Source organism: Aphanothece stagnina RSMan2012, from assembly GCF_046764815.1.
GTDB lineage: Bacteria > Cyanobacteriota > Cyanobacteriia > PCC-6307 > Cyanobiaceae > NIES-981.
The window spans coordinates 1-54,532 of record NZ_JBKOUC010000016.1; the positions used below are offsets into that span (position 1 = coordinate 1).

Genomic DNA, 54,532 nt, shown 5'->3' on the forward strand with positions numbered 1-54,532 from the left:
CGACGGGGAGGTGGTGTACACCAACACCCTGCAGGAGGGCGATCTGCAGCGGATTCGGCTGCGGGATGGCCTGAAGGTACGCTCCGGCCGTCCGGACCTGCTGGACGTGGCCGTGGGGGAGGGGCCCTATGAGGTGCTCAACCCGATCAGCAACCTCGACTGGAGGACCTTTCTTCCCTCCCCGATCCCCCCGGTCAGCCAGCCCGAGGGGCCGGGCTGACCAGACCGGCCGACGTCAGGTCTGGCTGGGGCAACCGTGATGAGGAGCATGGCCCTGCCAACTCTTGTTGATCCCAGCTGACGCGTCTTGGATCACAGCCGACGCGCCTGCGAGTCGAGCTGATCCAGAACTCCCGCTGGTGGCCTGTCAGGGAAGGGCCGCCTCAGCCGTCTTACCTTTCCTGCACCCGCCTGGACCGTGCTTGACGACGGCCGTCTCCGCTCCGCTGCCCCAACGCATCTGCTGCATCGGCGCGGGCTATGTGGGCGGACCCACCATGGCCGTGATCGCCGATCGCTGCCCCGCCATCACGGTCACCGTCGTTGACCTGAACGCCGCGCGGATCGCGGCCTGGAACGATCCGGATCTGAGCCGCCTGCCGGTCTATGAGCCCGGGCTCGATCAGGTGGTGGGGCGTTGCCGTGGCCGCAACCTCTTCTTTTCCACCGCGGTGGAGGAGGCCATCGCCGCGGCCGACATGGTCTTCCTCTCGGTGAACACCCCCACCAAGACCAGGGGGCTCGGCGCCGGCCAGGCCAGCGACCTCAAGTGGGTCGAGGCCAGTGCCCGCACCGTGGCCAAGGCGGCCCAGGGCCACACGATCGTGGTGGAGAAGAGCACCCTGCCGGTGCGGACGGCCGAGGCCGTCAAGGCGATCCTGGGCGCCGGCGTGGCCGGCAAGAGTTTCTCGGTGCTCTCCAACCCCGAATTCCTGGCGGAGGGCACGGCGATCGGGGATCTGGAGCACCCCGATCGGGTGCTGATCGGTGGCGATGATCCCGCCGCCATCGACGTGCTCGCGGCGGTCTATGCCCACTGGGTGTCCCCGGAGCGCATCCTGCGCACCAACCTCTGGAGCAGTGAGCTCAGCAAGCTCACGGCCAATGCCTTCCTGGCCCAGCGGATCAGCTCGATCAACGGCATCGCCGCCTTCTGCGAGGCCACCGGCGCCGACGTGCGGGAGGTGGCGCGCGCGATCGGGGCCGACAGCCGGATCGGGCCGAAGTTCCTTCAGGCCGGCCCTGGCTTCGGTGGCAGCTGCTTCCAGAAGGACATCCTCAACCTCGTCTACCTCTGCCGTCATTACGGCCTCGAGGAGGTGGCGGCGTACTGGGAGCAGGTGGTGCGGCTCAACACCTGGCAGCAGCACCGCATCGCCCGGCTGGTGGTGACCCGGCTGTTCGGCACCGTGACGGGGAAGCGGCTCGCCATCCTGGGCTTCGCCTTCAAGGCCGACACCAACGACACCCGCGAATCCCCGGCAATCCGCATCGCCCGGGATCTGCTCGAGGAGGGCGCCCAGCTGATGATCGTCGACCCGAAGGTCAGTGAGCGCCAGATCGGCCTCGACCTCGGCCAGCCGGCCGGTGAGGGGGAAGGCAGCTGGCGTCTGGTGGCCTCGGTGGAGGCGGCGGCGCTGGGGGCCGATGCCCTGCTGCTGCTCACCGAGTGGGAGCAGTTCGCGGCGCTGGACTGGATGGCCATTGCTGCGGTGATGCGCCAGCCGGCCTGGCTCTTCGATGCCCGCGGCCGGGCCGACGAGGCGGCCGCCCGGGCGGCGGGCCTCAATGTCTGGCGCATCGGGCAGGGCTGAGGCGGTGCCGGCCTCCCTCCCGCGCAATCTGATCACGGGAGGGGCCGGCTTTCTGGGCTCCCATCTGGTCGATCGGCTGATGGAAGCCGGCGAGGAGGTGCTCTGCCTCGACAACTACTTCACCGGGCGGAAGGCCAACATCGCCCGCTGGATCGGCCACCCCCGCTTTGAGCTGATCCGCCATGACGTGACCGAGCCGATCCAGCTGGAGGTGGATCGCATCTGGCACCTGGCCTGTCCCGCCTCTCCGGTGCACTACCAGCACAACCCGATCAAGACGGCCAAGACCAGCTTCCTGGGCACCTACAACATGCTCGGCCTGGCCCGCCGGGTGGGCGCACGCCTGCTGCTCGCCAGCACCAGTGAGGTGTACGGCGATCCGGAGGTGCACCCCCAGCCGGAGGACTACCGCGGCTGCGTCAACACCATCGGCCCCCGCAGCTGCTACGACGAGGGCAAACGCATCGCCGAGACCCTCTGCTTCGATTACCACCGCATGCATGGCACGGAGATCCGCGTGGCGCGCATCTTCAACACCTACGGACCTCGCATGCTCCCCGATGACGGCCGGGTGGTGAGCAACTTCATCGTGCAGGCCCTGCGCGGCAAGCCCCTGACCCTCTACGGCGACGGCGAGCAGACCCGCTCCTTCTGTTACGTGGACGATCTGGTGGAGGGGCTGATCAGGCTGATGAACGGCACCCACACCGGCCCGATGAACGTCGGCAACCCTGGGGAATTCACCATCCGCCAGCTGGCCGAGCTGGTGCGTGACCGGATCAACCCGGAGCTGCAGTTCGTCTTCGAGCCCCTGCCCCAGGATGATCCGCTGCAACGGCAACCATGGATTGAGCTGGCCCGCCGGGAGCTGGGCTGGGAGCCCTCGGTGCCCCTGGAGCAGGGACTGGAGGCCACCATCGCCTGGTTTCGCACCAGCCTTCCAGCGGCATGAGTGCCCCGGTGCTGGTGACCGGGGCCGCTGGCTTCATCGGCGCGGCGGTCTGCCGCCGCCTGCTGGAGCAGGGCGAGTCGGTGCTGGGTCTCGACAACCTCAACGCCTACTACGACCCGGCTCTCAAGCAGGCACGCCTGGCCCGCCTGGAGGCCACGGCGGCCCCGGGCCAGTGGACCTTCCGCCACCAGGCGGTGGAGGACGGGGCCTCCCTCCTGGCGCTGTTTGAGCAGCGGCAACCCGACCGGGTGGTGCATCTGGCCGCCCAGGCAGGGGTCCGCCACTCGATCGAGAACCCGCAGGCCTACCTCCAGAGCAACCTGCTGGGCTTCGGCACCGTGCTGGAGGCCTGCCGCCACCATGGCGTCCGGCACCTCGTCTATGCCTCCAGCAGCTCGGTGTACGGCGGCAACACCAACCTGCCGTTCTCCGAGGCGCAGGCTGTCAACCATCCGGTGAGCCTCTACGCCGCCACCAAGAAGGCCAACGAGCTGATGGCCCACAGCTACAGCCACCTCTATGGCCTGCCGGCGACGGGCCTGCGGTTCTTCACCGTGTATGGGCCCTGGGGCCGCCCTGACATGGCGCCGATGCTCTTCGCCCGGGCCATCCAGGCGGGGGAGCCGATCCGGGTGTTCAACCACGGCCACATGCGGCGCGATTTCACCTTCATCGATGACATCGTCGAGGGGGTCATCCGCTGCCTGGAGAAGCCGGCCACGGCGAATCCGGCGTTCCAGGCGGTGTCCCCGGATCCGGCCACCAGCTGGGCACCCCACCGGATCTTCAACATCGGCAACAGCCAGCCGGTGGCGCTGCTGCACTTCATCGACGTGCTCGAGCGGGCCCTGGGACGGACGGCCATCAAGGATTTCCAGCCCATGCAGCCCGGCGACGTGGCGGCGACGGCGGCCGACACGGCCCTGCTCGAGGCCTGGGTGGGGTTCAGGCCATCCACCCCGCTGGAGCAGGGTGTGGAGCGCTTTGCGCGCTGGTACCGCGATTACCACGCCTGAGGGGCCCACGCCGCCAGGCAGACTCAGCCCATTCGCTTGCACAGGGATTGGCGTCGCTGCAGAGCTTGCGGGGCATGGTGGACCTGCTGCCGGAGCAGACTCCCCTGTGGCAGCACGTGGAGGCTGTGACAGCGGAGCATTTCCGCCGCTCCGTGGTGCGGGAGATCCGCACGCCGCTGCTGGAGGTGACCGAGCTGTTCGCCCGCGGCATCGGCGAGGCCACCGACGTGGTGGGCAAGGAGATGTACACCTTCCGCGACCGGGGAGAACGCAGCTGCACCCTGCGCCCGGAAGGCACGGCCTCGGTGGTGCGGGCCGCCATTCAGCACGGCCTGCTCAGCCAGGGGCCGCAGCGGCTCTGGTACGGCGGCCCGATGTTCCGCTACGAGCGGCCCCAGGCCGGCCGGCAGCGCCAGTTCCACCAGATCGGCCTGGAGCTGCTCGGCTTCGCCGATCCCCGCAGTGACGTGGAGGCGATCGCCATCGCCTGGGATCTGCTCGCCGGCCTGGAGGTGGGCGGCCTGGCGCTGGAGCTCAACACGCTCGGCAGCCCGGATGACCGGGCCCGTTACCGCAGCGAACTGGTGGCCTGGCTGGAGGCCCACCGCGATCAGCTCGATCCCGACTCCCAGCAGCGCATCAGCACCAATCCGCTGCGGGTTCTCGACTCCAAGGTGTCCGCCACCCAGGCCCTGCTCGAGGGGGCTCCCAGCCTCGCCGATGCCCTCAGCGGCGAGAGCCACGAACGCTTCTCGCGGGTGCGGCAGGGCCTCGAGGCGCTCGGCATTCCCTTCACGCTCAACCCCCGTCTGGTGCGCGGCCTCGACTACTACAGCCACACCGCCTTCGAGATCACCAGCAGCCAGCTGGGGTCCCAGGCCACCGTCTGCGGCGGTGGTCGCTACGACGGTCTGGTGCAGCAGCTCGGCGGCCCCCCCACCCCTGCCGTGGGCTGGGCCCTGGGGATGGAGCGCCTGGTGCTGCTGCTCGCCCAGAGGGCGGATGCCGCCGAGCTGGCACCCCAGCCCGTGGATCTCTATGTGATCAGCCGGGGGGAAGCTGCAGAAGCCCAGGCGCTGCCGCTGGCGCGCCTCTGCCGCCAGGCGGGTCTGCGGGTGGAACTGGATGCCAGTGGCGCGGCCTTCGGCAAGCAGTTCAAGCGGGCCGACCGCTCCGGCGCCCGCCATGCGGCGGTGATCGGAGAGGAGGAGGCCGCCGCCGGATTGGTCACGCTGCGGGCGCTGCGTGAAGCCGGTGAGGCCGCCTCCGACCGACGGCTGACGCCCCAGGAGCTGCTGCGGCAGCTCAGCCCGGACCCGATGACGACCGAGGACGTGTCCACTCCGGCCGGTCAGGGCCGGCTTGCGGGCAGTTGACTGCCCAAACCTTCCCGGGATCCAGAAGCCGGCCTAGATGGGTGACCCGACCCTCGCGATCATTGCCGGTGCCGGTGCACTCCCACGGATGCTCTCGCAGGCACTCAGCGCGGTGGGTCGTGCCCACCTGATCTGCACACCCCACGGACTCGATGTCGAACTGGAGGAGGCCGAGGAGTTCTACTTCGAGCGGTCGATCTCCTTTTTCCGTTCTCTCGAGAAGCGCGGCATCCGTCAGGTGGTGATGGTGGGGAAGTTCCATCGCCCCAGGGCGCTGAACATCATGCGCTTCGAGGGCTCCACCCTGTTGGCGGCTCCCCGGATTCTGGCGTCGCTCCGCAAGGGCGACGACGCCTCCCTGCGCTCCCTCGCCGAAATCATCGAGGAGCTGGGTCTGGAGGTGGTGGGCGTCGAGGAGGTGGCGCCCCACCTGCTGCCCGAGCCCGGCCTCTATGCCAGCCGTCTGCCCAGCGAGACCGACAGGGCCGACGTGGAACGGGCCGCCCACATCGTGGCAGCGATCTCGGGGGTGGATGTCGGCCAGGGCGCCGTGGTGGCGGGGGGGCTCTGCCTGGCCACAGAATCGCTGCCGGGTACTGACGCGATGCTCGACTGGGTGGCCTCGACCCGGGAGCATCCTGCCGACGGCTCTCGGTCGGGCGTGCTCTACAAGGCTCCCAAGATCCAGCAGGACCGGCGCATGGATCTGCCGGCCATCGGGCCGGTGACGGTGGCCAAGGCTGCTGCGGCAGGCCTGGCGGGCATCGCCTGGGAGGCCCGTGGGGCCCTGCTGCTCGACGCCGAACGCACGATGGCCGATGCCGAACGGCTCGGGCTGTTCCTCTGGGCCCGCCAGCCGATCCGCTGATCAGGCGCCGGCCTGCTCCAGCACCCCCTTGCTGCTGGGCACCTCTCCGCCGCGACGCGGATCGATCTCCGTGGCCATGCGCAGGGCTCGCGCAAAGGCCTTGAAACAGGCTTCCACGATGTGGTGAGAGTTGGCGCCGTCGAGCTGGCGGATGTGCAGGGTGAGTCCCGAGTTGTTCACCACGGCCACGAAGAACTCCTTCACCAGTTCGGTGTCGTAGCTGCCGATCTTCTGGGCGGGGATCTGCAGGTTGTAGCTGAGGTGGGGACGGCCGGAGCAGTCGAGCGCCACCTGCACCAGGGCCTCATCCAGGGGCGCCACGAAATGGCCGAAGCGGTGGATGCCGCGCCGGTCCCCCAGGGCCTGTGCCAGGGCCTGGCCCACGGCGATGCCCACATCTTCATTGGTGTGGTGATCATCGATGTGGGTATCCCCCTTGGCGCTGATCTCCAGGTCGACCAGGCCGTGGCTGGCGATCTGGTGCAGCATGTGGTCGAGGAACGGCACACCGGTGGCGGCGCGACACTGTCCGGAGCCGTCCAGCGCGATCGAGACGCTCACATCCGTTTCCCCGGTGACACGGTGAACCGAACCGGTGCGACAGGGAGAGGCGGACAAGCGGTGTGTTCCGGAGCTGAGCTTCAGGCAGCGTAGATCTCGGCAGGAAGCTCGCCACGTGCCACCAGCCGAACGCGGCGGTGATGACGCTGCGATCATCGTGCCGGCTGCCGGGCAGGCTCCCGAGAAGCTGCGGACAAGCCGCAGGTCAGGGGGAGCCTTGCTGGGCTTCCATCTGTCCAATCAGCACGATCAGATTTTCGTTGATGTAGGACGACACCACCCGTCCGAGTCCGTCCAGCAGGCATACCGTGACGCCTTGGTGGTGGATCGGCCGATGGCAGGGTTGCAGGGAAAAGAATGGCCGCACATGATCGGCAGTGAATTCCCAGCGATAGGCATTCACTTCATTGGAGCGCTTGGCATGGGTGATCTTGATGGAAACGTTCTCAAAGGCGCTCCAATAGGCTGCGAAGAATGCTTCGATCTGAGCTGAGGACGTAGCGGGTTCCAGCAGCAGGGGATGGTCCATCCTGCTCCACGGCACGAGGCTGTCGAAGCTCAGCGATCCAGAACTGGCGTACGGGAACTGGAAGCCACCGGCCAGGGAGGCTCCTGCCGCCTGATAGAGCCAGGAGAAGTCACGAACACCGAGGTCATGAATGATCTTCAGTGTGTCTTCGTTGGCAAGATTCTCCCGCAGCAGTGTTCCATCGGCACGGATCCAGCTCACCCCCTGGATGTCGAAGGGGTGCCCCGTAGCAGGCAGTGGCCCCCTGGGCGTACTGAGGGGCTTCTCTCCCGTGTGGGTGCCGGTACCGCGCCACAGGCCAAGGATGAGGTCATCGAAGCACCACTTGTGATGAACATCGAGGTGAACATCGGGGAACGCACCATGCAGCCCTGTGACCTCCTCCTCAAATCCTTTGGTGCCTTTGAAAACTTCAGGGTGGGTGGGAATCGTGAAGACAAAGTCTTCATCCATGATCTGGGGAATCACATCGATTTCGGCCAGATTCATGACACGCTTGTAATAGAGGCGGGCCAGTCTCCGGTTGCCTGCGGCGGGGTTGGAAGACATTCTGGAGCAATTCTGTATGCTCCATTATCGGGCTTCGGCAAGGGGGGCTCGGCCAGTACCGGATTTATTCACGATGTGTTGGGGCGCCCTGACAGCCTTCGTTGCGCTGAGCAACCGCCATGGTTGCGGCCGGCGATGATTGCTAGGTTGGCGTTGTGGCCCGGTGCTCAGCGCGGATGCCGTTCAGTCATCCAGTCCCGACATTTCCACATCTGTTCCGCGGCCTGTTCCGCAGCTTGCCTCAGGCCCGGTTGCCCCACTCCTGCAAGGTTCTTCCATGACCCAGCACATCGTTGTGGGTGCCGGTGCCAGCGGCTGCATCCTGGCCAGGCGACTCGTTGATGCCGGCCGACAGGTGCTGCTGATCGAGGCTGGGGAGATGCATCGGCATCCCAGCAACGTGGAGGATGTCGAGGGCTTCATCAATCTTTGGAATACTCGCTTCGACTGGGCCCTGCCCACGGTGCGACAGAAGGGATTGGCCAACCGCACGATCACGGTCAACCAGGGAAAGATCGTTGGGGGGAGTTCCGCGATCAACGCCATGATGTACGTGCGCTGCCATTCCAGTGATTACGAGCATCTGGAGCGCCGAGGGGGGCCGCGGTGGAGTCTGGATCGCACCCGCAGGGCTCTGTCCAGGATCGAGAACTACGTGGATGGCCCCCGTGAAGGTCGTTTCCAGAGCGGCCTGATGGAGGTGCGCGATTGTCCGGATCCGGCTTCCTATTCACCCGAATTCCAGCAGTCGGCGGCCGCACTCGGCTATGCCGCCGACGACTGGGACTACAACGGTCCCCGTCAGGAGAATGGTGCTGGCCCCCTCCAGTTCAACATCGATGGCCAGGGTCGACGCCACAGTGCTTTCAATGCCTATCTCGCTGAGATTCTGGATACACCGCTTCTCGAGGTGCGCCATGGTTGCGAGGCTCTCAGGATTGTTCTGGGGCCTGATGGTGGGGCGACAGGCGTGGACGTGCGCAACTCCCAGGGTGAGATCGAAACCCTGCGTTCCGAGCAGGAAATCATTCTCTGTGGAGGGGCGCTGCTGACACCGCTGCTGCTGCAGCGTTCCGGGATCGGTCCGACGCGCACGCTGGAGAAGGCTGGTGTGCCGCCGAAGGTGGAGTTGCCGGCCGTTGGGGAGCATCTGATGGATCATCTCCAGCTTCCTGTGATCTATCGGCTCAAGAAGGAGATACCCAATCCGAGGCTGCTCACGGGCAATGTCCTGTTTCTCAATCTCAATAACAACAGCCCTTCGGGGGCTCCTGATCTGCAACTGAATTTCACCCCCGCTGCCCCAAGGCCGTTGCAGCGCCTGCTGCCTCCCCTGGGTGGACCCGTGATGATCTTTCTGCCAATCCTTGTGCAGCCTGTCAGTGTCGGCAGAGTGCGCCTGGGAGCCAAGCAGCGAGTGGAACTCGATCCTCACTACCTGTCCCACCGCAAGGACGTGGAAGTGTTGATCAAGGCAGTGGAATTCTGCCGCCAGATGGTGAAGCAGCCCGGCCTGGAGGGCTTGGCGGGAGAACCGCTGCTCCCCGAGGACGCTGATCTGGAGGGCTATGTGCGTGGCAATGCCAGCACCCTCTGGCATCCTGTTGGAACCTGCAGACTGGGATCCGATCCAGAAGAGAGCGTTGTGGATAGCAGGCTGCAGGTGCATGGCATCGCCAACCTCCATGTGGCGGATGCCTCGGTGACTCCCTATGCCACGGCGGGCAACAATCATGTACCTACGATGGTCATCGCAGAGATGGCCGCTGAGCTTCTTCTAAGTGGTGATTAGCATTGCTTGGAAGGTTCTGTCTTTTCACCCCCTGACTCCACTCCGCCATGACTTCAGATGCCGTGAAAACTGCTATGCAGTTCTATGAAGTATATAATGATAAGAAGATAGATCTTCTCGATGATATTCTCGCCGATGGTTATGTGGGCCATGTCAATGCTCACGACATCGTTGGCGCAGCTTCGGCCAAGGGTTTTATTGGTGGTTTTGTAGAAGGCATTCCTGATGCGTTCTACGACGTCCACGAAACATTCGAAGCCGATGGGAAGGTGATCTGCCGTTGGACCTGCACGGGAACCCAGACGGGAAACTTTTATGGAATGCCCCCCAGCGGAAAATCAATCAATGTGAACGGGATCACAATTTTTAGTGTCTCTGCTGGAAAGATTGATGAGCTGTGGAACGTATGGGACCAGTACAGCCTTGTTGAACAGCTGAAGGCCTGAGTATGCCGGCCTGAATGGCGTTCGCGGTACTGGATGCCAGCCCTGCATTCGCCTTTCAGTCAGATCCGGGCTGACTAACGTTCACATCAATCTTCAAGACAAATGGAGGGGGCATTCCACCCCCTTTTTTTGCGATTTGAGCCAGCAAGGACCCAACGTCAGGCCAGCCGCGCGGCAAGTTTGGCAACCCGTTCGCCAAGCAATTCGCCCGTGCGCTCATCTCCCGGTGTGGGATGAAATTCAGGTCCGAAATTCACCTGACTCATCACTCCCGTGTTGCTGCTCAAGCGATTGGTGGCCTCTTCCATCGAGGCACCCTGGAACAGCCCATTGGGGGCATCGCAACTCACCCAGATCATGCCGTGCTGGCAGGAGACGGTGACGAGGTAGGACAAGGTGGATTGCTTGTCACCACTTAGGCCAAGGCTTGTGGTGAATCCAGCGGCAAGTTTCGAATTCCATGCGCCAGACATCCAGCGCTGGCTGGTGGCATCAAAGAAGCATTTCATCTGCCCACTCACCATGCCCATGTAGGTAGGAGAGCCAAAGATGATGGCATCTGCAGAGTCCAGTTTGGCCAAAAAATCTTCATCGGTAAAGCGGCCATCACTGATCATTGAACCAGTGATTTCCATCAGCTCCGCATCGGCGTGGGCGGCCGCACCACGGTGCACCGCTTCAGCGAGACATCGCGTGTTGCCGGTTCCCGAGTGGAAGACGATTTTGACGACAGCCATGGCGATGGCGTATGAACAGCCCATCCTAAGGGCAGAGTCAATTTCTTGCCGAGCAGTTGGTCAGGCTCTTGGGCAACGGACGCGAGCGCATTGTTGCGTGGATGGAAGCCTCACTGGAGGATGCCGGTCTTGTTGAGTTCACCACGGAGGGAAAGGGAAAGTGACCCCTTCAGATGGTCACCCAAAGGTGCGGGCCGCGGAAACTCCATCTTCGTGAATGATTAAAAGGCCATGCGTGTGTTGAGCAGAAAGACATGGCCAGATTTGTCGTCTGGATTGCCGACGCCGAGGGGGCTGGCGTCGATGATGTACTGGTAACTGGCAATCAGCATCAGCCATGGTGTCAGTTGTGCCTGGTAAACAGCTTCAAGCACTGTCTCGCCCGAGAAGGCAATTCTGTCGAGACCTGACTCTGCAGCCCGAGCTGCATTTATATCAGCAGCATTGTTGTTGTAGTCAGCATGGCCGAGGCCAATGGCAAACACATCTCTGTCCCTGCCAGGTATCAGTCCTGCGTAGGAAAGCCCTGCGGATCCTGCAAATTCAACAATATTGCGAGGATTCGGGCTGTAAACAGCCTTGCCCCAAATGAACAGACCCTGACTCCGAGCCGGCTCGGTGGGCTCGGCGTAGATCATCTGTTCCAGGGTGATATAGCCTCCATAGATGCCACTGCGATCAAAATCAGTCGTGTCATAATTAAAGAACTTGCCTGTGTTTGCCTGGAATCCGATCTTGTAGTATCCAGGCATTTTTGTCGGATCCTTGCTGTGGTTCAGATAGGCGTACTCCGCGATGATTTCGAGGCCATCGTCGCTTGAAAGTTCGATATCCCATATCTGGGGCTCAAATCCTCCACTGGGATCCGCTTTGCCATCACCAATGAACAATGAAACCTGATGGTGGCTATTGGGATTGTAGAGGGCCTGCATGCCGAAGGGTGCTTGTGCATAGGGCAGAAAATTGCCCGTAAATTCGGTGGTGCCGAAGAGGCCTGGATAGTCAAAAATCTGATTCTGCAGTACTCCAGATGTCTGGTGCGAGGCTTGTTTGACCCATGGGTAAATCCAGCCGAGCCGCAATTCAAGCTGAGGAATCACGCGCTGACCATACCACAACTCGAAGATCCTCCATTCGTTTGCCGGGGAAACTTCTGCCCTTACAACATTATTAACCGGGATCTCAAAGTTGACGTCTTGTGTCGTAAACCCTGCTGTTGTAAAGTGAAATTGTCCGCCCTTCCACATGCCCGCACGCTCTGTGTAGACATCGATCGATGTGATGTAGGAAGTGGAAAATCCCGAGCTTTCAAAGCTGCTCCATGTTGCGTCGGGATAAAAGGTGGCAATCATCTCGACGCCGTTGTCCCAAAGTCGGTTCAGTGCTGGGATTGTGCTTTGAAACATGAAGTCCTGGTTTTCAATGCCCTGGCCGCGACAGCGGATCCCTGCGATGTAGGTGAAGCTGTCCAAGGGGTTGTTTGTTGCGGGCCGCTTCAGGGCTTTGGTCACACCCAGATTGAGGGCTCTGCTGAGTGGGCAAGCTTCTTTCTCGGCACTGTCCGGGCTTGGCTGGCTTTCCGGGGTTTCAGAGATTTGCGGGCTAGTGGGTTGATCCGTGCTTCCTGAGGTCTTCAGGCTTTCTGATTCAGTGCTGCTGGAGATGGATGCTTCTGCTCCTTCAGTCGTGAGCTCCGGTTCCAGCGCTGTTCTGGTGGCTGGTTGCTCGGCGAGCAGCTGCTGGCCATCTGGATGGGATCGGTTTGGTGTGCTGAGAATCTGGGTTTCTACAAACGGGGATTCATCGGGGCTTGGTTTGTCCATAGGCCGATGCAATTCCTTGCGTGCAACCTGTGATGTGGGCGGTCTTTCTGCACTTCTGGCCTGATAGCCAAAAGCCTGTTCGGCCACCAGAACAAAAATACCCGATAGGAGCCAAAGTCTGGATGTGCTTGTCACTTGGCTTCAGCTTAATTTTGGGGTGATTGTATGGTGATTGAGAGGCGCCTGACCAAGGCCGGATTTTATTGTGCTGATTTGCCGACAATTGTGGCGCGCCCCGCGCCAGCACGGCCTTGCCTTGCTAGCCATGTGATGCTTCCCCAATGTCAACGTCATGAGTAGTAAAAAGCCGCTTGGGCGACTTCTGGGTGCTGGGATTGTTGTGGGTGCAGGGATTGTTGCCTCGCTGTCTCTTGGGGCGGCTGCTAAGGCTTATGAAATGTTCCCGCAAGATCGGCAACAGATTGCTCTGACGCCGAGTTCACTAAGCTTCTTTAATGCTCCTTCCTATGCCTGTGGGCCCAAGGGACGTGGCGCCGAGTGGTACAACCAGGGTGTGCCTTACCCCTGCCCCAGTGGCTTGACCAGCACCAACGCGGCCAGCAAGAAGGCCCGTGAGGTATATCACGACCTGATGGTGAAGGCCTGGGTGGATGGCGATCTTTCCGTTCTCGATGAGTATATCGTTGCCGACACCTACGACTATTCCCCGCTCCACCCTCCGGAGATGGGTACCAAGGGGTTTGCCGGGATCATCAAGGCCTTCCGTGGCGCCTTGAGTGATGTCAAGCTCGAGCACTCCGACGTGGCTGAAGGGGACATCGTCACCCATTTCTGGAAGCTGACCGGGGTGCATGACAAGGGCCCACTGTTCGGCTCCAAGCCCGATGGCAAAACCGTCACCCTGAGCGGGATCAGCGCCGTTCGAGTCAAGGATGGCAAGGTGGTCGGGCGTTGGTCGCAGCTTGACATCTATGGTCTGCTTGTTCAGCTCGGAACCATCCCCAAGGTTCTCTGAAGCCGTGGTTCGCTGAAGCGAAGCCGTGGTTGGCTGAATCGGTTCCGAACGGTGAGGCGGAGCGTCCACTCTCCGCCTCACCTCACATCCCGGTGATGCAGTAGCCGGCGTCCACGTAGAGCACCTGGCCGGTGATGCCCGACGCCAGGGGGCTGGCCAGAAACGCCGCGGTGCTGCCCACTTCGTCCTGGGTGACGGTGCGGCGCAGGGGGGCCTTCTCCTCCACGTTGTGGATCATCTCGAGGATGCCGCCGATGGCGCTGCTGGCCAGGGTGCGGATCGGGCCGGCGCTGATGGCGTTCACCCGCACCTGCTTTTCAGGACCCAGCTCGGCGGCCAGGTAGCGCACCGAGGCCTCCAGGGCCGCCTTGGCCACGCCCATCACGTTGTAGTTGGGGATGGCCCGTTCGGCGCCCAGGTAGCTGAGGGTGATCACGCTGGCGCCTTCATTGAAGAGGGGCTTGGCGTGGCGGCAGAGGGGCGCCAGGGAGTAGGCGCTCACCTCGAGGGCGCGGCCGAAGCCCTCGGGGCTGATCGCGGAGTAGTCGCCCACCAGCTCCTCCTTGCCGGCGAAGGCGAGGCAGTGCACGAGCACGTCGAGCGACCCCCACTGCTCCCGGATGCGCTGGAAGACGGCCTCGATCTGGGCGGGCTCCTGCACATTCAGGGGCTCGAACAGGGTGGGGTTGAGGGGGGTGGTGAGCTCCCGCACCTTGGCTTCGAAGCGGCCCTTCTCATCCGGCAGGTAGGTGACGCCCAGCTCGCAGCCGGCGGCCGCCAGCTGCTGGGCGATCCCCCAGGCGATCGAGCGGTTGTTGGCGATGCCGGTGACGAGGGCCTTCTTGCCGCGCAGATCAAGGAGCATGGGGAGAGTGGCGAATGCCGGTTGCAGCGGAGATGCCGATGCGGGAACCGTGGCGTTCGAGCGATTCTCCCCCAGCGGTGGGCGTCCCTGCGGCCCAGGGTCTCGCTTCTCTGCGGCCGCGTCCGTGGCTGCCGGGGGTCTGCCCCCCCAGGCCGGCAGCGGGGAGCGAACCCAGTGTCTGGCTGATCGATCGCCGCCGTCCCGAGGTTCAGCAGGCCCTCCCCGAGCTTGCCGCTCTGCTCAGCGGCGAGGAACGGCAGCGCCTGGAGGCCTTCCGCCGGGACGACGACCGGGAACGGTTCCTGCTCGGACGCTCGGCCCTGCGTCAGCTGCTCGGCACCTGGCTGGCCGCGGAGCCCAGGAGACTCCCTGTGGTCCCCGGTCCCCACGGGAAGCCCTTGCTGCAGCTGGAGCCTCCCGGAGCCGACGGGATGCAGTTCAACGTCGCCCATTCCGGTGATCTGGTGGTGTTGGCGTTCCACCCCTTTGCTGCCGTGGGTGTGGATCTCGAGCGGCGCCGGCCCGGGCTGCTCTGGCAGCCCATCGCCAGGCGGATGCTGCCTCCCCAAACGGTGGAGCGGTTGGTCCAGCTGCCGCCGGCGGCCGGCGGGGAGGAGTTCCTGCAGCAGTGGTGCCTGCTGGAGGCGGGCCTGAAGGCCCGCGGCGTGGGCATCACCGGCCGCCGGGCAGGGGCTTCCCAACCCCTGGCGCCCAGCCAGTGGTGGACCCTGCAACTCCCCGTTGGCTACTGGGGCGGGCTCTGCCTGCTGGCTCCCCAGCCTGAAGCGGCTCGTCGGGAGGAGGGAGGGGCCTGGGCGGATGGCGATCTGCCGCGGACCTTGGCCGACCGGGCGGCTCTGGAGGAGGCCCTGGCGCGCCTCTTCCCTACGGCGGCAGGGAGCCTGAGCCCGCTGCGGGGCGGTGTCGCCGCCGCGGCCGCCCGGCTGGCGAGCCTCGATCCGATCGCCTACGGCCGCACGCGCAACCACCTCGATGGCGCCGTGACGGGGTTATCCCCCTACATCCGCCACGGTGTGCTGACGCTGGCGGAGGTGCGCGAAGCGGTGTGGACCTGGCTGGAGGCGCGGGGCTATCGCAGCCAGAGCCGCCGAGCCGATGCGCGGCAGCTGGCGGGCAAGCTGATCAACGAGCTCGGCTGGCGCGACTACTGGCTGCGGCTGTGGCTCCAGCTCGCTGACGGCATCTGGCACGACCTCGATCCGCTCCGCACCGGCCACCCCGCCACGGCCTATGCCCCCGACCTGCCCCCCGACATCGCTGCCGGCCGCACCGGCCTGGCCTGCATGGATGCCTTTGTCGCCGAACTCACCGGCACCGGCTGGCTGCACAACCACGCGCGGCTGTGGCTGGCCAGCTACGTGGTGCACTGGCGGCGGGTGCGCTGGCAGGCCGGGGCCCGCTGGTTTCTGCAGCATCTGCTGGATGGCGATCCGGCCAGCAACAACCTGAGCTGGCAGTGGGTGGCCAGCAGCTTCAGCACCAAGCCCTACATCTTCAACCGGGCCAACCTGGAGCGGTTCGCGGGGGACCGCCACTGCCGCAGCTGCGCCCTGGCGGCCACCGGAGGCTGTCCCTTTCAGGCGAGCTACGAGAGCCTGGAGCTGCGGCTGTTTCCAGCTGCTTCCGAGGGCTCGCAGCCCCCAGCCGCTCCCTCTCCCGGCTGGGGGTCCACGGACCAGGTGCCCACGGACGACGGTCCACCACCAGCACTGCAGCGCCCCATCGTGTGGGTGCACGGTGAGGCGCTCGGCCCCACGAATCCCGCCCTGCGCGCCTGGCCCGCCGCCCCGGCGCTGTTCGTGTTCGACCGCGCCCTGATCGAGGCGCTCGGCCTCAGCCGCAAGCGGCTCGGCTTTCTGTACGAGTGCCTGCTGGAACTGCCGGTGACGCTGCGCCAGGGCGACGTGGCCGACGAGGTGCTGGCCTTCGCGGCGCGCCATGGGGCCGACGGGGTGGTGACCTGCGCGGCGGTGGATCCCCGTTTCGGGCGGATCCGGGAGCGGGTGGCGGCGCGGCTTCCCGTGCGGGTGCTGGAGCCCGAGCCATTCGTGGCCCTGGATCCCGCCCCCGATCTGCGCCGTTTCTCGCGCTACTGGCGGCGGGCCGAACCGGCGGTGTGGCGCGGCTTCGGCTGAGGCCGTTCACTCCTCGGGTGAGGGTGAGCCGGGGGGGGTGCCCTTCAGGAGGGCGTCCTCCCGTTGCTGCACCGCGGCCGGCTCACTGAGCAGATCCGGCTCCTCGAGGAGGGGAAACTTCTCCACCTTCACCTGCTCCGGGCTCAGCGGCGGCTCCAGCCACTGGAAGCTGCGCTTTGGATCGAGCGCTTCGCAGAGGGCCTCGCTCTGCTGGCGCAGGGCACGGCGCACGTCGTCGCGGGCGACCACCGCGAAGAATTCCTGGCGCCCCGCCAGCCCCGAGCTGAACGGTGCCGTGCCGTTGCCGTTGAACAGCCGGGCCGCATCCGGGGTCCAGCGGGGCTGGCAGACGCCACTCTGGCGGGTGTCGGTGTCGATCCAGATGTGCAGGCCATAGCCGTCGGGCTGGCTCACCACCGCCAGGCCGTCGTGGGGCACGCGACGCTGCAGCGGGTAGATCGACCAGCTGGGCTGCCGGTGGGCGGGGACACAGCCGGTTGAGAGCAGCAGCAACACCAGGGCGGTGGGGATCCTTAGCGTGGGGGCTGGCATTGATGCGGGGATGGGCCCATGGCGCTGACGCCGTCCACCATGCTGCCTCTCGGCACTGTGCTGCCGTTCGGGGTGATCCGCGAGGAGATCGCCCGGGGTGCGGCCCGCCAGGTGAGCGGGGACCCCCTCGATCTCGAAGCCGTGGGTCAGATCCCGCTGCTCGTCCTGTTCATCTGCGCCCACTGCCCCTTCGTGAAGCATGTGGAGCCCGAGATCAGCCGTCTGCAGGATGACTTCGCTCCCGCGGGCGCCGTGCCGCGCCTGCAGGTCCTCGCCATCTCCAGCAACAGCGTGCAGACCCATCCCCAGGACGGGCCCGAAGGCCTGCGGGCCCAGGCCCTGCAGCACGGCTGGCGTTTTCCCTACCTCCACGATGCCGACCAGGTGATCGCCCGGGCCTTCCGGGCGGCCTGCACCCCGGACCCCTACCTGTTCGCCCCGGCGGGGGCCGATGGGGAGCTGCACCTGGTGTACCGGGGCCAGTTCGATGCCAGCCGGCCGGGCAACGATCTCCCCTGCGATGGCGCGGACCTCCGCGCCGCCCTGGCGGCCGTGCTGGCCGGCCGTGAGCCGACCGCTGAGCAGCGACCGGCGATCGGCTGCAACATCAAGTGGCATCCAGGTGCAGAACCGGAATGGGGGCGGTGATCCCCACCTGCCGATGCGCTTAAGGTCTGCTGCATGAATGTGCCCCCCTTCAGCCTCGGCGAGCAGATCCAGGAGCTGGGTGGGGCCCTGGAAACCGCTGTGCTCGACGTGCTGCACAGCGGCCAGTACATCGGCGGCCCCACCATCGCGGGCTTCGAAACCGCCTTCGCCGAGGCCTGCGGCGTGCTCCACGCGATCGGCTGCAACAGCGGCACCGACGCCCTGATCCTTGCCCTGCGCGGGCTGGGGGTGGGGGCGGGCGATGAGGTGATCACGGCCTCGTTCAGCTTCTTCGCCACGGCCGAGGCGATCAGCAGCGTGGGTGCCACACCGGTGTTCGTGGATGTGGACCCGGTCACCTACCTGATCGATCTGGAGCAGCTGGAGGCGGCGATCACGCCGGCCACGCGGGTGCTGCTGCCGGTGCACCTGTTCGGTCGCCCGGTGGACATGGAGCGGGTGTGTGCCATCGCCAAGCGCCACGGCCTGTGGGTGGTGGAGGACTGCGCCCAGGCCACCGGTGCCCAGTGGCAAGGCCAGCCGGTGGGCAGCTGGGGGGATGCGGGCTGCTTCAGCTTCTTCCCCACCAAGAACCTCGGTGCCGCCGGTGATGGCGGCGCCGTGACCTGCCACGACCCGGCCCTGGCCCAGCGGGTGCGGGAGCTGGCGGTGCACGGCATGCCGCGCCGCTATCTGCACACCGAGCTGGGTTACAACAGCCGCCTCGATGCCCTGCAGGCGGCGGTGCTGAATGTGAAGCTGCCCCATCTGCCCCGCTGGCTGGAGGCCCGCCGGGCCATCGCCGCCCGCTACCACGGCCAGCTGGCCGGGCTGCCTGGGGTGGTGCTGCCGGCCGAGGGTCCCGAGGGCCACAGCTGGAACCAGTTCGTGATGCGGGTGCCGGCCTGCGCCGCGGGCGCAGCGGCCTGTTCATCCATCGGGGGCGTGGCCTGCACCCCCGCCGCCGACAGTGCCGCCTTTGGGCTGCCGGAGGCCTGCTGCCGCGACTGGCTCAAACAGCAGCTGCAGGAGGCTGGGGTGAGCACGATCATCTACTACCCGATCCCGATCCACCGCCAGCCGGCCTACGCGCAGCTCGGCTACGGCCCGGGCAGCCTGCCGGTCACCGAGCGGCTGTGCACCGAGGTGCTGAGCCTGCCGATCTTCCCCGAGTTGTCCACGGCTCAGCAGGAGCGGGTGGTGGAGGTGCTGGCGCAGGTGCTGGCCAGCCCAGGCTCTACCGTGCCTGCGGCCACGGCCAGCTGCCATGGCAGCAGCTCCGGCTCCAGCGCCGAGGCCCAGCCCCGCAGCTTCGCCGCCTGAAGGTTCGGCGCAGTGGGCGCGTCCCTTCGGCTGAGGTGGTCGGCGAGGCAGGTGTTTGTGACCCTTTCTTGAAGCTAGGTGTTCTGTCTCAGCAGGTTGGTCAGTGGCCGAGGAGGTGTGAGGCCGCTACGGGTTGAGGTGAGACCCACCAACCCAGACCTCACGCCTCCATGCATAGCCATCGCAATGCCCGTCTGACTCAGAAGGGCCGCCTTCGGCTCGTGAGCCAGCACCTGGAGCAAGGCCGCAGCCCCCGTGAGCTGGCCACCGAGAACGGGATCAGTCTGCGCTGCGCCTACCGCTGGCTGGCTGGTTACCGCTCAGGTGCTCCAGCCTCCCTGGCGGACGCTCGATCCGCAGCAACTCCAGCAGGCCGTGGATCTGCGCCATCAGCGGCTGCACCTCCGGCACATCGCCCGGCTCCTGCAGGCATCCTTCTCCGCCGTGGCATGGGCCCTCAGCCGTCTGGGTCTCGGGCGACTGAGGAACCTGGAATCCAGGCCTCCGGTGCAGCGGTACGAGTGGGAGCGGCCAGGCGACCTGATCCATCTCGACGTCAAGTCCCTGGCGAGGTTCCGGAAGGCGGGGCACCGGATCACCGGCAATCGCCAGCAGGGGCGCTCCTATGGCGTCGGCTACGACAAGGTCCATGTCGCCGTGGACGACGCCACTCGTCTGGCCTACGTCGAGGTCCTGGCGGACGAGCAGAAGCCAACGGTGATCGGCTTTCTGAGCCGGGCGGTCGCCTGGTTCAACGCCCAGGGTGTGGAGTGCCGGCGGGTGATGAGCGACAACGGCCCCGCCTACGTCTCCAGGGCGTTCGCCAAGGCCTGCCGCATCTCGGGCTCTGGCACATCCGCACCAGGCCCTACACGCCCAGAACCAACGGCAAGGCGGAGCGATATGGCCTCCGGCCGACTGCGTCTACATTCAGACCCTCCGCCGGGAGTAGGCCTACGCCATGGCCTTCCAGAACTCCGAGGAACGGAACCGCTGGCTGCCCTGCTACCTGGCGCTCACCTCAGCAGCGGCTCGTCGAGCTGCTCCGCTGATGAACCTGGTGAGAAACAACAGCTAGTGCTGGCTAGAGTTGATTTCTCTATTGTCCACACGATCAAGCCAGGCTTTTCAGAGTCTACCTAGAGTCAGTCCAAGCATCACCGCGATCAACGAAGCATGTATAGTTGATGGTAATTTCGGGAAGAATCAGCAAGCTAGCAGCATGACGATTACGCTCTGTGCGATCATGAAGAACGAGAAGCCGTATATCGCAGAATGGATTGCATACCACCGCGCTGTTGGTTTCGACCGCATCCATATTTATGACAACGATAGCACCGACAATAGCGGCGAGTATCTAAATGCTCTCGCCACGGCAGGCATACTTGACTATTGCATGCCTTGGCGCAACAAGCGTGGCTCGCCACAGATCTCCGCATACAAGCATGCGATCAAAGCCTGCCTTACTGATTGGCTAGTCTTTCTCGACGCAGATGAGTTTTTCAATATCCACTCGCGACAATCTATTAATAATCTGCTCGCACAGTATTCAGATGACATTTCGAGCATCGCATTTAATTGGCGTGTCTTTGGATCTGCAGGTCAAAGAAAGGCCGCCAATGGCCTTGTTATCGAACGCTTCACCAGGGCTTCCCTATTAAATGCAAGTGTTAATCGGCACGTCAAATGCGTATTCCGCCCGCAGCACGCTGGCGCCGCACACATACATGCCACAACAATGCGAGCAGGCAAAAGCGTCATGGCCTCCGGTGAGCCACTAGAGATGGATATACGTGGATATGCCAATAGTGTTTCATTTCTGCCTGCACAGATAAATCATTATTTCACTAAATCCTACGAAGAATATCTTGCAAAGAGACTACGTGGTAACGCCAACCGCAATATCTCTCACCCTGAAAAGTTCTCGCGCTACTCAGACGAGATGTTCAGGGAGCATGATCTGAACGATGACATAGACACAACGATCTGTTGGGCAGCTGAATCAGTCCGGGCTCTCTGTGAGGAGTGGGCAGTAAAGGCTCCCCTGTGTGTGTTTCCATGAGCCCAGCTAATCTGCCTGAAGGGCGTTTGCTGATAGCTGTTTTCGATGTTGCGGCTCTCTGACAACGCCTGGCACGGACCGAATCACCAGCCATCGTCCCGTTCTTATAGCAGCTGCTGGTAGACCCGAAGCACCGACGACCGGAGCTGCCAGTACGGACATCCTATAGCTAACTCTGGCGCTGGGAGCCACATCTGCTGAGCGCTGTCTCCACCCCGGCGTGCTCCTATGCGTAAGCCAGTGCGATGACACTGGCATGATCGTCGGACGACGGATCGACAGATCCACTGGAACTACAATTCTGTTTGGAATAGAGTCTTGGTCATCGAAACCCGCGCCCACCCCGCTCCACGACTCGATGACGTCAAGGTGCCGCTGGAGTAGGTGAACCCGGCACCTCGGTCGATGAGTTAGCTCGCAGGATTGCCGGCCGAGACGCCTGAGTTGCTGGTGGTCGGCGAAGCGCTGAAGGAGAATCTAGTATGAATATTCCTCATGGACGCGGCTACCGAGACCATGGGCCACATGCAAGAGGTTCTGAAACAGGCGCTGGGTGCTGGCCATCAACCCGATGCCAACGGCCCCGAAGATGTTAACGTGAATACCTCCATTGGTACAGGCCGGACACGCCCAAAGCCAACGGCAAGGCGGAGCGATTCATTCAGACCATCTGCCGGGAGTGGGCCTACGCCATGGCCTTCCAGAACTCCGAGGAACGGAACCGCTGGCTACCCCGCTGCCTGGCGCTCACCTCAGCAGCGGCTCGTCGAGCTGCTCCGCTGATGAACCTGGTGAGAAACAATAGCTAGGCGAGCGTTTCGCCGAACAGCAGGGGGATCTCTTCCTGCTTCAGCCCATCCAGGCCGCCCTTGGCCTTAAGACTTCCGGTGCTTGCAATCATGTCGTCAATCAGGCTCTCCTCGCCATTGAAGAAGGCGCAGATATTGAGCTCAGAAGGCTCGGCATTGGTGCCGCGGAATTGCACGCGCCCCAATGTTCCGGTTGACTCGGAATTGATCTTGAAAGATCCCTTGTACCTGCTCGCCTTGAAGTCCACCACATCGTCGCTTTCAGAATAGACGGGAGATCCCCATAGCTTGATTCGGGTGAATGCTTTGGCCTCTTCGCCTAGGTAGTCGAGGGGATGCTTGATTGTGATCAGTAGGCTTCTGCGAGTGATTTTGAATCTCAGCCTTGACGGCTCAGATTGTGTGAGTCCACCCGAGATGAGCGCATCCCACTGGATGTCGCTGTCCAATGTGTATGTTTTTCGCTTGTCGAAGGAGCCGCCACAGATGGTGCGAATGGCATTGTTCTTCATTGTCGTCAGCTGGTTGTTCGAGCTTGTTGCCGGGTCGGGGCAGGGGGCATTCGGCGGCGTGGAGCCGAGGGGGAAGCCAGTTTGATGGGTGCGCTCTCAGGCTTGCCACCCAAGTGGGACCCTCACTCTAGGTGTGTAGTGCCACCAGGTTGTTCCGGCTGACAGATGGGTGTGAGGCCGACAGGGTTGTGGTGCGACCCAACAGCCCAAGACCTCACCCCCCATGCATACACACCCCAATGCCCGCCTGACACCGATCGGTCGGGAACGCCTGATCCGGCAGCATCTCGAGGAGGGCAGGAGCCTTGCTCAGCTGGCCGCAGACCACGGGATCAGTGAACGCACCGCCCGCAAGTGGCTGGCGCGCTTTCGTTCAGGCGGGCCAGCGGCCCTTGCGGATCGACGGAGTGTTCGCCGCGGTCAGCGGCGGACGCTCGATCCGCAGCAACTGCAGCGGGCTGTGGAGCTCAGGCAGCAGCGCTGCACCCTCCGCAGGATCGCCCGGCTGCTGCTGGTGCCGATCACCACCCTGGCCCGGGCGATGCGGCGCCTGGGGCTGAACCGGCTGCGCAACCTCGACCCCAAACCCCCGGTGCAGCGGTACCAGTGGGAGCAACCGGGGGACATGATCCATGTCGACATCAAGCAGCTGGCCCGCTTTGAGCGGGTCGGCCACCGGATTACCGGCGACCCACGCAAGGGAAGCTCCCCGGGCGCGGGCTACGAGAAGGTGCACGTGGCGGTGGATGACGCCACGCGCCTGTCCTACGTCGAGGTCTTGCCCGACGAGAAGGCGGCGACCACGGTGGGCTTCCTGAGCCGTGCGGTGGCCTGGTTCAACAGCCAGGGGATCGAGTGCCGGCGGGTGCTCAGTGACAACGGCTCGGCTTACAAGTCCCATGGCTGGCGAAAAGCCTGCCAGGCCATGGGGTTGAAGGCGAAGAAGACCAGGCCCTACACCCCGAGGACGAACGGCAAGGCCGAGCGGTTCATCAAGACCCTGCTGGAGGAGTGGGCGTATGTGATGCCCTACGGCTCCTCAGCGGCTCGCAACGAGCTGCTGACGGCCTACCTGCGGATCTATAACGGCCGCAGGTGCCACATGGCCCTGGGTGGCCTCACCCCCCAGCAGCGGCTTGCTCAGCTGCAGGCATGAACAACCTGGTGGGAAATCACATCTAGGCAATGGTCTCAGGCTGGCCATCAGGCATCCAGACGCCTTCAGCTCTTTGATGAACCTTGGCGGTATCCATCGCCTTGTGGCTTCCTCTGCTATGCGCTCGAGTCAGGTGGCTGCTGCCAAGAGGGCTCAGAGCCCGGGATCGCCAGAATCAAGGCGGTTCCCCCCGGCGGATCGCGTCCCTCACACGGTGCGGGGAGGCTGCGGGCGATCGCAGCACTGACGCTGAATGCGCTGTGCGGTCGAGGGCGGCATGCCATTGATGCCGAAGACGCCCATGCCTCCGGCGATGGCGGAGAGTCCGTGTGGTTGGGAGGCCAGCAGCGACTGGCGGTGCAGATGAAGACGGCCCCGCTGATGGTGGGCTTGGGGTCGGCGCTGGATTCGGTCAGGGAGACTGTCGGGGCAGGGGCCCGCATTGGCTTCGTCGGAGAAGGCGCTGGTGGCCGAGCGGCGGTGAGGGTGTGGGCGTCCTTGTCCCTGAAGATCTTCTGGTCGCGGCCCTTGCTGCTCGGGATGACGCCCTTGGTCTGATCACCCTTGGGGCCGCTGTAGCTGAGCTGCACGACCTCCCCGAAGCGCACGGCCGTGGCGAGGGTGAGGGTGAGCTTGCGGCGTGTGCGGCTGAGAAGGGGTTTGCCGGAGAGGGCGATGCGCTGGCCGTTGAGCAGGATGCTGAAATGCTTGCCGCTCAGCCCACGGCTTTTGGCCTCGGTCCTGAAGGCGAAAACGAGCGTGGATATATTGACCGTGACCTTGAAGACGAGGTTGATTGGCTTCATGGACCCAGGCCTGCCACCGGGAGAAAGCTCTACAGCTAATCGCCTTGATCGCGGCGCCATGCTTTAGCGCCGGTCTCGCAATCATTTGCAGGAGGGTTATGGGGCTTGGCTGGAAATCGGGAGCGGCAGCCTAGCCGACTTCTGCCTGAATCATCTTGGACCTTTCTGTTCTGGCGGCATAGCCTTTCTGCGGCATAGCCTTTCTGGCGGTATAGCTTTGCTGTTTGGATTGTTCTGCGGCCTTGCATCGGATGTTCGAGTTCCCGTTGACGCGCTGGATCGGGTCCGCCGGCGGGCTTCCTTGCTTCTTGTAAAGCAAATCTGTAGGCCGCCTGCCGCTGCTGCATGCTCAAGCCAGAGCGATCTCCACCTGGCGGCGCCGGTCCTCACCGCCCGCCCAGGTCATGGCGGGTTCGACTCCTGTCGGGGCACTCCTCACACCCGTGCCCCTCTTCTTTCAACAGGGCAGAGTTCAGCGCGGCAGCGCCGCATAGAGCGCCTTGAAGCGGGCCTGCTGGAGTTTGTGCTCCACGATCTGCTCGGGGTAGCCGCGCCGCTCCAGGGGCGCGATGGCGCCGCTGATCAGATCGGCGCTGCTCACATGCCGCAGTTCCGGCAGCCAGGTGCGGATGTAGATGGCCTCCGGGTCGAACTTGGCGGCCTGGGTGGCGGGGTTGAAGATGCGCAGCGGTTTGGGGTCCATGCCGCTGCTGGCGCTCCACTGCCAGCCGCCGTTGTTGGCCGCCAGATCACCATCCACCAGCCGGGCCATGAAGGCCCGCTCGCCCCAGCGCCAGTCGCAGATCAGATCCTTCACCAGGAAGGAGGCCACGATCATGCGGCAGCGGTTGTGCATCCAGCCGCTGGCGTTCAGTTGCCGCATCGCCGCATCCACGATCGGCACGCCGGTGAGCCCCTCGCGCCAGGCCGCGAAGTGCCCCTCGTCGTTTTCCCACGGGAACCGCTTCCACTGGGGCCGGTAGGGGCCCTCCGCCAGCTCAGGGAAATGGAAAAGGGCCTGCTGGTAGAACTCTCGCCAGGCCAGCTCCTGCTCCCACACCGTGATCGACTGCTCAGCCTCCGTGCTGCGGACCAGGGCCCGGGCCTGCTGGGCGGCGGCCCAGGCCTGGCGCGGGCTGAGCGTGCCGAACTTCAGCGCCGCGCTCAGCCCCGAGGTGCCGGCCTCGCCGGGCAGGTTGCGGCCCGGCTCGTAGGCCAGCAGCGGCCCGCCATCGCAGAAGCTCTGCAGCTGCTCGAGGGCGGCGGCCTCGCCGGGCCTGCAGGGGCAGAGGTCGGTGCCTGAAAAGTCGTGGGGCAGGTGCAGACCCGTGGCCGGGTCGGGCTGCACCAGGGGCAGGGGCCCCGCGCCGGAGCGTTCCAGCGCCTCCAGCGCCTGCTCGCCCAGATCCCGCAGGCCCGAGGGCGCCGCCACCGGCTCCAGGCCCCCCGCCATGGCGCTGCCCAGGCCGGCCTTGGCGGCCACCTGCCCGCGCCAGTTGCGCCAGAACGGCCCATACACCCGGTAGGGATCGCCCTGGCCGGTGCGCAGGGCCTCGGGGGGGATCAGCAGCTGGTCCCAGTCCACCAGCACCCGCCGGCCGCTGGCCTGCAGCGCCGCTGCCACCCGCCGGTCGCGCTCGCGGCCGTAGGGCTCCACGTCGCGGTTCCAGGCCAGCACCGGTGCCTGCAACGCCGCGGCCAGCCGCGGCAGCAGCACCACAGGATCGCCTCGCAGCACCAGCAACCGGCTGCCGGCCCCACGCCAGCTCTCGGCGAGCTCCCGCAGGCTCTCGGCCAGGAACCACAGCCGCGCCGGGGCCAGGTCGGGCGCCTCCAGGATCCCCGGATCCAGCACGAACACCCCCGTCACCGCCGGGGTTGCCGCCGCCGCCGCTGCCAGCCCCAGGTTGTCGGCCAGCCGCAGGTCGCGGCGGTGCCAGAACAGCCAGCGCTCAGGTCCCGCTCCTGCCGCCATCAGAGCCCCAGCAGCTGCCTGGCCCGCAGCCAGGCCGTCACGCTCTTGCCATCGAGGTACTCATCGCCGCTGGCCAGGGCCCCGTCCAGCTCCCCGGGGGTCATCAGCAGCACCTCCAGGTCTTCGTCGTCATCGCCCGCCGGCTGCTCGCTGAGGGCGGTGAGCTCACGGGCCAGGAACAGGTGGATCACCTCGTCGGAGTAGCCGGGGCAGGGCAGCAGGGCCCCCAGCGGATCCCAGCGCTCGGCGGCATAGCCCGCCTCCTCCTGCAGCTCCCGCTGCATCGTGCTCAGCGGGGTCTCGCCCGGATCGAGGGTGCCGGCCGGGAACTCCAGCAGCCGCGTCGCCACCGCGAAGCGGTACTGGCGCAGCACCACCACCCGGCCATCATCCAGCAGTGGCACCGCCAGGGCGGCGCCGGGGTGGCGGATCACGCCGAAGGTGCCCTCCACCCCGATCGGCAGGGCGATCCGGTTCACCTCGAAGCGCAGCTTGCGGGCCTGCAGCGCGGCGGTGGTCTCCAGATGGCGCGCGGGCTCGGGGGCGGGCAGGGGCGCCATGGGGGAGAGGCAGCTGCAGCCCAGCATGGCCGCTAGGGCTGCCGCCAGGCCGTCCAGTCGCCGTTGCGGAACCCCTCTCGCCAGCCCGCCGGTCCAGCCTGGGCAGGCCGGGTGATCACGACCGTGGCGCCACTGTGGTCGGCCAGGCGCAGCAGGGCCGGGGGGGTGAGCGCGGCGTAGGCCTCGCCCAGGCGTTCACGGGCTTGCCAGCCCCCCGGGCCCTCCCAGACGCGGCGGTCGTCGCCGGCCAGGGCGGTGAGGCGGCAGTACCAGGTGTGGATGGCGGCGCTGGCGGTGGGAATCTGTTTGAACTGCACGTAGCCCGCCCGCCCGGTCTGCAGCGAGAGATCCTCGAAGCCGCTCGGGGGTGCCATCACCAGCGCGCTGGTGGGGGTCGCCCGGCGGATCCAGCCGTAGAGCTCGGCCTGGGGTTCGGAGGCCACGAACTGACGCCGCAGGCCGGCCGCCGCCCCGGGCAGTTCCCGCACCAGGCCCGCCAGGCTGATCACCAGCACCAGGCCCACCAGGCCGCTGCGGGCCGGGCGGCCCCGCAGCCACGGCTGCAGGCCCGCGGCCAGCAGCAGCCACACCCCCAGCATCAGCAGGGTGTCGGCCAGGCGGAAGGGGTAGATCTGCAGCAGGGAGCTCTGGGGATCCCGCAGGGCGATCAGCAGGCCGATCAGGGCCGGCGGCCAGCTCATCACCACCCAGAGGGCCAGGTCGTGGCCGGCGTGGGCCTGGGGGTCGTCGCCGTCCCGCCGCGCCCGCGAAAGCACCACCCCGAGTGCCAGCAGCCCCAGGAAGAGCAGGGCGCGGGCCCAGTCGGCCCACGACCAGCTGCTCGGCAGCAGGTGGTGCGGGTTGCGGAGCACCACGTAGATCCAGCCCGCGGACGGCAGGTCGGACCCGGCCCCCGGGGGGCTTCCGCCGGCCAGGTGCCCCTTGCCGACCAGCTGCTCCGCCAGGGCGAGGCTCACCGGCAGGGCGGTGAGCAGGCAGCCGCCGAGCCAGCGGCCCAGGGCGGCCCCATTCCAGCGCCGACCCTGATCCAGCAGGGCCAGGCCCGTCAGTGCCAGGATCCCGAATCCCCCCACCAGCAGGTGAAAGGAGCAGGCCAGCCCGCTGTAGAGGCCGCTGGCCCACCAGCGCCGGTCGCGCCAGGCGGCATAGGCCAGCAGCAGGGTCGCGTAGGCGAAGGTCTTCGGCTCCGCTCCCCCCACCATCCACTCGGCCGCCACCACCCCCTGGCTGAAGCTGAACAGGGCCGCGGCCAGCGCGGCGAGCGGGGCCGAGAGCCCCAGCGGCACCGTGATGCCGGCCAGGCCCCAGGCCCACAGGGCGTAGCCCAGCAGCCGCACCACCAGCGAGCCGAGGGGAAACCCCAGGGGGATGACGATCCGGCCGCTCAGCTGCTGGAACAGCCACTGGTAGCCCTGGCTGCTGTTGAGGTACCAGTCGTGCGGGATCCAGGCCGGCTCCACCTGCTGGCGGGCCAGGGCCAGCTTGCCGGCCTCGTTGCTGGCGAGGTTGTCGTCGAACAGGCACAGCGCCGTGATCACCAGGCCGATCGCCAGCGCCGATCGCCAGCGCTCTCCCCCGGGCCGGGCGGGGTTTCCGAGGGTTCCGGCGGGTGGCATGCGGCGGGAGGGGAAGGGCTGGCAGGGGCCAGAAGGGCATTCAAGGCGGCGGCCTTCATTCGGGCCAGCCCGGCTCGCCCGGCAGGCGCAGCACGGCCGCGGCTCCGCCGCCCCCCCGGGGCCCCGCCCCACCGGCGCACAGGAGCGCCTCCAGCAGCACCCCCACGGGCCGCTCCGAGCCCGGCGGCACCAGCGCCGGCGCGATCGCGTCCAGGGGGGCCAGCACAAAGGCCCGTTCCATCAGCCGCGGATGGGGCAGCTCCAGGGCGGTGCTTCGGACCGTGGCCGCTCCGCACCAGAGCAGATCCAGATCGAGGCTGCGGGGGCCCCAGGGCTCCTGGCGCTGCCGGCCGAACCGGTCTTCCAGGCTCTGGAGTTCGACCAGCAGCTCCTGCGGGTCGGCCTGGGGCGTCTGCCAGGCCAGCAGCACCGCGTTGAGGTAGTCGGGTTGGCCGGCCGGACCGCCCACCGGTGCCGTACGGAACAGCGGCGACCACTGCAGCCCCCGCCAGCCTCGGCGGTGCAGAAGGCTCTCGAGCCATGGCCGCACCGACACCAGGGTGGTGCGCGGCGGGCCGGCCGGCCCGGGCAGGTTGGCGCCCAGGGCAATGGCGGTGGTGGTCGCCCCGGCCCCCTCGCGCATGGCTGTCTCCCGGTGAGCCGCAGCCGGGAGGCTAGGCAGCGGCCTTGCGGCAGGCGATCCCCGCACCATCGGCGAGACTGGCCTCTTCCCCGAGGCCGAGCCCCCAGCCATGGTTGCCAGCGGAGTCGCCCGTGACAGTGCCGCCCGCGCCTTCCCCCTGGCCGCCATCACCGGGCACGGCAGCCTCAAGCTGGCCCTGCTGCTGGCGGCGGTGGATCCGGGCCTGGGCGGCGTGGTGATCGCCGGCGGGCGGGGCACCGGCAAGTCGGTGCTGGCCCGCGGCCTCCATGCCCTGCTGCCGCCGATCGATGTGCTCGATCTCGGCGAGCCGTCGGCGGGACTCGCTCCCCAGGCGCTGAACATCGATCCGCGCCGCCCCGACGACTGGGATGCCGCCACCCGCACCCGCCTGCAGGAACTGGGCGCGGATGCCAGCGGCAGCGACCCGGCGGCCCTGCTGCCCACCCGGGTGATTCCGGCGCCCTTCGTGCAGGTGCCGCTGGGGATCACGGAAGACCGCCTGGTCGGCTCGGTGGACGTCGCCGCTTCCCTGGCCAGTGGCCAGGCGGTGTTCCAGCCCGGTCTGCTGGCCGAAGCCCACCGGGGCGTGCTCTACGTCGATGAGCTCAACCTGCTCGACGACACCATCACCAACCTGCTCTTGGCGGCGGTGGGCAGCGGCGAGAACCGCATCGAGCGGGAGGGTCTGAGCCTCTCCCACCCCTGCCGCTGCCTGCTGATCGCCACCTACAACCCGGAGGAGGGGGCCGTGCGCGACCACCTGCTCGATCGCTTCGCCATCGTCCTGAGTGCCAACCAGGTGCTCGAGCTGGATCAGCGCGTCACGATCACCCGCTCCGCCATGGACCATGCGGCGTCGAGCGAGGGATTCCGTGGCCGCTGGCAGGAGGAGACCGATGCCCTGGCGACGCAGCTGCTGCTGGCGCGCCAGTGGCTGCCGGATGTGGGGATCACCCGCGAGCAGATCGCCTATCTGGTCAACGAGGCCCTGCGCGGCGGGGTGGAGGGCCACCGCTCGGAGCTCTATGCCGTGCGGGTGGCCCGCGCCCATGCCGCCCTCAGCGGCCGTGACCGGGTCGAGGCCGAAGACCTCCAGGTGGCCGTGCGGCTGGTGATCGCGCCGCGGGCCCTGCAGCTGCCGCCGCCCGATCCCGATCAGCCGATGGAGCCGCCGCCGCCGCCCCAGGGCGAGCAGCCTCCGGAGGATCCGGAGCCTCCCGAGCAGGATCCCGAGCAGCCCGACGACCAGGACCCGGACGAGCCGGAGAACGACGAGGACGACAGTCCCGAGGATCAGCCACCGCCCTCGGTGCCGGAGGAGTTCCTGCTCGATCCGGAGGCTGTCGCCATCGATCCCGACCTGCTGCTGTTCAGCGCCGGCCGGGCCAAGACCGGGGGCAGCGGCAGCCGGGCCGTGGTGTTCAGCGACTCCCGCGGCCGCTACGTGAAGCCGATGCTGCCCCGCGGCCCGGTGAAGCGGATCGCCGTGGATGCCACCCTGCGGGCGGCGGCGCCGTATCAGAAATCCCGCCGCGAGCGCGAACCCCACCGCAGGGTGGTGGTGGAGGACGGCGACCTGCGCGCCAAGCAGCTGCAGCGCAAGGCCGGTGCCCTGGTGATCTTCCTGGTGGATGCCAGCGGCTCGATGGCGCTCAACCGCATGCAGAGTGCCAAGGGCGCCGTGATCCGGCTGCTCACCGAGGCCTACGAGAACCGCGACGAGGTGGCCCTGATCCCCTTCCGCGGCGAGCAGGCGGAGGTGCTGCTGCCCCCCACCCGCTCGATCACCGCCGCCCGCCGCCGCCTGGAATCGATGCCCTGCGGCGGCGGTTCCCCCCTGGCCCATGGCCTCTCCCAGGCCGCCCGGGTGGGAGCCAATGCCCTCGCTACCGGCGATCTCGGCCAGGTGGTGGTGGTGGCGATCACCGACGGCCGCGGCAACGTGCCGCTCAGCCGCTCCCTGGGCCAGCCGGAGCTCGAGGGGGAGGAGCCGGTGGACCTCAAGGAGGAGGTGAAGCAGGTGGCCAGCCGCTACCAGGCCCTGGGCATCAAGCTGCTGGTGATCGACACCGAGCGCAAGTTCATCGGCAGCGGCATGGGCAAGGACCTGGCCGAGGCGGCCGGCGGGAAATACGTGCAGCTGCCGAAGGCCAGCGATCAGGCCATTGCCGCGATCGCCATGGAGGCGATCAGCTCCGTCTGATCCGCTTTCCCCAGGGAGGAGGGGGAGGGGCAGGGCTCAGGGATCGCTGCCCGGGCGCCGCAGGGCGGGGGGCTCCCCGGGCTTGTGCCCCTGCCCGGCATTCCTGAGCTGCCTGGCCTTCTCCTGGTCGGCCTTCTCCCGCTCGGCCTTGTCCCGGGCAGCACCGGTCTGGGCGGGGTAGAGCTCATCGAAGAACTTGCCCAGGCCCACCGCCACGCTGCGCAGCCCATCCATGAAGCCGGGGTCGGCGGTCAGCTTGTTCACGTCTCCCCCCACCGCGTCCCAGCGGGCCGTGAGATGTTCGGCATTCGTGACCGTCTGCTGCAGGTCCGCGACCGTTCTGGGGTTGTCCAGCGCCGCGATCAGCTGACGCAGATGGGCCGAACTGGCGTTGAGGTTGGTGATCGTGGGTTGGGCCCGATCCACCGTGTGGTCCAGGTTCTTGGCCAGCACCTTGCCCTGCTTGAGGAAGGAGGAGGCGTCCTTGGAGGTCTCCTCCACCCTGGCTGCCAGCTGGGAGAACTTGCTCACCAGCTGGTTCTTATCGGTGTCGACCAGCAGGTCGTACATGAGGGTGGTGACCCTGGAGAGGCTGGGCCCTTCCGTGCCGCTGATGGTGCCGCCGTCGCAGAGCATCCGGGTGCGGGGGCAGCCCGGCGCCCGCGGGTTGGGGGCGGAGGCCTCGAGCGGTTTGCCGGAGCTGATCAGGGCCACCTGGGCCTCACCACCCAGGAGGGAGGCCTGGCCGATCTCCGCCCGGGCCGGCAGCGCCAGGCGCAGGTCAGGGTGGGTGATCTCCAGCTGGGCGATGATCGCTTCCGAGGTGATCCGCACCGACCGCACGCTGCCCACCAGCACACCCCGGTAGGTGACCGGCGAGCGTTCCGCCAGCCCGGAGGCCTGGTCAAAGCTGGCCTTCAGGCTCCAGTACTGCCGGGTGAGGGACAGGCCGCGAAGCCAGAAGGAGAACGCCACCACGCTGGTCACGGCGGTCAGCAGGGAAAAGCCGACGATCGCCTCACGCACGGAGCGGCGCATGAAAATCAGGCCTCCGCAGGCTGCATGGGTCCGCGCAGACTACCGCTCCTGAACTGAACCACGTAGGGATTGTCGGTGCTGCGGTACGCCGCCAGATCGCCGGCCCAGCGGAACACGCCGCCGTAGAGCAGCACCATCTGCTGTCCGGTGCGTTCGATCGTGCTGTGCACATGGCTCACCACGACGGAGCTGGCCTGGGCGACCTCGGTGGCCCGCACGATTAGGTCCTCGATGCGGGTGCAGGCCACGGGATCGAGCCCCGCCGTGGGTTCGTCGAACAGGAGCAGCGGCATCTGGGCGTGACCCAGCTGGGGGGCGGCGATCAGGGCGCGGGCGAAGCTCACCCGTTTCTGCATGCCGCCACTCAGTTCGCCCGGCAGGAGGTGCTCGATGCCACCCAGCCCGACCGCTTCCAGGGCATGGCTCACCCGCTGACGGATCTCCGCCTCGCTCAGCCGGCCGTAGCGGTAGAGCAGGAAGCCGACGTTCTGTCCCACGGTGAGCGAACCCAGCAGGGCTGGGTTCTGGAACACCAGCCGCACATCCGGCGGGTTCTCCTGGTCGAGCCGCAGGTACCTCTGGGGTTGACCATGCAGCAGCAGGGTGCCGCCGGTGGGCAGCTGCAGGCCCGCCAGCAGCCGCAGAATCGTCGACTTGCCGGCACCGGAGGGCCCCACCACCACCAGCCGTTCGCCGGGCTGGAGGGTGAGGTTCACGCCATCGAGCACGCAGTTCCTGCCCCAGCGCACGCTGAGGTCCCGGAGCTCGGCCAGGGGCGGGGTGGGGGGTTGCAGAGCGGTCGGCGAAGCGGAGTCCATCCTGGCCTCTTGCGGCCTGCCTAAAGTCCAGCCAGAACCGACAGCGTCCTCCCTCGCCCTTGCCCCCCTCTGCGTCGGCCCCCAGATCGCGGCGGTCCCGCCGGCGCAGCGCGCGGGATGGCTGGGTCGGTCGGGGTGAACTGCGTCAGCGCGATCTGGTCAGCCGTTCCAGGCGGGCGGTGCGCTGGCTCCAGCCCGGGCTGGTCGTCAAGCGCTGGGTCCTGACCTCGGGCCTGGGTCTGTTGATCGCCCTGCTCGGAGCGGCCGTCTGGGCCGATCTCCAGCCCATCTACTGGACCCTGGCGAGCATCCAGTGGCTGCTCAAGAACCTCACCACGGTGCTGCCCCGGGAGATCACAGGGCCGCTGGTGCTGGCGATCGGGGCCGGCCTGATCTGGCTTGGCCAGAGCCGCAGCTTCGGCACGATCCAGCAGGCGCTGGCGCCGGAGAAGGGCACCCACCTGGTCGACGCCCTCGCGGCCCAGGGCCGTCTCAACCGGGGCCCCAGCATCGTGGCCATCGGTGGCGGCACGGGCCTCTCCACCCTGCTCAGCGGGCTGAAGCGCTACAGCAGCAACCTCACCGCCATCGTCACGGTGGCGGACGACGGCGGCAGCAGTGGCGTCCTGCGGCGGGAACTCGGCGTGCAGCCCCCCGGCGATATCCGCAACTGCCTCGCGGCCCTGGCGCGCGAGGAGCCCCTGCTCACCCGTCTGTTCCAGTACCGCTTCCGATCCGGCAGCGGGCTGGAGGGCCACAGCTTCGGCAACCTGTTCCTCTCGGCCCTCACCGCGATCACCGGGAGCCTGGAATCCGCCATCACCGCCAGCAGCCGGGTGCTCGCCGTGCAGGGTCAGGTGGTCCCCGCCACCACCGCCGACGTGCGGCTCTGGGCCGAGCTGGAGAACGGCGAGCGCCTCGAGGGGGAGTCGGCGATCGGCCATGCTCCCAGCCCGATCGTGCGGCTGGGCTGCACGCCTGAGCGCCCGCCGGCCTTGCCCCGGGCGATCGAGGCCATTGCCCATGCCGATCTGATCGTGCTCGGCCCCGGCAGCCTCTACACCTCCCTGCTGCCCAATCTGCTGGTGCCCGAACTGGTGGCGGCGATCAGCCGCAGCCGGGCCCCGCGGCTCTACATCTGCAACCTGATGACCCAGCCGGGGGAGACCGACGGACTGGATGTGGAGGGCCACCTCAGGGCGATCGAAGCCCAGCTGGCCAGCCTCGGGGTGGAGCAGCGCCTGTTCACCGCCGTCCTGGCCCAGGAGGATCTGCAGGCCTCCCCCCTGCTGGACCACTACCGGCGCAAGGGGGCCCAGCCGGTGGTCTGCGACAGGCGCAGGCTGCAGAACCAGGGTTATGACGTCATGCAGGCCCCGCTCCAGGGGGCGCGCCCCACGGCCACGCTGCGCCACGATCCCCGCAGTCTGGCCGTGGCGGTGATGCGCTTCTACCGGCAGCATCGCCGCCAGCAGCGGGCCGCCTGAGCCTTGCCCGGGGCCCTGTCTGGCCTTCTGGCCGCTTCGCCGCGGCGAGTAACCTCCGCCCATGGAGGCATCCGACCAGCATTTCCTGCACCTGCCGGCGCACCACCTGATCTACGGACGGGTTCCCAAGGCCGCGAACAGCAGTGTCAAGGCTGCCCTCACCCGCCTGATCCGACCGGAACTGCAGCGCTCCCGCCGGCAACTCGGCCAGCGCTTGCAGCACCTCTTCCGGCCGTCCCGCTCCTGGCAGAGCTTTCCCTCGCAGATGGATCAGTACTGGGATCTGCTGCCCGCTTCGATCGCCCGGCCCGTGGATCGGGCCACCGCCCTCGAGCTCACCTCCCGCTGCTTCAGCTTCGCGGTGGTCCGCAATCCCTTCGACCGGATCCTCTCGGCCTACAACAACAAGGTGATCGAAATTCCCGTCTGCCCCGGGCGCATGCGCGCCATCGGCATCCGGAGCGGGATGCCCCTGGCGGGCTTTCTGGAGCGGGTCTGCGCGGCCCGTTCCGAGGACCTGGACATCCACGTGCTGCCCCAGGTGGAGATCCTCTGCGTTGCGGGCAGGCCCGTGCCCACCTGGGTGGCCTACGCCGAGAACCTCAGCGTCCATTGGACCTTCCTGGTGCGCAAGGCCCGTCGTGCCGGCATCTCCGGTCTGCCGCGGCACCTGCCCACGAAGAACACCCGGCGCCAGGGGGACTCCGCCGATCTCAGGTCGCTGCTGGCTGATCGCTCCCTGGTCGCCCTGGTGCGTCAGCGCTACCGGGATGACCTGAGGATCTTCTACCCCTGGCTGCTGGAGGGTGAGCTCAGCGTGGAGAAGGTGCGCCTGGGCGGGCCGCGGCGTCCCCGCCATTTCTTCGGTGCCCCTGTGGCGCCCCTCCGCGCCGCGTGATCAGTTGAGCCCTGCGGCGATCCCGGGGCCCCGCGGCGATCCTGGGGCCCCTGCCGGCAGATGTCCTGACTCAGTAGGCGTCCTGCATCTCGTAGAAGTCGGGCTGCACATAGTCCTTGCGCAGCGGCCAGCCCTTCCAGTCCTCCGGCATCAGCAGGCGTTTGGGATGGGGATGGCCGGCGAACTGGATGCCGAACATGTCGTAGGTCTCCCGCTCCTGCCAGTCGGCGCCCCGGAAGAGGCCGTAGAGGCTGGGGATGGTGAGGTCGCCGTCGCGGGCCAGGAACACCTTGAGCCGCACTTCCTCCGGGCGGGTGTCGGCCGGAAGCTTGGCCATGCCCTGGCTGCTCTCGGCCAGAGCGCCCAGTTTGACCAGGTGGTAGAAGCTCACCAGGCGGCCGCCGGGCCCCTCGTCGTAGCCACCCTGACACTGCAGGTAATCAAAGCCCTGGGCCTTCAGGGCCGTCGCCAGCAGCGGCAGGAAGGGTGCTTCGACGCCCAGCACTTCGACGCCCAGGTGGTCCGCCGGGAGCACCTGGTGGTCGAAGCCCTGGCTGCTGAGCCACTGGCTCACCGGGCCCGCCGGGGCAGCCGTCAGGGCGTCGCTGGAAGGGGTCGGCTCAGGCATCGGTCGTAGGGGTGGCGTTGGCGGAGGCTCCGGGCTCGGCAGACGCCAGCGGAGCTGCCGTGGCCTCCTGGGCGAGCGTGCCCAGGGGCAGGCCGGCGGCCGCAGCCAGGGCTGCCTGCTGGGTGGGGGCGGCCAGGTACTGCCCGGTGATGATGGGTTCGACAGCCTTCATCTGGTGGGCCACCGTGACGTAGCGGTGGGTGGGCCGCAGGTTGCCGCGCTCCGCCAGGGCCTCGTTGCCCACCTTCTTGCGCAGCTTGATCACGGCATCGAAGATCGCCTCGGGTCGGGGGGGGCAGCCCGGCAGGTAGAGGTCCACCGGAATGAGCTTGTCCACGCCCCGCACGGCGGTGGTCGAGTCGGCCGAGAACATGCCGCCGGTGATCGTGCAGGCGCCCATGGCGATGACGTACTTGGGCTCGGGCATCTGCTCGTACAGACGAACCAGGGCCGGGGCCATCTTCATCGTCACGGTGCCGGCCACGATCAGCAGGTCCGCCTGGCGGGGGCTGGACCGGGGCACCAGGCCGAAGCGGTCGAAGTCGAACCGGGAGCCGATCAGGGCCGCAAACTCGATGAAGCAGCAGGCGGTGCCGTAGAGCAGCGGCCAGAGGCTGCTGAGACGGGCCCAGTTGTGGAGGTCATCGAGGGTGGTGAGGATGACGTTCTCGGACAGATCTGCGGTGACCGAAGGCGATCCCACCGGGCCGCAGCTGGCGGCGCGGACATCCCGCAGGGCGTCGATGCCGGGGCTCTGGGGTGAGGAGGGTGTCAGTGTCATGGGAGGAGGGGTCCGTCAGCTCCACTCGAGGGCGCCCTTGCGCCAGGCGTAGGCGAGGGCCACCACCAGGATCGCAATGAAGATCAGGGCTTCGATGAAGGCCAGCAGGCCGAGGCGATGGAAGGCCACGGCCCAGGGATAGAGGAAGACGGTCTCCACGTCGAAGATCACGAAGACCAGCGCGAACATGTAATAGCGGATATTGAACTGAATCCACGCTCCGCCGATCGGCTCCATGCCGGACTCGTAGGTCAGTTCCCGCTCGCCGTTCCGGCTGGTGGGGGAGAGCAGCTTGTTGGTGACCAGGGCCAGCACCGGCACGGCCGCTGAGATGAGCAAGAAGCCCAGGAAGGCGTCATAGCCGGAGAGCACGAACATGCGGGCCTGCCCAACGTGGCGCGCAGTCTGGCACCCTCGGCGGTTCCTAGAGTTCTTTTGCCGCGCCCGAGTCTGTTGACCGACGAGATCGCCCCCCAGGAGATGCCCGAACCGGACGCCCCCCAGCCGGATGCTGCCCAACCGGACGCCGCCCAGCCGGATGCCGCTCAGCCGGATGCCGCTCAGCCGGATCCTGACGAGGCCACGACGGTCGACACGCACCGCTTCGAGTGCCGCAGCTGCGGTTTCGTCTACGACCCTGGCGAGGGGGTCAAGAAACTGGGCATCCCGGCAGGGACGCCCTTTCTCGAGCTGAATCCGGCCAGCTTCCGCTGCCCGGTGTGCCGCAGCAAGGTGGGGGCGTTCAAGGACATCGGACCGCGCAACAAGCCCAGCGGCTTCGAGGAGAACCTCAACTACGGCCTCGGCGTGAACCGGCTGACCCCCGGCCAGAAGAATGTGCTGATCTTCGGTGGCTTCGCTCTGGCCTTCGCCTTCTTCCTCTCCCTTTATTCCCTGCGTTGATCCTGCGCCGATGACCCCTCCTGCCGCCCGTCCCGCCCCCTGGTTCCGCCTTCCCTTCGCGCCGGGCTCCCGCCCCCCGGGGGCGATCCGCCCGGGCGTCCAGCCTCCCCGCCTGCTCCCCTCCCTGCTCAGCCTGGCGATGGTCGTGGTGCTGGCGTTCGGCCTGGGGGGCTGCGTCACCACGGGCCTGCCGAAGGCTGCCGCCAGCCCCTGGGAGCCGGTGCCTCTGGCCACCCAGTCCAACCCCCTCTCAGTGGCCTTCTCGGATGCGCGCCACGGCTTCCTGGTGGGCAGCAACCGCCTCATCCTCGAAACCGATGACGGCGGCGCCCATTGGGAGGAGCGGGCCCTCGACCTGCCGGAGGAGGAGAACTTCCGCCTGATCAGCATCGACTTCCGCGGCGATGAGGGCTGGATCGTCGGCCAGCCCGGTCTGCTGCTGCACAGCACCGACGCCGGCCGCAGCTGGAGCCGGCTCTTCCTCGACACCAAACTGCCCGGTGAGCCCTACCTGATCACCGCCCTCGGCCGGGACACCGCCGAGCTGGCCACCAATGTCGGCGCGATCTACGACACCCGTGACGGCGGGGCCAGCTGGCAGGCCAGGGTCGGCGACGCGGCGGGGGCGGTGCGGGAGCTGCGCCGCAGCCCCGACGGCCGCTACGTGAGTGTGAGCAGCCTCGGCAACTTCTTCTCCACCTGGGATCCCGGTCAGGAGACCTGGCAGCTGCACCAGCGGGTCAGCAGCCAGCGGCTTCAGACGATCGGCTTCCAGCCTGACGGAGCCCTGTGGATGCTGGCCCGCGGCGCCCAGATCCGCTTCAACAGCGATCCCGCCGATGCCGACCAGTGGACCAAGCCGGTCATCCCGATCACCAACGGCTACGGCTACCTCGACATGGCCTGGGATCCCAGCAGCCGGATCTGGACCGGGGGCGGCAGCGGCACCCTGCTCGTCAGTGACGACGGCGGGCAGACCTGGCAGAGGGATCCCGTCGGGGAGCGCCAGCCCTCCAACTTCACCCGCATCGTCTTCACCGACGATGGCAAGGGCTTCGTGCTGGGAGAGCGGGGCTCGCTGCTCCGCTGGGTGGGCTGAGCGGCTTCTTCCCAGCCGCGCCGGCGCGCAACCCACGCCGGCGCGGGCCCGCCAACTTCTGTAACCAAGCCCGTCGGGGCGTCCCGCCAACCCCGGCCTGACCCCTAGGATCCTCTGGCTGAACGCTTGTCGCTATGGCTGCCGGCTCCACAGGGGAACGCCCGTTCTTCGAAATCATCACCAGCATTCGCTACTGGGTGATCCACGCGGTCACACTGCCGGCGATCTTCCTGGCTGGCTTCCTCTTCGTGTCCACCGGCCTGGCCTACGACGCCTTCGGCACGCCCCGCCCTGACGCCTATTTCCAGGCCCAGGAGAGCAAGGCTCCCGTCGTGAGCCAGCGTTATGAGGGCAAGAGCCAGCTCGACCTGCGCCTGCAATAAGTCATGACCCAGTCTCCCGTCTCCACCACCCCGCGCAACTACCCGATCTTCACGGTGCGCTGGCTCTCGGTCCACGCCCTTGGCATCCCCACGGTCTTCTTCCTGGGTGCTCTGGCGGCCATGCAGTTCATCCGTCGCTGAGGTCAGGAGCCATGCAACGCAATCCCAATCCCAACAACCTGCCGGTCGAGCTCAACCGCACCAGCCTCTACCTAGGCCTGCTGCTGATCTTCGTCACCGGTGTGCTGTTCACCAGCTACTTCTTCAACTGATCCGGAGAGCACCCCATGAGCGGCAAGAAATCCACCCTGCCCGATGGCCGGATCCCAGACCGGCTTCCTGACGGCCGTCCTGCCGTCGCCTGGCGTTCCCGCTGGACCGAAGGGGTTCTGCCCCTCTGGCTCGTGGCCACGGCGGGCGGTATGGCCGTGATCTTCGTCGTCGGCCTGTTCTTCTACGGCGCTTACACCGGCGTCGGTTCCGCCTGATCCTGTCCAGCCATCGTCCAGGCTTCGTGCCCATGGCTCCATACCCCCGGAGGACAGCGTTGGCTGCCCCCGGGGGGTTCCTGTATGGGCCCAGCCGTGGGCTCCCTGAATCCGGGAATGGCCATGCGCCCGGCCCGCTCCCCCCGCACCCGATCGCGCCAGACCCTGCTCGGTGAAGAAGCGCACCCTGCTCAACAACGACGGTCTGGCCTGGCTGGCGGGGGCGCTGCTGAATGCCTACGGGCAGCTGGTGCTGCTCACGTCCCGCGTGCGGGTGGTGGTGGATCCCGCCACGGACCGGCTGCTGCGGGAACAGGGCAGGCCGGTGATCTATGCCCTCTGGCACTGCCATGTGTTTTTCATGCCGTTGCTCCGCATCCATGGCGGCCGTCCGGTCTCGGTGCTGCTGAGTGCCCACCGCGATGCCCAGATCGTGGGCGTCGCCGCCCGCATGCGCGGCGTTGACCTCGTGGCCGGCTCCTCCACGCGCGGCGGTGTCGGTGCCTACCTGCGCCTGTTCCAGCTGTTGCGCGAAGGCCGGTCCGTCTGCATCACCCCGGATGGCCCCCGGGGGCCGGCACGGCGGGCCAAGCCCGGGATCGTGCACCTTGCCCAGCAGTCGGGTTGTGCGGTGGTTCCCGTGGGCCTGGCCGTCAGCCGCCGCCGGCTGCTGCGGTCCTGGGACCGCACCCTGCTGCCGCTGCCCTTCTGCCGAGCCGTGCTCGCCCTGGGGGCACCGCTGCGGCTGGAGGCGGAGCCGGAGCCGGGGGGCGGAGCGACCCAGCCGCTGAACGGCCAGGCCGGGCGGCTGGAGGCGGCCCTGGAGGCCAGCGGACAACGGGCCAGCCGTGGGCTCTGAGCGTCGCCACGGCCCGATGCTGCTGGCTGGCTATCGGCTGCTGCTCACGCTGCTGACCCCGGCCCTTGGGCTCATCCTCGTGGTTCGCCTGCTGCAGGGCAAGGAGGACCCCCGGCGCCTGGGGGAGCGTCTCGGTCGGGCGGTACGCCCGCGCCCGTCCGGGCCGCTGGTGTGGCTCCATGCCGCCAGTGTGGGGGAGCTCGGCAGCCTGTTGCCGCTGTTGCGGGAGCTGGCCGTGGCGAGTCGTCGGGCGGGGTATCGGCCCCCCACCCTGCTGGTCACTTCGGTGACCCGCACATCCGCCGCAATGGCCGAGACCCTGCTGCCGCGCGGGGTGCTTCACCAGTTCGCCCCGATCGACCACTGGGCGGCCGTCCGGCGGTTCCGGAACCACTGGCGGCCCGATCTCGCGCTGCTGGCCGAGGCCGAACTCTGGCCCGAGCTGGTGCAGGCCATGCCCCGCCTGCATCTGATCAATGCCCGCATGAGCGAGCGCTCGTTCCGCCGCCACGGCCGCTTCCCCTGGTTTGCCGCCTGGCTGTTCGGACAGGTGTGCCACGGCTTCGCCCAGTCGGAACCCGATGCCCAGCGGCTGCGGCGCCTTGGCCTCCACCGCGTCGAGGCGGTGGGCTCCACCAAGTGGGATGCGGAGTCTCCCCGCCGGGATCCGGCGCTGCTGGAGCGGCTCGAGCCCTTCCGGGCGGGGCGACGGGTGCTGCTGCTGGCCAGCAGCCACAACGGTGAGGAGCAGCTGCTGCTGCAGGCCTGGCCGCGGCTGCGCCAGGCGCTCGGCCCCCTGCTGCTGCTGCTGGTGCCGCGCCATCCCGAGCGGGCCAGGGCCGTCTGTGCCCTGGCGGCACGAAGGCAGCTGAAGGCGAGACCCTGGGATGATCTGGAGACTGATCGGGAGGCCATGGCGGATCCTGGATCCTGCGGAGCCCTGGATGCGGTGGTGGTGGATCGGCTTGGCAGCATGGGCAGCTGGATTGCTGCGGCCGATCTGGTGGTGATGGGAGGCAGCCTGGCCCCGCACGGGCGCTGCGTCGGGGGCCACAACCCGCTCGAACCCGTGCGCGCCGGCAAGGTGGTGGTCTGCGGTCCCGACATGGCGAACTTCGCCGGGCTGACCGAGACCCTGGCGGCCATGGGCTGGCTGCATCAGTTCCCCAGTACCGAAGCCCTCTGGTCCGGGGTCGTCAGGCTGCTGGAGGGCGCCTGCCCGGCCCCGCCACCGCTTCAGCTGGAGGGCCCCTCCGCCCAGATCGCACGGCGGATCATCGCCGAACTGGTGTCGGGCGCGAAGCTGCTGCCGATGGCGTCCCGCTGATGCTGCTGGCCACCCCCCCGTTCTGGTACCGCCGCCGTCCCTCCCTGCGTGCCCAGCTGCTCAGGCCCCTGGCCCTGCTGTATGCCCTTGGCGTCGGGCTGCACCGTGGCTGGGTGAGGCCTCTGCGGCTCCCGGTGGCCGTGGTCTCGATCGGCAACATCACCGTCGGCGGCACGGGCAAGACCCCACTCGTGATCGGCCTGGCCCGGATCCTGCGCGAGCGGGGCGTGCGGCTGGCCGTGCTCACCCGCGGCTATGGCAGTGGTCGCCGCAGCCCGATCCGCCTGCTCGGGGCCCTGGGTCAGGAACCGCGGCTCCCCGGCCTGCTCACCGGGCTGGGGGACGAAGCCCTGGAGCTGGCCGGCAGTCTGGCGGATGTGCCCGTCTGGGTGGGTTCCGATCGCAGGGCCGCCGCCCGCCAGGCGGTGGCGGAGGGGGCGGAACTGCTGCTGCTCGATGACGGTCTGCAGCACTGGCCCCTGGCCCGTGACTGTGACGTGACCGTGCTGGATGCCCGCCATGGGCTCGGCAACGGCCTGCTCTTCCCGGCCGGTCCCCTGCGGGAGCCGGCGTCGCACTTCGGTCGTGCCGACCTGCTCGTGCTCACTGGCTCCGCCGCCGACGCCGCTCCCGAGGGCTGGCCGGCGGACAAGCCCTGGCTGGCGGTGCCCACCAGCGTGCATCCCGCCCCCAGCCTTCGCCATCGACCCCTGCTGGCGTTCTGCGGGATCGGACTGCCGCGCAAGTTCTTTGCCGCCCTGCGTCACGCCGGCCTGCACCTGGTGGCCACCGAGGTGTTCCCGGATCACCACCCCTATGCTCAGGCTGACATGGACCGGCTGGCGGCATTGGCCCAGGCCAGGGGAGGAGCCACCCTCGTGACCACCGTCAAGGACTGGCACCGCATCCCGGCCAGCCAGCGTGCCGGCGTGGCCGCCGTGCCCCTGCTGCTGGATCCCGAGGCGCTCACCTCCCTGGCCGATGCGGTGCAGAGCCTCCTGCGCCAGCGGGATGCCGGCCGTCATGGCTGAGGGCGCCCGCCGGCCGAGGGTGCTGCTGGTGGCGGGGGAGGCCTCCGGCGACCTGCACGGGGGGTTTCTGCTCGAGGCCCTGCGGCGGCGCCTGCCCCGGCTGAAGGCGGTCGGCGTGGGGGGCGAGCAACTGCGGGCCGCCGGGCTGACCCCGTTGGCCGACATCCGCAGTCTCTCGGCGGTGGGGCTGATCGAGATCATCGGCAGCCTCGGGCGGCATCACCGGGTGATGGAGCTGCTGAAGCACCAGATGGACCACCACCGCCCCGATGCGGTGGTGCTGATCGACTACCCGGGCTTCAACCTGCTGGTCGCCCGCCAGGCCCACCGCCGGGGCATTCCCGTCTTCTTCTACATCGCGCCGCAGGTGTGGGCCTGGGGGCGGGGCCGGGCCCGCCGCATGGCGCGGTTCATCGACCGGCTGGCGGTCATCTTCCCGTTCGAGGAGCCCCTCTTCAACGCCTACGGCCGCTCCTTCGCCCGCTATGTGGGCCATCCCCTCGTGGATGAACTCCAGGTGACCGTCGGCCGGGAGGAAACCCTGCGCCGCCACGGCTTCCGCGTCGATCAGCGCCTGCTGCTGCTGCTGCCCGGCAGCCGAAGGGCGGAGATCCGCCTGCTGCTGCCTGCGCTGCTCGGCGCCGCCGCGATCTTCCGGAGTGAGGGCTGGCAGGTGGGGCTGCTGCAGGCTCCCACCGTGGATCAGGCCTTCCTGGAGCAGGTCGCCGGCCAGGCCCCACTGCCGGTGACCTGCATCCAGGGCGATACCTACAACCTGCTGGCCGCGGCCGATGCCGGTCTGATCACGTCGGGCACGGCCACCCTGCAGGCCGCCCTGCTCGGCTGCCCCCATGTGATCGTCTACCGCTTCTCCTGGCTCACCCACCTGCTGGCCAGGCTGATCACCCGCCACCGGGTGCTGGGCCTGCCCAACGTGATCCTGGGGCGGGGGGTGTTCCCCGAACTCCTGCAGCAGGCCGTGTCGGTGCCCAACCTGGTGGGGGCCCTGCGGGGCCTGCTGGCCGAACCCGCCGCCGTCAGCGCGGCGGTGGAGGACCTCAGGAGCAGGATGGGGCCGCCCGGCGCTTCCGAGCGGGCGGCGGATGAACTGGTGGACCTGCTGTCATGAGTGTGGATGTCTACGGGCGCTTTTTCGCCTACGGGAAGCGCTACCTGTGGCCCACGTTCCTGCTGGCCCTGCTCTTCAACCTGGGCTACGGCGCCTCCACGGGTTTCGTGCCCCTGGTGATCCGCTACCTCTTCGATGAGATCCTGCCGGGGAGTGATCGAACCCGGCTCTATGCGGCGCCCGCGGTCATCCTCGGGGTCATCACCCTGCGGGCCGTCTGTCAGTACCTCGGGGCCTATCTCACCGAAAGCGTGAGCCAGTCGATCACCGCAGACCTGCGTTCCGACCTGGCGGCCAAGGTGATGGAGCTGCCCCAGGCGTACATCGATCGCCATCCCTCCTCAGGCCTGATCTCCCGGGTGCTGAGTGATGTGAACCTCGTCAAGACCGGGATCGTGGATGGCTACTCCTCGATCTTCAAGGACACCCTCACCCTGGTGGCCCTGGTGATGGTGGCCTTCTACCAGGACTGGCTGCTCGCCCTGATCGCCTTCATCCTCTTCCCGGTGGCGATCCTGCCGATCCTGCGCTCCTCGAAGAAGGTCCGGCGCCATTCCAGTCAGGGTCAGTCGAGCCTGGCCCGGCTGGCCAGCTACCTGCAGGAGTCCCTGGTGGGATCCCGGGTCGTGAAGATCTTCGGGATGGAGGCCTACGAGCTGCGGCGCTTCCAGGAGGAAAACCAGTCGGTGCTCCGCTCGGCGCTGCGCACCACCCGCGCCAAGCTGGCCAACCAGCCCCTGATGGAGCTGCTCGGGGCGGTGGGCTTCAGTGCGGTGCTGCTCTACGGCGGCGAGGCGGTGATGGCCGGAACCCGCACCACCGGCAGCTTCTTCGCCTTCCTCACCTCCCTGTACCTCTGCTATGCGCCGTTCAAGGGCCTGGCGAAGGCCAACGCCACCCTCCAGCAGGGGGTCTCGGCCGCCACGGACCTGTTCGCCATACTCGACACCTCCCCCGATCCGGTCGAGGCGGAGCGCCCCCGCGTGCTGGAACGCTTCAGCCAGGGACTGCTCGCCGAGGGGGTCCGTTTCGGTTACGGCGAGGAGCTGGTGATCCGCGACCTCGACCTCGCCGTCCCGCGAGGCAGCACCGTGGCCCTGGTGGGAGCGAGCGGCGGCGGCAAGAGCACCATCATCGACCTCTTCTGCCGGTTCTACGACCCCAGCGCCGGTCGCCTCACGATCGACGGCATCGATCTCCGCCAGCTCTCGCTGCGCTCGCTCCGCGCGCTGATCTCCGTGGTGGACCAGAACACCTTCCTGTTCAACGACACCGTGGCCAGCAACATCGCCTACGGCCATCCCGAGGCCTCCCCCGAGGAGATCGTGGCCGCCGCCCAGGCCGCCAACGCCCACCGGTTCATCGACCGTCTGCCCCAGGGCTACGACACCTTGATCGGCGAGAACGGCACCCTGCTGTCGGGGGGGCAGCGCCAGCGGATCGCCATCGCCCGGGCGCTGATCAAGAACGCACCGATCCTGTTCCTCGACGAGGCCACCTCGGCCCTGGATTCAGCCTCCGAGCAGGTGGTACAAGAGGCCCTCGACCGGCTGATGAGCAACCGCACCACTCTGGTGGTGGCCCACCGGCTGTCCACCGTGGTGAATGCCGACCGGATCTGCGTGATCGAAGCCGGTCAGGTGGTGGAGTCGGGCACCCACGGGGAGCTGCTGGCCAGGGACGGCCGCTATGCGAGCTTGTTTTCGACACAATTCTCAAACACAGACACGGTGGTTCCGGTATGACCCTTGCTCCCAGCCGTCCTGCGGCCTACGACCGCGCCGACTGGTCCAGCGCCTTCCGGAACGTCTCCACGGAGCTGGTCGATGTGGCGCTCCAGCCGGCCCGTGGGGTGATCCCGGCCGAGCTGGCCGGCAGCCTCTACCGCAATGGCCCCGGCCGGCTCGAGCGCGGCGGGCAGTGGGTGCACCATCCCTTCGACGGCGACGGGATGATCACCGCCCTGCAGCTCGAGGCCGGTCAGGCCCGCCTCACCAACCGCTTCGTGCGCACCGAGGGCTGGAAGGCGGAGGAAGCGGCCGGCCGCTTCGTCTACCGGGGCGTCTTCGGCACCCAGAAGCCCGGCGGCCTGTTCGCCAATGCCTTCGACCTGCGGCTCAAGAACATCGCCAACACCCACGTGGTGCGCCTGGGGGATCAGCTTCTGGCCCTCTGGGAGGCGGCCGGGCCCCATGCCCTCGATCCCCTCACCCTCGAGACCCGTGGCCTCACCCTGCTGGACGGGGTGCTCAGGCCCGGGGAGGCCTTCAGTGCCCACCCCCGTTTCGATCCCGGTCACCACGGTGCTCCCCGGATGGTGACCTTCGGCGTCAAGGCCGGGCCGACCAGCACCATCCGGCTGATGGAGTTCGCCACGGCCGACGATCCGGCCACGGGCGTGCGGGCCGGCCAGTTGCTGGCCGAGCGCCAGGACAGCTTCCGCGGCTTCGCCTTCCTGCATGACTTCGCCATCACCCCCAACTGGGCGGTGTTTCTCCAGAACGCCGTGGCCTTCAACCCGCTGCCCTATGTGCTCGGTCAGAAGGGAGCAGCCCAGTGCCTGGCCTCCCGCCCCGGCGAGGCCGGTCAGTTCTGGCTGGTGCCCCGCCCCGGGAGCGCGGCGGCCTCCCGCCATCCCCGGCCGCTGCAGATTCCTGCCCCTGAGGGGTTCGTCTTCCACCACCTCAACGCCTTCGAGGACGAGGCCAGCGGCGAGCTCGTGGTCGATTCGATCTTCTATGCCGATTTCCCCTCGATCGGTCCGGGGGAGGACTTCCGTGAGGTCGACTTCGAGGCGATCCCCGAAGGTCAGCTGCAGCGCTGTCGCATCGACCTGGCCGGGGCCGCGGACGATCCCCACGCAGCGGTGCGAACCACCTGGCTGGAGCGCCGCTGCTGTGAGTTCGGGATGGTCAACCCGGAGCGCCAGGGGCTGGAGGCCCGCTACGCCTGGATGGCCGTGACGGAGCAGGAGCGCGGCAATGCCCCCCTGCAGGCGCTGGAGAAGCTCGATCTGCGCAGCGGTGAGCGGCGCCTCTGGAGCGCGGCGCCCCGGGGGTTCGTCAGCGAGCCCGTGATGGTGCCCCGCCCGGGGGCCGTGGCGGAGGACGACGGCTGGCTGCTGTGCGTCGTCTGGAATGGCGCCCGCTCTGCCAGCGATCTGGTGATCCTCAACGCCGCCGATCTCTCCGAGCAGGCCCTGCTGGAGCTCCCCCTGGCCATTCCCCACGGGCTGCACGGCAGCTGGGTGGCCAGGCCCCCCAGCGGTGGCTCCGCTTCGTAGACACTCCCCCCGCCCATCCCCCGGGCCCCTTCCCCGTGCCCGGCCTCAGGACCGCAGCAGCTGGCGCAGCCGCGGTTCCAGGGCCGCGAAGGCGCGGCCGCGATGGCCGATCCGCTGCTTCGTCTGCCGGTCCATCTCGGCGAAGCTGAGGCCGACCGCAGGCACGTGGAAGACCGGGTCGTAGCCGAATCCCCCCGCACCGCGCGGTGACGGCAGGATCGTGCCGGGGCAGACGCCTTCCACCTCCAACCGGATGGTGCCCGTGGGGTCGGCCACCGCCAGGGCCGCGGTGAAGTGGGCGCTGCGGTCGGCCGGCTCTCCCCGGGAGGCGGCGGCCTGAACGGCCGCGTCCAGTTCGCGCAGCAGGCGCGCGATCCGTCCGGCGTCGCTGTCGCCGTAGCGCGCCGAATGCACGCCGGGGGCGCCGCCCAGGGCATCGACGCTGAGGCCGGAGTCGTCGGCCAGGGCCCAGCAGCCGGTGCGGCGGGCCACCGCCTCGGCCTTCAGCCGGGCGTTCTCGGCAAAGGTGCGGCCGCTCTCCTCCACCTCCAGGCCCTCGGGCTGGGGGTGGAGCTCGAGCCCCAGTCGGGCCAGCAGCTCGGAGAACTCGCGCACCTTGCCGGCGTTGCCGCTGGCGATCACCAGCACGGACGGGCCGGCCGAGGGCTGGGCCGGGGAGGGCTGGGCTGGGGAGGGCTGGGGGTGGGCGCTACACATCGGGGCAGCCGCTGATCGGGGGGCATGGGGCGCGGCTCGGGCGAGCGGTGCGGGTGTGGGCGGTTCAGACCTGCTCGGCGAGCTGCCGCGCCCAGTCCAGCACCGCGGCCACCCGCTCCTCCCCCGGGGCCTCGCAGTACAGCCGCAGCAGGGGCTCGGTGCCGGAGAAGCGCAGCATCAGCCAGTGGCTCGGACCCAGCCGCAGCTTCACCCCATCGGTGCGGATCACCTCCTGCACGGCAGCGCCGGCCACTTCGGCCGGGGGGGTGGCGTTCAGCAGGGTCTCCAGCCGGCCCCGGGCCGCCATGTCCGGCAGGCGCAGGTCGAGCCGGTCGTAGGCCGCCGCGCCACCGCAGCGCTGCTGCAGCGCATCGATCCGCTGCCCGAGCGGCACACCGCCCTCCACCAGGGCCTCGATCAGCAGCAGGGCGGCGAAGGGGGCATCGCGCTCCGGCAGGTGCATGCCGAAGCCCACCCCACCGGATTCCTCCCCGCCCACCAGCACCTCCCCCGCCAGCATCTCCGCGGCGATGTACTTGAAGCCCACCGGCTTCTCCAGCACGGTGCGCCCGAGGTCCTCGGCCACCCGCTGCATCAGGTCGGAACCGCTCACGGTCTTGATCACCGTGCCCGGCAGCTGGCGGCAGCCGGCCAGGTGGTCGATGAACAGGGGCATCAGCAGCTGGGTGCTGCAGAAGCGGCCGGTTTCATCCACGGCCGCGATGCGGTCGCCGTCGCCGTCGAACACGATCCCCATGGCCGGCCGGCCGGCGGCCGTGCTGGCCTGCACCGCCGTGATCAGCTCCTGCAGGTAGGGGGCGAGCGGTTCGGGCGGATGGCCGCCGAAGAGGGGATCGCGGCCTGAGCGGATCTCCTCGATGGCCCCGGAGGCCACGGCCTGCTCGCCCAGCAGGGCCGGCAGCACGCCCGCGGCGGAGCCGTGCATCGGATCCACGATCACGCGGAGGCCCAGGCGCTGCAGCCCCTCGGCCAGTGCCGTGGTGTCCACCTTGGCCTTCAGGCCCGCCAGGTAGGTGCCCAGGGCGTCGAAGCGCTGCACCGGCCCCGGTCGTGGCACCGTGATGCCGCCGGCGGCCAGCCGGGTTTCCACCCGCTGGGTGAAATCCCCCTCCACCGAGCCGCCGAAGGGACCCTTGATCTTCAGCCCCAGCCACTCGGGGGGGTTGTGGCTGGCGGTGATCACCAGGGCCCCCAGGGCCCCCCGCTCCACCACGGCCCAGCTGGCCGCCGGCGTGGGGCTGGGGGTGTCGGCCAGGATCGGCACCAGCTCGGCGCCCCGCACCGCCGCGCAGATCGCCTCGGCCAGCTCGGGGGCGAGGAAACGGCGGTCGAAGCCGATCACCACCTCCCGACTGGCCAGATCCGGGGGGGCGGAGGCCTCCAGCTCCCGGGCCGCGGCCGCGGCCACCGGCAGCAGCCGCTCGACGGTGATGTCGACACCCAGAATGCCCCGCCAGCCATCGGTGCCGAAGCTGATCGGTGCAGCCTCCAGGGGCAGGGGGGCTGAAGCCATGGACCTTGCATGCTGTGCCCGCCAGCTTGCCCGATCCGTTGCCTCCCTAGCCTGGCCGGATGTCCCAGGTTGTGGTCACCGACCGGCTGCTGCGCAGCTGGCTCCGCTGCCGGCGGCGCGCCTGGCTCGATCGCCATGGCGATTCCCGACAGCGCCTCTGGACGGCCCACCGCGCCCTGGCCCTCAGCGATCAGCTGGCCAGCTTCCAGACCCTGTTGCCCCAGCGGCCGGGCCACGGGGAGGCGGCCTGTGCCGCCGGGGCGCCGGGGGTGGTCGGGCTGCGGCTGCGCGGCCGGGCTGCGGGCGGCGAGGACCTGGAGGCCCATCCCGTTCTGCTGGAGAGGGTGAACGGTGCCAGTGTCTGGGGAAGCCATGCCTACCGGCCGGTGCTCGGACGGCAGGGGCGCCGCCTCACCCGGGAGCATCGGGTGCTGCTGGCGCTGTGGGGGCGCCTGCTGGCCGAGCGTCAGCAGGCGCCTGTGCCCGAGGCTCTCGTGGTGGCGGGTGCCGGCCGGGGGCTGCAGCGCGAGCGGCTCTCCCTGGGGGGAGGGCTTCAGCGCCAGCTGGATGAAGCCATCGCGCGGCTCGTTTCCGAGCTGCAGCGCCAGGAGCCCCCGCCGCTGGTGGCGGACCGCAAGAAGTGTGTGCTCTGCAGCTGGCGTGGTCTCTGCGACCAGGAGGCCGCGGCGAGCGGCCATCTGAGCGAAGTGAGCGGGATCGGCGGCAAGCGCCGCGAGCTGCTGCTCCAGCTGGGCATCACCAGCCTGGCCGAACTGGCGGCCCGGGAGCCCGACGGCCTTGCAGAGGCCCTGGCCGTGCACGGTGAGCAGCACCGGGAGATCGCCTCCCAGCTGGTGGCCCAGGCCCGGGTGCAGGCCAGCGGCCGACCGGAGCGGCTGACCGCTGGGGCCGGCGCGGGCCCCGCCGATCCCTTGCCGGAGCTGGCGGGATGTCCAGGCGTCCTCCTCTATGACATCGAGTCGGATCCCGACGCCCGGGACGACTTCCTCCACGGCTTCGTGGTGGTGCCGCGGGCTGACGACGGCCGCTGGCGGCCCGGCCTGGCGGCCAGCGGCCGCTACCAGCCCTTGCTGGCGCTGCATGCCCATGGCGAAGCGCGGCTGTGGCATCGGCTGCGGCGTCTCCTGGCCCGCTATCCGGACTGGCCGGTGCTCCATTACGGCGAGACCGAGGCGATCGCCCTGCTGCGCCTGGCCCAGCGCCAGGGCGTCGGGGAGGAGGAGCTGGCGGCGCTGCGGGCCCGCCTGCTCGATGTGCACGCGCGCCTGCGCCGCCACTGGCGGCTGCCCGTGAGCAGCTACGGCCTCAAGGCGGTGGCCAGCTGGCTCGGGTTCCGCTGGTCGCAGAGCGGGGTCGATGGGGCCCGCTGCCTGCTGTGGTGGCGCCAGTGGCGGCGCGATGGCGGCACCCAGCGGCTGCAGAGGATCTTCCGCTACAACCGCGATGACAACCTCGCCACCTGGGCGGTGGTGTGCTGGATGCTGGATCAGGGAGCCTGAGCGCCCGCCCCCACCGGTGGGGGCACGAAGGTCGGCGGCACCGAGAGCTGCAGGCGGGGCCCCTGGGGGTCGTCCCCGAGCCGGAGCTCCCGGGCCAGCAGGGCCTGGCGCCGGACCAGAGCCAGCCCGATCCAGTCGCCCGAGGGCAGCTGCAGCACCGAGGTCACCGTGCCGAGACGACCCCCGAGCGGGTCGTCCGGGTCGACCAGCCGCTCGCCTGGCTGCGGTGCCTGGGCCGGCGGGAGGGGTCCGGCGCTGTGCCAGCGGCGCAGCTGTTGCTTCACCCCGTCGTAGGTGGCGAGCTTGGCCAGGGTCTCCTGGCCCACATAACACCCCTTGGCGAGGCTGACCCGCTCGGCCAGCCCCAGCTCGAAGGGGTTCGTGGACGCATTGATTTCCCCCGGCACCGCCGGCAGGCCCTGCTGGATGCGCCAGCGTTCCTGCTCGTGGGGTTCCAGCCGCGGGCGCTGCGCCAGCTCCGCAGGGCAGCTCCCGGGGACGCCGGGGGCGAGCGGCACCAGGATGTGGCTGCCCATCCGCCACCCCCCTCCGCCCGGCAGCTCGGCCCAGGCGAGGGGCGTCGCATCCGCGGCGGGCTCGCCTGGCGGATCGACCGGGCTGACCAGCAGCGCGGTCTCCAGGGGGCCCAGGGTCACCTGATCGGCCGGGAACAGAACCCGGTCGAGGGATTGCCGCACCGCTGCGCCATCGCCTGCGGTGACGACCAGCCAGGCCCCCTGCTCCTCCACCAGCACCTCCACCAGGGCCAGCATCCGCCCCGTGGGGCCGATGCAGCAGGTGGGCACCCAGGCGCCCGCCGCGGCCTGCTCGATCGCCGCGCTGGTCTGGCCGTGCAGAAAGCGTCGCGTGTCCGGCCCGGTGAGGTGCAGCAGGCTCACGCTCCGCTCCAGGCGGGCGGGCTGCGCCGGTGCCCAGCCCCAGATGGTCTCCATCACAGTTCAGCCGCCCGGGACGCCACCTCATCGAGCAGAAAGAGGCTGCAGAGCTCCAGACCGGCGGCCTGCATCGCCTCAGCTCCGCCCTCCTGGCGATCGACGATCGTCACCACCCGCTCCACCCGATAGCCGGCCTCCCGCAGCTGGAGGACGGCCTTGAGCGAGGAGCCGCCGCTGGTGACCACGTCCTCCAGCACCGTGATGCGGCTGCCGGGGCTGGGCAGGGGGCCCTCCAGCCAGGCGCCGGTGCCGTGGCCCTTGGCCTCCTTGCGCACGATCAGGGCGTCGAGGCCGCGGCCCTCGAGGGCCGCCTGCAGCGCGACGCCGCTGACGAGGGGATCGGCCCCCAGGGTCAGACCGGCCACGGCGACGGCCTCCGCTTCCACCTGCTCGAGCAGCAGGGGGGCGAGCAGCGCGAGGCCCACGCCACTGAGGCTCACAGGTTTGCAGTTCACGTAATGGTCGCTGGTGCGGCCCGAGGCCAGGGTGAAGCTGCCGTGGCGGTAGGCCCCATGGGCCAGGCGATCCAGCAGTTCCTGGCGCCTCGCTGCGGGGGTGGCCGGCAGAAGCGCCCGGGTGAGTGGCGCGGAACCGGATGGATTCGACGAGGAAAGCCTGGACAAGACTGGTCGAACGGCGTTGTCTTGATTAGTTTGCGTCCACCCTGGTCGTGTTGTCCGTCGCGGACGGCCGATCGCAGCCCCCCCCCCCGGCACCCTCGGAGATCACTGGCGATGGCGAACCCCCAGTTGTTGGAACCCCACACCTCAGTTCCGTTCCCAGCGCAGTTCCCAGCTCGGTTCGGACCCGTAGCGCTGCTGGCGCTGGGGACTGCCGCCCTGGCGATCACCCTGGCGCCGGCCGCACCCGCTCAGGCCAGTCCGATCGTCTGCACCACCACCCTCGAGGCTCCGCTGACGGGCGGTGGCGGTCTGGATGGGCGGCCGCCGGCCCCCGTCGAGGTCACCCGCTGTGAGGCGGTTCAGACCGTGCCCAGCCTGGTGGAGCGCCGTTACTACAGCTACACCGCCCCGTATGCCCGCGGTGTGAGCATCACCAACCAGATCACCGACCTGCTCGGCATCGCCATGGGCGGTGGTGACGGCACCCGGATGATGGGGTTCGGCTTCCCAGACCAGGCCATCATCTGGGACGGATCGGCCATCCAGAACACCTACCAGGTGCTGAACGAGAACCAGAGCGATCCGATGCCCTGGCGCACGGCGGATGTCTCGAACGGCTTCTCCGGCAACCTCGGCAACGAGCAGCCCGCCCAGACCCCCTGGCAGGACACGGGCTCCACCTGGTCCCCCCCGGTGCGGGGCCTGTGGTAGACCTCCCGCTGCGGGGGTCTAGCAATCTGGTGAATGCAGCGGACTCATAATCCGCCTTAGGCGAGTTCGATCCTCGCGACCCCCACTCGAACCGGGGTGTGCGCGGTCCCGTCCGGCGTTGGGAACCGGTGCTCCCGGTTGCCCAAGCCGGTCGTGTACACCCGCAAGCCTTAGGGTTCGTGCCGTCCACCGGAGCGCCATCATCCAAGCCGACGGCCTGCGACATCCCCTGCTTGCCCTGCCACGGTCCGCCGGGCCTCGGGGGATGTGATGCAGCTGCTGGCCCTGCTGGTGCTCGTGGCCCTGCTGGCCTTCTTCTCGGCGGGGGAACTGGCCGTGATCCGGCTGAGGCCCAGCCGGGTCAGCCAGCTGGTGGAGAGCGGCGAGCCCGGCGCCAGGGCCGTGGCCGTGCTTCAGCAGCGTTTGCGCAGGGTGCTGGTCGCCACCCAGCTGGGGGCTGTGCTCGCCCTGGTGGCGATCGGCTGGGCTGGGCGGGGCGTGGCGGAACGGCTGACCGTCTCCGTCTTCGGGGCTGGGATGCCCCCGTCGTGGGTGGATGCCGGCGTCTTTCTGGCCCTGGTGCTGGGCGCCACCCTGGTGGGGGGGCTCGCCCCGAAGGCCTGGGTCCTGCATCGCCCCGAAGAGTCCGCCCTGCGGCTCTCCCCTCTGCTGGCGGCGGTGACCCGCAGCCTTGCCCCCCTGATCGGACTGATCGAGCGGATGGGGGGGATCCTGCTGCGCCTGCTCGGGCTTCCCCGCAACTGGGACGAGCTGGTGCCCCTGCTCTCGGCCGGCGAGCTGGAAACCCTGATCGAATCCGGCAGTGTCACCGGGCTGATGCCCGATGAGCGCAACATCCTCGAAGGGGTCTTCTCCCTGCGGGACACGATGGTGCGGGAGGTGATGGTTCCCCGTTCCGGCATGGTGACCCTGCCGGTGGATGTGACCTTCG

53 protein-coding genes, 1 tRNA gene and 3 pseudogenes (1 of these 57 cut by a window edge) are annotated in these 54,532 nt (G+C 68.2%); 37 read left to right on the forward strand and 20 right to left on the reverse strand.

Annotated elements, in window-relative coordinates; translation table 11 throughout:
- The 6 genes from ACLNEE_RS11465 to ACLNEE_RS11490 all read left to right on the forward strand — a co-directional run.
- The coding region (locus ACLNEE_RS11465; protein ID WP_412007150.1) for a hypothetical protein at positions 1-220 on the forward strand (220 nt) is incomplete at its 5' end.
- Positions 221-422: 202 nt separating this feature from the next.
- Positions 423-1,814, forward strand: a complete 1,392-nt coding sequence (locus tag ACLNEE_RS11470) for a nucleotide sugar dehydrogenase (protein ID WP_412007151.1) — start codon at positions 423-425, stop codon at positions 1,812-1,814.
- Positions 1,815-1,818: 4 nt separating this feature from the next.
- Positions 1,819-2,766 carry a UDP-glucuronic acid decarboxylase family protein gene (locus ACLNEE_RS11475; RefSeq protein ID WP_411421900.1) on the forward strand — a complete coding sequence of 316 codons (948 nt, stop codon included), beginning with the start codon at positions 1,819-1,821 and terminating at the stop codon, positions 2,764-2,766.
- Positions 2,763-3,782 (forward strand): NAD-dependent epimerase/dehydratase family protein, encoded by a 1,020-nt coding sequence (locus ACLNEE_RS11480; protein WP_411421901.1) that lies wholly within the window; start codon positions 2,763-2,765, stop codon positions 3,780-3,782. Before ACLNEE_RS11475 ends, ACLNEE_RS11480 begins: the two co-directional genes overlap by 4 nt.
- Positions 3,783-3,829: 47 nt before the next feature.
- Complete coding sequence (hisS, locus tag ACLNEE_RS11485) at positions 3,830-5,158, forward strand: histidine--tRNA ligase (RefSeq protein WP_411421902.1); 1,329 nt, start codon at positions 3,830-3,832, stop codon at positions 5,156-5,158.
- A 37-nt stretch (positions 5,159-5,195) separates the two neighbouring features.
- Positions 5,196-6,026: an LpxI family protein gene (locus ACLNEE_RS11490; protein WP_411421903.1), complete on the forward strand. Its 831-nt coding sequence runs from the start codon at positions 5,196-5,198 to the stop codon at positions 6,024-6,026.
- Here ACLNEE_RS11490 and hisB read toward each other — a convergent pair whose 3' ends face one another.
- Both hisB and ACLNEE_RS11500 read right to left on the reverse strand, forming a co-directional pair.
- Positions 6,027-6,644, reverse strand: a complete 618-nt coding sequence (hisB, locus tag ACLNEE_RS11495) for an imidazoleglycerol-phosphate dehydratase HisB (RefSeq protein ID WP_411421904.1) — start codon at positions 6,642-6,644, stop codon at positions 6,027-6,029.
- Between the two features lie 148 nt (positions 6,645-6,792).
- Positions 6,793-7,665 (reverse strand): nuclear transport factor 2 family protein, encoded by an 873-nt coding sequence (locus tag ACLNEE_RS11500; protein ID WP_411421905.1) that lies wholly within the window; start codon positions 7,663-7,665, stop codon positions 6,793-6,795.
- Between the two features lie 277 nt (positions 7,666-7,942).
- Between ACLNEE_RS11500 and ACLNEE_RS11505 the strand changes: the two genes are divergently transcribed.
- Positions 7,943-9,457, forward strand: a complete 1,515-nt coding sequence (locus ACLNEE_RS11505) for a GMC family oxidoreductase (RefSeq protein WP_411421906.1) — start codon at positions 7,943-7,945, stop codon at positions 9,455-9,457.
- Between the two features lie 47 nt (positions 9,458-9,504).
- Positions 9,505-9,903 (forward strand): ester cyclase, encoded by a 399-nt coding sequence (locus tag ACLNEE_RS11510; RefSeq protein ID WP_411421907.1) that lies wholly within the window; start codon positions 9,505-9,507, stop codon positions 9,901-9,903.
- 158 nt (positions 9,904-10,061) lie between these two features.
- Here ACLNEE_RS11510 and ACLNEE_RS11515 read toward each other — a convergent pair whose 3' ends face one another.
- Positions 10,062-10,640, reverse strand: coding sequence for a flavodoxin family protein (locus tag ACLNEE_RS11515; protein WP_411421908.1), 579 nt, complete (start codon positions 10,638-10,640; stop codon positions 10,062-10,064).
- A 221-nt stretch (positions 10,641-10,861) separates the two neighbouring features.
- Positions 10,862-12,598, reverse strand: a complete 1,737-nt coding sequence (locus ACLNEE_RS11520) for a carbohydrate porin (RefSeq protein WP_412007152.1) — start codon at positions 12,596-12,598, stop codon at positions 10,862-10,864.
- A gap of 403 nt (positions 12,599-13,001) precedes the next feature.
- On the opposite strand from ACLNEE_RS11520, the gene ACLNEE_RS11525 reads away from it, so the two are divergent.
- Positions 13,002-13,439 (forward strand): ester cyclase, encoded by a 438-nt coding sequence (locus ACLNEE_RS11525; RefSeq protein ID WP_412007153.1) that lies wholly within the window; start codon positions 13,002-13,004, stop codon positions 13,437-13,439.
- Positions 13,440-13,521: 82 nt separating this feature from the next.
- Here the strand turns inward: ACLNEE_RS11525 and fabI are convergent, their stop codons facing one another.
- A complete protein-coding gene (fabI, locus tag ACLNEE_RS11530) occupies positions 13,522-14,304 on the reverse strand; it encodes an enoyl-ACP reductase FabI (RefSeq protein ID WP_411421911.1) in 783 nt (260 codons plus the stop codon).
- Positions 14,305-14,318: 14 nt separating this feature from the next.
- Between fabI and ACLNEE_RS11535 the strand changes: the two genes are divergently transcribed.
- Complete coding sequence (locus ACLNEE_RS11535; RefSeq protein WP_411421912.1) at positions 14,319-16,460, forward strand: FAD-binding domain-containing protein; 2,142 nt, start codon at positions 14,319-14,321, stop codon at positions 16,458-16,460.
- A 6-nt stretch (positions 16,461-16,466) separates the two neighbouring features.
- Here ACLNEE_RS11535 and ACLNEE_RS11540 read toward each other — a convergent pair whose 3' ends face one another.
- Complete coding sequence (locus ACLNEE_RS11540) at positions 16,467-17,012, reverse strand: hypothetical protein (RefSeq protein ID WP_411421913.1); 546 nt, start codon at positions 17,010-17,012, stop codon at positions 16,467-16,469.
- A gap of 39 nt (positions 17,013-17,051) precedes the next feature.
- Here ACLNEE_RS11540 and ACLNEE_RS11545 point away from each other — a divergent pair, with 39 nt between their 5' ends.
- The 6 genes and pseudogenes from ACLNEE_RS11545 to ACLNEE_RS11570 form a co-directional block, all read left to right on the forward strand.
- Complete coding sequence (locus ACLNEE_RS11545; RefSeq protein WP_412007154.1) at positions 17,052-17,660, forward strand: thioredoxin family protein; 609 nt, start codon at positions 17,052-17,054, stop codon at positions 17,658-17,660.
- Positions 17,661-17,693: 33 nt separating this feature from the next.
- Positions 17,694-18,983, forward strand: a complete 1,290-nt coding sequence (locus ACLNEE_RS11550) for a DegT/DnrJ/EryC1/StrS family aminotransferase (RefSeq protein ID WP_411421915.1) — start codon at positions 17,694-17,696, stop codon at positions 18,981-18,983.
- Between the two features lie 170 nt (positions 18,984-19,153).
- Positions 19,154-19,312, forward strand: a pseudogene (locus tag ACLNEE_RS11555) (leucine zipper domain-containing protein); the annotation flags it as partial.
- 178 nt (positions 19,313-19,490) lie between these two features.
- The gene (locus tag ACLNEE_RS11560) at positions 19,491-20,126 is read left to right on the forward strand and encodes a DDE-type integrase/transposase/recombinase (protein ID WP_411421925.1); all 636 of its coding nucleotides are present in this window, start codon (positions 19,491-19,493) and stop codon (positions 20,124-20,126) included.
- A 79-nt stretch (positions 20,127-20,205) separates the two neighbouring features.
- Positions 20,206-21,045, forward strand: coding sequence for a glycosyltransferase family 2 protein (locus tag ACLNEE_RS11565; protein ID WP_411421916.1), 840 nt, complete (start codon positions 20,206-20,208; stop codon positions 21,043-21,045).
- 617 nt (positions 21,046-21,662) lie between these two features.
- Positions 21,663-21,776, forward strand: a pseudogene (locus ACLNEE_RS11570) (integrase core domain-containing protein); the annotation flags it as partial.
- A 74-nt stretch (positions 21,777-21,850) separates the two neighbouring features.
- Here ACLNEE_RS11570 and ACLNEE_RS11575 read toward each other — a convergent pair.
- Positions 21,851-22,366, reverse strand: coding sequence for a hypothetical protein (locus ACLNEE_RS11575; protein ID WP_411421917.1), 516 nt, complete (start codon positions 22,364-22,366; stop codon positions 21,851-21,853).
- Between the two features lie 223 nt (positions 22,367-22,589).
- Here ACLNEE_RS11575 and ACLNEE_RS11580 point away from each other — a divergent pair, with 223 nt between their 5' ends.
- A complete protein-coding gene (locus ACLNEE_RS11580; protein ID WP_411421918.1) occupies positions 22,590-23,522 on the forward strand; it encodes an IS481 family transposase in 933 nt (310 codons plus the stop codon).
- A gap of 488 nt (positions 23,523-24,010) precedes the next feature.
- Positions 24,011-24,367, forward strand: a complete 357-nt coding sequence (locus tag ACLNEE_RS11585) for a hypothetical protein (RefSeq protein ID WP_412007155.1) — start codon at positions 24,011-24,013, stop codon at positions 24,365-24,367.
- A gap of 433 nt (positions 24,368-24,800) precedes the next feature.
- Here the strand turns inward: ACLNEE_RS11585 and ACLNEE_RS11590 are convergent, their stop codons facing one another.
- The 4 genes from ACLNEE_RS11590 to folK are packed head-to-tail and all read right to left on the reverse strand — an operon-like array spanning position 24,801 to position 29,143.
- Positions 24,801-26,303: an FAD-binding domain-containing protein gene (locus tag ACLNEE_RS11590; RefSeq protein ID WP_411421920.1), complete on the reverse strand. Its 1,503-nt coding sequence runs from the start codon at positions 26,301-26,303 to the stop codon at positions 24,801-24,803.
- Entirely contained in the window at positions 26,303-26,863 is a 561-nt protein-coding gene (locus ACLNEE_RS11595; protein WP_411421926.1) for an NUDIX domain-containing protein, read from the reverse strand. Before ACLNEE_RS11595 ends, ACLNEE_RS11590 begins: the two co-directional genes overlap by 1 nt.
- 32 nt (positions 26,864-26,895) lie before the next feature.
- On the reverse strand, positions 26,896-28,500 hold the full coding sequence (locus ACLNEE_RS11600) for a DUF6798 domain-containing protein (protein ID WP_411424195.1): 1,605 nt from the start codon (positions 28,498-28,500) through the stop codon (positions 26,896-26,898).
- A gap of 55 nt (positions 28,501-28,555) precedes the next feature.
- Positions 28,556-29,143: a 2-amino-4-hydroxy-6-hydroxymethyldihydropteridine diphosphokinase gene (gene folK / locus ACLNEE_RS11605; RefSeq protein ID WP_411424196.1), complete on the reverse strand. Its 588-nt coding sequence runs from the start codon at positions 29,141-29,143 to the stop codon at positions 28,556-28,558.
- Positions 29,144-29,252: 109 nt separating this feature from the next.
- Here folK and bchD point away from each other — a divergent pair, with 109 nt between their 5' ends.
- Positions 29,253-31,367: a magnesium chelatase ATPase subunit D gene (gene bchD, locus ACLNEE_RS11610; protein WP_411424197.1), complete on the forward strand. Its 2,115-nt coding sequence runs from the start codon at positions 29,253-29,255 to the stop codon at positions 31,365-31,367.
- Positions 31,368-31,403: 36 nt separating this feature from the next.
- Here the strand turns inward: bchD and ACLNEE_RS11615 are convergent, their stop codons facing one another.
- Positions 31,404-32,405 carry an MlaD family protein gene (locus tag ACLNEE_RS11615; RefSeq protein WP_411424198.1) on the reverse strand — a complete coding sequence of 334 codons (1,002 nt, stop codon included), beginning with the start codon at positions 32,403-32,405 and terminating at the stop codon, positions 31,404-31,406.
- 5 nt (positions 32,406-32,410) lie between these two features.
- Entirely contained in the window at positions 32,411-33,223 is an 813-nt protein-coding gene (locus ACLNEE_RS11620) for an ABC transporter ATP-binding protein (protein WP_411424199.1), read from the reverse strand.
- Positions 33,224-33,282: 59 nt separating this feature from the next.
- Between ACLNEE_RS11620 and ACLNEE_RS11625 the strand changes: the two genes are divergently transcribed.
- Both ACLNEE_RS11625 and ACLNEE_RS11630 read left to right on the forward strand, forming a co-directional pair.
- The gene (locus ACLNEE_RS11625) at positions 33,283-34,710 is read left to right on the forward strand and encodes a gluconeogenesis factor YvcK family protein (protein ID WP_411424200.1); all 1,428 of its coding nucleotides are present in this window, start codon (positions 33,283-33,285) and stop codon (positions 34,708-34,710) included.
- Between the two features lie 61 nt (positions 34,711-34,771).
- Positions 34,772-35,608 carry a sulfotransferase family protein gene (locus ACLNEE_RS11630; RefSeq protein WP_411424201.1) on the forward strand — a complete coding sequence of 279 codons (837 nt, stop codon included), beginning with the start codon at positions 34,772-34,774 and terminating at the stop codon, positions 35,606-35,608.
- A 70-nt stretch (positions 35,609-35,678) separates the two neighbouring features.
- Here the strand turns inward: ACLNEE_RS11630 and ACLNEE_RS11635 are convergent, their stop codons facing one another.
- The 3 genes from ACLNEE_RS11635 to ndhC are packed head-to-tail and all read right to left on the reverse strand — an operon-like array spanning position 35,679 to position 37,395.
- Positions 35,679-36,236: an NAD(P)H-quinone oxidoreductase subunit J gene (locus tag ACLNEE_RS11635; RefSeq protein WP_411424202.1), complete on the reverse strand. Its 558-nt coding sequence runs from the start codon at positions 36,234-36,236 to the stop codon at positions 35,679-35,681.
- A complete protein-coding gene (locus ACLNEE_RS11640; RefSeq protein ID WP_411424203.1) occupies positions 36,229-37,017 on the reverse strand; it encodes an NADH dehydrogenase subunit K in 789 nt (262 codons plus the stop codon). Before ACLNEE_RS11640 ends, ACLNEE_RS11635 begins: the two co-directional genes overlap by 8 nt.
- A 15-nt stretch (positions 37,018-37,032) precedes the next feature.
- Positions 37,033-37,395 carry a photosynthetic/respiratory NAD(P)H-quinone oxidoreductase subunit C gene (ndhC, locus tag ACLNEE_RS11645; protein ID WP_411424204.1) on the reverse strand — a complete coding sequence of 121 codons (363 nt, stop codon included), beginning with the start codon at positions 37,393-37,395 and terminating at the stop codon, positions 37,033-37,035.
- Between the two features lie 192 nt (positions 37,396-37,587).
- Between ndhC and ACLNEE_RS11650 the strand changes: the two are divergent.
- The 12 genes and pseudogenes from ACLNEE_RS11650 to ACLNEE_RS11705 all read left to right on the forward strand — a co-directional run.
- A pseudogene (locus ACLNEE_RS11650) lies at positions 37,588-37,920 on the forward strand (rubredoxin); the annotation flags it as partial.
- A gap of 10 nt (positions 37,921-37,930) precedes the next feature.
- The gene (locus tag ACLNEE_RS11655) at positions 37,931-39,019 is read left to right on the forward strand and encodes a photosynthesis system II assembly factor Ycf48 (RefSeq protein WP_411424205.1); all 1,089 of its coding nucleotides are present in this window, start codon (positions 37,931-37,933) and stop codon (positions 39,017-39,019) included.
- Between the two features lie 134 nt (positions 39,020-39,153).
- Positions 39,154-39,402, forward strand: coding sequence for a cytochrome b559 subunit alpha (gene psbE / locus ACLNEE_RS11660; protein ID WP_190388659.1), 249 nt, complete (start codon positions 39,154-39,156; stop codon positions 39,400-39,402).
- A 3-nt stretch (positions 39,403-39,405) separates the two neighbouring features.
- Positions 39,406-39,543, forward strand: coding sequence for a cytochrome b559 subunit beta (psbF, locus tag ACLNEE_RS11665; protein ID WP_006909199.1), 138 nt, complete (start codon positions 39,406-39,408; stop codon positions 39,541-39,543).
- Between the two features lie 11 nt (positions 39,544-39,554).
- The gene (locus ACLNEE_RS11670) at positions 39,555-39,674 is read left to right on the forward strand and encodes a photosystem II reaction center protein L (RefSeq protein ID WP_006909086.1); all 120 of its coding nucleotides are present in this window, start codon (positions 39,555-39,557) and stop codon (positions 39,672-39,674) included.
- 15 nt (positions 39,675-39,689) lie between these two features.
- Positions 39,690-39,890, forward strand: a complete 201-nt coding sequence (locus tag ACLNEE_RS11675; RefSeq protein WP_411424206.1) for a photosystem II reaction center protein J — start codon at positions 39,690-39,692, stop codon at positions 39,888-39,890.
- 172 nt (positions 39,891-40,062) lie between these two features.
- Positions 40,063-40,749, forward strand: coding sequence for a lysophospholipid acyltransferase family protein (locus ACLNEE_RS11680; RefSeq protein ID WP_411424207.1), 687 nt, complete (start codon positions 40,063-40,065; stop codon positions 40,747-40,749).
- Positions 40,750-40,765: 16 nt separating this feature from the next.
- A complete protein-coding gene (locus ACLNEE_RS11685; RefSeq protein ID WP_412007156.1) occupies positions 40,766-42,076 on the forward strand; it encodes a 3-deoxy-D-manno-octulosonic acid transferase in 1,311 nt (436 codons plus the stop codon).
- Positions 42,076-43,107 (forward strand): tetraacyldisaccharide 4'-kinase, encoded by a 1,032-nt coding sequence (lpxK, locus tag ACLNEE_RS11690; protein WP_411422081.1) that lies wholly within the window; start codon positions 42,076-42,078, stop codon positions 43,105-43,107. The genes ACLNEE_RS11685 and lpxK overlap by 1 nt, the downstream gene beginning before the upstream one ends.
- Positions 43,100-44,236, forward strand: a complete 1,137-nt coding sequence (gene lpxB / locus ACLNEE_RS11695) for a lipid-A-disaccharide synthase (RefSeq protein WP_411422082.1) — start codon at positions 43,100-43,102, stop codon at positions 44,234-44,236. The genes lpxK and lpxB overlap by 8 nt, the downstream gene beginning before the upstream one ends.
- Entirely contained in the window at positions 44,233-45,981 is a 1,749-nt protein-coding gene (locus ACLNEE_RS11700; protein WP_411422083.1) for an ABC transporter ATP-binding protein, read from the forward strand. Before lpxB ends, ACLNEE_RS11700 begins: the two co-directional genes overlap by 4 nt.
- Positions 45,978-47,519 carry a carotenoid oxygenase family protein gene (locus ACLNEE_RS11705; protein ID WP_411422084.1) on the forward strand — a complete coding sequence of 514 codons (1,542 nt, stop codon included), beginning with the start codon at positions 45,978-45,980 and terminating at the stop codon, positions 47,517-47,519. The genes ACLNEE_RS11700 and ACLNEE_RS11705 overlap by 4 nt, the downstream gene beginning before the upstream one ends.
- A gap of 45 nt (positions 47,520-47,564) precedes the next feature.
- On the opposite strand, the gene rdgB is transcribed toward ACLNEE_RS11705, so the two are convergent.
- Positions 47,565-48,236, reverse strand: coding sequence for an RdgB/HAM1 family non-canonical purine NTP pyrophosphatase (gene rdgB / locus ACLNEE_RS11710; RefSeq protein WP_412007157.1), 672 nt, complete (start codon positions 48,234-48,236; stop codon positions 47,565-47,567).
- Between the two features lie 64 nt (positions 48,237-48,300).
- A complete protein-coding gene (locus ACLNEE_RS11715) occupies positions 48,301-49,770 on the reverse strand; it encodes a phosphohexomutase domain-containing protein (protein ID WP_411422086.1) in 1,470 nt (489 codons plus the stop codon).
- A gap of 59 nt (positions 49,771-49,829) precedes the next feature.
- Between ACLNEE_RS11715 and ACLNEE_RS11720 the strand changes: the two genes are divergently transcribed.
- Entirely contained in the window at positions 49,830-51,290 is a 1,461-nt protein-coding gene (locus tag ACLNEE_RS11720; protein ID WP_411422087.1) for a TM0106 family RecB-like putative nuclease, read from the forward strand.
- Here ACLNEE_RS11720 and ygfZ read toward each other — a convergent pair.
- A complete protein-coding gene (gene ygfZ, locus ACLNEE_RS11725) occupies positions 51,278-52,243 on the reverse strand; it encodes a CAF17-like 4Fe-4S cluster assembly/insertion protein YgfZ (RefSeq protein ID WP_411422088.1) in 966 nt (321 codons plus the stop codon). The genes ACLNEE_RS11720 and ygfZ overlap by 13 nt on opposite strands.
- On the reverse strand, positions 52,243-52,869 hold the full coding sequence (gene pyrE / locus ACLNEE_RS11730) for an orotate phosphoribosyltransferase (protein ID WP_411422089.1): 627 nt from the start codon (positions 52,867-52,869) through the stop codon (positions 52,243-52,245). The genes ygfZ and pyrE overlap by 1 nt, the downstream gene beginning before the upstream one ends.
- A gap of 111 nt (positions 52,870-52,980) precedes the next feature.
- Here pyrE and ACLNEE_RS11735 point away from each other — a divergent pair, with 111 nt between their 5' ends.
- The 3 genes from ACLNEE_RS11735 to ACLNEE_RS11745 form a co-directional block, all read left to right on the forward strand.
- Positions 52,981-53,580 (forward strand): hypothetical protein, encoded by a 600-nt coding sequence (locus ACLNEE_RS11735; protein WP_411422090.1) that lies wholly within the window; start codon positions 52,981-52,983, stop codon positions 53,578-53,580.
- Positions 53,581-53,592: 12 nt separating this feature from the next.
- Positions 53,593-53,665, forward strand: a tRNA-Ile gene (locus ACLNEE_RS11740).
- Positions 53,666-53,850: 185 nt separating this feature from the next.
- Positions 53,851-54,532 carry the 5' portion of a hemolysin family protein gene (locus ACLNEE_RS11745; protein WP_411422091.1) on the forward strand. 644 nt of this gene lie beyond the right edge of the window, so 682 of the gene's 1,326 nt are visible here — the first part of the coding sequence; the start codon lies at positions 53,851-53,853; its stop codon lies off the right edge, out of view.

Excerpts from the sequence above, each read along its gene's own strand:
- ACLNEE_RS11480 (WP_411421901.1), top strand. The coding sequence starts at position 2,763 with ATGAGTGCCCCGGTGCTGGTGACCGGGGCCGCTGGCTTCATCGGCGCG.
- ACLNEE_RS11490 (WP_411421903.1), top strand. The coding sequence starts at position 5,196 with ATGGGTGACCCGACCCTCGCGATCATTGCCGGTGCCGGTGCACTCCCA.
- ACLNEE_RS11500 (WP_411421905.1), bottom strand. The coding sequence starts at position 7,665 with ATGTCTTCCAACCCCGCCGCAGGCAACCGGAGACTGGCCCGCCTCTAT.
- ACLNEE_RS11505 (WP_411421906.1), top strand. The coding sequence starts at position 7,943 with ATGACCCAGCACATCGTTGTGGGTGCCGGTGCCAGCGGCTGCATCCTG.
- ACLNEE_RS11510 (WP_411421907.1), top strand. The coding sequence starts at position 9,505 with ATGACTTCAGATGCCGTGAAAACTGCTATGCAGTTCTATGAAGTATAT.
- ACLNEE_RS11515 (WP_411421908.1), bottom strand. The coding sequence starts at position 10,640 with ATGGCTGTCGTCAAAATCGTCTTCCACTCGGGAACCGGCAACACGCGA.
- fabI (WP_411421911.1), bottom strand. The coding sequence starts at position 14,304 with ATGCTCCTTGATCTGCGCGGCAAGAAGGCCCTCGTCACCGGCATCGCC.
- ACLNEE_RS11535 (WP_411421912.1), top strand. The coding sequence starts at position 14,319 with ATGCCGGTTGCAGCGGAGATGCCGATGCGGGAACCGTGGCGTTCGAGC.
- ACLNEE_RS11540 (WP_411421913.1), bottom strand. The coding sequence starts at position 17,012 with ATGCCAGCCCCCACGCTAAGGATCCCCACCGCCCTGGTGTTGCTGCTG.
- ACLNEE_RS11545 (WP_412007154.1), top strand. The coding sequence starts at position 17,052 with ATGCTGCCTCTCGGCACTGTGCTGCCGTTCGGGGTGATCCGCGAGGAG.
- ACLNEE_RS11550 (WP_411421915.1), top strand. The coding sequence starts at position 17,694 with ATGAATGTGCCCCCCTTCAGCCTCGGCGAGCAGATCCAGGAGCTGGGT.
- ACLNEE_RS11565 (WP_411421916.1), top strand. The coding sequence starts at position 20,206 with ATGACGATTACGCTCTGTGCGATCATGAAGAACGAGAAGCCGTATATC.
- ACLNEE_RS11575 (WP_411421917.1), bottom strand. The coding sequence starts at position 22,366 with ATGAAGAACAATGCCATTCGCACCATCTGTGGCGGCTCCTTCGACAAG.
- ACLNEE_RS11580 (WP_411421918.1), top strand. The coding sequence starts at position 22,590 with ATGCATACACACCCCAATGCCCGCCTGACACCGATCGGTCGGGAACGC.
- ACLNEE_RS11590 (WP_411421920.1), bottom strand. The coding sequence starts at position 26,303 with ATGGCGGCAGGAGCGGGACCTGAGCGCTGGCTGTTCTGGCACCGCCGC.
- ACLNEE_RS11595 (WP_411421926.1), bottom strand. The coding sequence starts at position 26,863 with ATGGCGCCCCTGCCCGCCCCCGAGCCCGCGCGCCATCTGGAGACCACC.
- ACLNEE_RS11600 (WP_411424195.1), bottom strand. The coding sequence starts at position 28,500 with ATGCCACCCGCCGGAACCCTCGGAAACCCCGCCCGGCCCGGGGGAGAG.
- folK (WP_411424196.1), bottom strand. The coding sequence starts at position 29,143 with ATGCGCGAGGGGGCCGGGGCGACCACCACCGCCATTGCCCTGGGCGCC.
- bchD (WP_411424197.1), top strand. The coding sequence starts at position 29,253 with ATGGTTGCCAGCGGAGTCGCCCGTGACAGTGCCGCCCGCGCCTTCCCC.
- ACLNEE_RS11615 (WP_411424198.1), bottom strand. The coding sequence starts at position 32,405 with ATGCGCCGCTCCGTGCGTGAGGCGATCGTCGGCTTTTCCCTGCTGACC.
- ACLNEE_RS11620 (WP_411424199.1), bottom strand. The coding sequence starts at position 33,223 with ATGGACTCCGCTTCGCCGACCGCTCTGCAACCCCCCACCCCGCCCCTG.
- ACLNEE_RS11630 (WP_411424201.1), top strand. The coding sequence starts at position 34,772 with ATGGAGGCATCCGACCAGCATTTCCTGCACCTGCCGGCGCACCACCTG.
- ACLNEE_RS11635 (WP_411424202.1), bottom strand. The coding sequence starts at position 36,236 with ATGCCTGAGCCGACCCCTTCCAGCGACGCCCTGACGGCTGCCCCGGCG.
- ACLNEE_RS11640 (WP_411424203.1), bottom strand. The coding sequence starts at position 37,017 with ATGACACTGACACCCTCCTCACCCCAGAGCCCCGGCATCGACGCCCTG.
- ndhC (WP_411424204.1), bottom strand. The coding sequence starts at position 37,395 with ATGTTCGTGCTCTCCGGCTATGACGCCTTCCTGGGCTTCTTGCTCATC.
- ACLNEE_RS11655 (WP_411424205.1), top strand. The coding sequence starts at position 37,931 with ATGACCCCTCCTGCCGCCCGTCCCGCCCCCTGGTTCCGCCTTCCCTTC.
- psbE (WP_190388659.1), top strand. The coding sequence starts at position 39,154 with ATGGCTGCCGGCTCCACAGGGGAACGCCCGTTCTTCGAAATCATCACC.
- psbF (WP_006909199.1), top strand. The coding sequence starts at position 39,406 with ATGACCCAGTCTCCCGTCTCCACCACCCCGCGCAACTACCCGATCTTC.
- ACLNEE_RS11670 (WP_006909086.1), top strand. The coding sequence starts at position 39,555 with ATGCAACGCAATCCCAATCCCAACAACCTGCCGGTCGAGCTCAACCGC.
- ACLNEE_RS11675 (WP_411424206.1), top strand. The coding sequence starts at position 39,690 with ATGAGCGGCAAGAAATCCACCCTGCCCGATGGCCGGATCCCAGACCGG.
- ACLNEE_RS11685 (WP_412007156.1), top strand. The coding sequence starts at position 40,766 with ATGCTGCTGGCTGGCTATCGGCTGCTGCTCACGCTGCTGACCCCGGCC.
- lpxK (WP_411422081.1), top strand. The coding sequence starts at position 42,076 with ATGCTGCTGGCCACCCCCCCGTTCTGGTACCGCCGCCGTCCCTCCCTG.
- lpxB (WP_411422082.1), top strand. The coding sequence starts at position 43,100 with ATGGCTGAGGGCGCCCGCCGGCCGAGGGTGCTGCTGGTGGCGGGGGAG.
- ACLNEE_RS11700 (WP_411422083.1), top strand. The coding sequence starts at position 44,233 with ATGAGTGTGGATGTCTACGGGCGCTTTTTCGCCTACGGGAAGCGCTAC.
- ACLNEE_RS11705 (WP_411422084.1), top strand. The coding sequence starts at position 45,978 with ATGACCCTTGCTCCCAGCCGTCCTGCGGCCTACGACCGCGCCGACTGG.
- rdgB (WP_412007157.1), bottom strand. The coding sequence starts at position 48,236 with ATGTGTAGCGCCCACCCCCAGCCCTCCCCAGCCCAGCCCTCCCCGGCC.
- ACLNEE_RS11715 (WP_411422086.1), bottom strand. The coding sequence starts at position 49,770 with ATGGCTTCAGCCCCCCTGCCCCTGGAGGCTGCACCGATCAGCTTCGGC.
- ACLNEE_RS11720 (WP_411422087.1), top strand. The coding sequence starts at position 49,830 with ATGTCCCAGGTTGTGGTCACCGACCGGCTGCTGCGCAGCTGGCTCCGC.
- ygfZ (WP_411422088.1), bottom strand. The coding sequence starts at position 52,243 with ATGGAGACCATCTGGGGCTGGGCACCGGCGCAGCCCGCCCGCCTGGAG.
- ACLNEE_RS11735 (WP_411422090.1), top strand. The coding sequence starts at position 52,981 with ATGGCGAACCCCCAGTTGTTGGAACCCCACACCTCAGTTCCGTTCCCA.